This is a genomic window from Bacillus sp. FSL K6-1033 (assembly GCF_038630765.1).
Lineage (GTDB): Bacteria > Bacillota > Bacilli > Bacillales > Bacillaceae > Bacillus > Bacillus altitudinis.
Window position 1 is genome coordinate 288,358 of sequence record NZ_CP152041.1, and the last position, 57,671, is coordinate 346,028.

The 57,671-nt window shown below is 42.5% G+C and carries 55 protein-coding genes (2 of these 55 only partly in view); 44 read left to right on the top strand and 11 right to left on the bottom strand.

Features of this window, described 5'->3' with window-relative positions; all coding sequences use genetic code 11:
- The 3 genes from MHH31_RS01570 to MHH31_RS01580 all read left to right on the top strand — a co-directional run.
- Nucleotides 1-675, top strand: partial view of a sensor histidine kinase gene (locus MHH31_RS01570; RefSeq protein WP_286069453.1) — the 3' portion only. 612 nt of this gene lie to the left of the window's left edge; only the last 675 of its 1,287 coding nucleotides appear in the window; its start codon lies off the left edge, out of view; it ends in the stop codon at nucleotides 673-675.
- 4 nt (nucleotides 676-679) lie between these two features.
- Complete coding sequence (locus tag MHH31_RS01575) at nucleotides 680-1,618, top strand: response regulator (protein ID WP_342495180.1); 939 nt, start codon at nucleotides 680-682, stop codon at nucleotides 1,616-1,618.
- A gap of 193 nt (nucleotides 1,619-1,811) precedes the next feature.
- Nucleotides 1,812-2,903 carry an SEC-C metal-binding domain-containing protein gene (locus MHH31_RS01580; protein ID WP_216895576.1) on the top strand — a complete coding sequence of 364 codons (1,092 nt, stop codon included), beginning with the start codon at nucleotides 1,812-1,814 and terminating at the stop codon, nucleotides 2,901-2,903.
- A 48-nt stretch (nucleotides 2,904-2,951) separates the two neighbouring features.
- Here the strand turns inward: MHH31_RS01580 and MHH31_RS01585 are convergent, their stop codons facing one another.
- Complete coding sequence (locus MHH31_RS01585; RefSeq protein ID WP_035703073.1) at nucleotides 2,952-3,992, bottom strand: DUF4352 domain-containing protein; 1,041 nt, start codon at nucleotides 3,990-3,992, stop codon at nucleotides 2,952-2,954.
- 498 nt (nucleotides 3,993-4,490) lie between these two features.
- Between MHH31_RS01585 and MHH31_RS01590 the strand changes: the two genes are divergently transcribed.
- Nucleotides 4,491-5,420: an aldo/keto reductase gene (locus MHH31_RS01590; protein ID WP_041508191.1), complete on the top strand. Its 930-nt coding sequence runs from the start codon at nucleotides 4,491-4,493 to the stop codon at nucleotides 5,418-5,420.
- Nucleotides 5,421-5,455: 35 nt separating this feature from the next.
- Here the strand turns inward: MHH31_RS01590 and MHH31_RS01595 are convergent, their stop codons facing one another.
- Together MHH31_RS01595 and MHH31_RS01600 are read right to left on the bottom strand one after the other, a co-directional pair.
- Nucleotides 5,456-6,421, bottom strand: coding sequence for a GHKL domain-containing protein (locus MHH31_RS01595; protein WP_342495181.1), 966 nt, complete (start codon nucleotides 6,419-6,421; stop codon nucleotides 5,456-5,458).
- Nucleotides 6,422-6,432: 11 nt separating this feature from the next.
- Nucleotides 6,433-7,134 carry a LytTR family DNA-binding domain-containing protein gene (locus tag MHH31_RS01600; RefSeq protein ID WP_007498366.1) on the bottom strand — a complete coding sequence of 234 codons (702 nt, stop codon included), beginning with the start codon at nucleotides 7,132-7,134 and terminating at the stop codon, nucleotides 6,433-6,435.
- 160 nt (nucleotides 7,135-7,294) lie between these two features.
- On the opposite strand from MHH31_RS01600, the gene MHH31_RS01605 reads away from it, so the two are divergent.
- The 3 genes from MHH31_RS01605 to MHH31_RS01615 all read left to right on the top strand — a co-directional run bounded on the left by MHH31_RS01605 (nucleotide 7,295) and on the right by MHH31_RS01615 (nucleotide 9,534).
- A complete protein-coding gene (locus MHH31_RS01605) occupies nucleotides 7,295-8,035 on the top strand; it encodes an ATP-binding cassette domain-containing protein (protein ID WP_007498365.1) in 741 nt (246 codons plus the stop codon).
- Nucleotides 8,035-9,216 (top strand): ABC transporter permease, encoded by a 1,182-nt coding sequence (locus MHH31_RS01610; protein WP_046526598.1) that lies wholly within the window; start codon nucleotides 8,035-8,037, stop codon nucleotides 9,214-9,216. Before MHH31_RS01605 ends, MHH31_RS01610 begins: the two co-directional genes overlap by 1 nt.
- Before the next feature lie 99 nt (nucleotides 9,217-9,315).
- Nucleotides 9,316-9,534, top strand: coding sequence for a hypothetical protein (locus tag MHH31_RS01615; protein ID WP_017358599.1), 219 nt, complete (start codon nucleotides 9,316-9,318; stop codon nucleotides 9,532-9,534).
- A 306-nt stretch (nucleotides 9,535-9,840) separates the two neighbouring features.
- Here the strand turns inward: MHH31_RS01615 and MHH31_RS01620 are convergent, their stop codons facing one another.
- On the bottom strand, nucleotides 9,841-10,902 hold the full coding sequence (locus MHH31_RS01620) for a DUF4352 domain-containing protein (protein ID WP_039166404.1): 1,062 nt from the start codon (nucleotides 10,900-10,902) through the stop codon (nucleotides 9,841-9,843).
- Between the two features lie 539 nt (nucleotides 10,903-11,441).
- On the opposite strand from MHH31_RS01620, the gene MHH31_RS01625 reads away from it, so the two are divergent.
- Nucleotides 11,442-11,870 (top strand): cell wall hydrolase, encoded by a 429-nt coding sequence (locus tag MHH31_RS01625; protein WP_008342138.1) that lies wholly within the window; start codon nucleotides 11,442-11,444, stop codon nucleotides 11,868-11,870.
- Between the two features lie 112 nt (nucleotides 11,871-11,982).
- Nucleotides 11,983-12,765: a glucose 1-dehydrogenase gene (locus tag MHH31_RS01630; RefSeq protein WP_017366553.1), complete on the top strand. Its 783-nt coding sequence runs from the start codon at nucleotides 11,983-11,985 to the stop codon at nucleotides 12,763-12,765.
- Between the two features lie 19 nt (nucleotides 12,766-12,784).
- Here the strand turns inward: MHH31_RS01630 and MHH31_RS01635 are convergent, their stop codons facing one another.
- Together MHH31_RS01635 and MHH31_RS01640 are read right to left on the bottom strand one after the other, a co-directional pair.
- Complete coding sequence (locus tag MHH31_RS01635) at nucleotides 12,785-13,825, bottom strand: acyltransferase family protein (protein WP_017366554.1); 1,041 nt, start codon at nucleotides 13,823-13,825, stop codon at nucleotides 12,785-12,787.
- 214 nt (nucleotides 13,826-14,039) lie between these two features.
- Complete coding sequence (locus tag MHH31_RS01640; RefSeq protein ID WP_039166397.1) at nucleotides 14,040-15,032, bottom strand: LLM class flavin-dependent oxidoreductase; 993 nt, start codon at nucleotides 15,030-15,032, stop codon at nucleotides 14,040-14,042.
- Nucleotides 15,033-15,449: 417 nt separating this feature from the next.
- On the opposite strand from MHH31_RS01640, the gene MHH31_RS01645 reads away from it, so the two are divergent.
- The 15 genes from MHH31_RS01645 to MHH31_RS01715 all read left to right on the top strand — a co-directional run bounded on the left by MHH31_RS01645 (nucleotide 15,450) and on the right by MHH31_RS01715 (nucleotide 30,625).
- Nucleotides 15,450-16,052, top strand: a complete 603-nt coding sequence (locus tag MHH31_RS01645; protein WP_017358594.1) for a TerD family protein — start codon at nucleotides 15,450-15,452, stop codon at nucleotides 16,050-16,052.
- Nucleotides 16,053-16,073: 21 nt separating this feature from the next.
- The gene (locus tag MHH31_RS01650; RefSeq protein WP_217816215.1) at nucleotides 16,074-16,655 is read left to right on the top strand and encodes a TerD family protein; all 582 of its coding nucleotides are present in this window, start codon (nucleotides 16,074-16,076) and stop codon (nucleotides 16,653-16,655) included.
- 41 nt (nucleotides 16,656-16,696) lie between these two features.
- Nucleotides 16,697-17,275 carry a TerD family protein gene (locus tag MHH31_RS01655; RefSeq protein ID WP_034664245.1) on the top strand — a complete coding sequence of 193 codons (579 nt, stop codon included), beginning with the start codon at nucleotides 16,697-16,699 and terminating at the stop codon, nucleotides 17,273-17,275.
- Nucleotides 17,276-17,415: 140 nt separating this feature from the next.
- Nucleotides 17,416-18,195, top strand: a complete 780-nt coding sequence (locus tag MHH31_RS01660; RefSeq protein ID WP_008342130.1) for a TerC family protein — start codon at nucleotides 17,416-17,418, stop codon at nucleotides 18,193-18,195.
- Nucleotides 18,196-18,277: 82 nt separating this feature from the next.
- A complete protein-coding gene (locus tag MHH31_RS01665) occupies nucleotides 18,278-19,471 on the top strand; it encodes an HpcH/HpaI aldolase/citrate lyase family protein (RefSeq protein ID WP_342495182.1) in 1,194 nt (397 codons plus the stop codon).
- Entirely contained in the window at nucleotides 19,455-20,786 is a 1,332-nt protein-coding gene (locus MHH31_RS01670; RefSeq protein ID WP_342495483.1) for a phosphoribosyltransferase family protein, read from the top strand. The genes MHH31_RS01665 and MHH31_RS01670 overlap by 17 nt, the downstream gene beginning before the upstream one ends.
- Entirely contained in the window at nucleotides 20,779-21,888 is a 1,110-nt protein-coding gene (locus MHH31_RS01675) for a cysteine protease StiP family protein (protein ID WP_039166384.1), read from the top strand. The genes MHH31_RS01670 and MHH31_RS01675 overlap by 8 nt, the downstream gene beginning before the upstream one ends.
- Nucleotides 21,885-22,700, top strand: coding sequence for an HAD family hydrolase (locus MHH31_RS01680; RefSeq protein WP_058336322.1), 816 nt, complete (start codon nucleotides 21,885-21,887; stop codon nucleotides 22,698-22,700). Before MHH31_RS01675 ends, MHH31_RS01680 begins: the two co-directional genes overlap by 4 nt.
- A gap of 70 nt (nucleotides 22,701-22,770) precedes the next feature.
- Nucleotides 22,771-24,387, top strand: coding sequence for a YceG family protein (locus tag MHH31_RS01685; RefSeq protein WP_035703101.1), 1,617 nt, complete (start codon nucleotides 22,771-22,773; stop codon nucleotides 24,385-24,387).
- Between the two features lie 14 nt (nucleotides 24,388-24,401).
- Entirely contained in the window at nucleotides 24,402-25,496 is a 1,095-nt protein-coding gene (locus MHH31_RS01690; RefSeq protein WP_024719000.1) for a toxic anion resistance protein, read from the top strand.
- A gap of 400 nt (nucleotides 25,497-25,896) precedes the next feature.
- Complete coding sequence (gene opuAA / locus MHH31_RS01695; RefSeq protein ID WP_159160201.1) at nucleotides 25,897-27,165, top strand: glycine/proline betaine ABC transporter ATP-binding protein OpuAA; 1,269 nt, start codon at nucleotides 25,897-25,899, stop codon at nucleotides 27,163-27,165.
- A gap of 10 nt (nucleotides 27,166-27,175) precedes the next feature.
- Nucleotides 27,176-28,021 carry a glycine/proline betaine ABC transporter permease subunit OpuAB gene (gene opuAB / locus MHH31_RS01700; protein WP_029575460.1) on the top strand — a complete coding sequence of 282 codons (846 nt, stop codon included), beginning with the start codon at nucleotides 27,176-27,178 and terminating at the stop codon, nucleotides 28,019-28,021.
- Nucleotides 28,021-28,902 (top strand): glycine betaine ABC transporter substrate-binding protein, encoded by an 882-nt coding sequence (locus MHH31_RS01705; RefSeq protein WP_159160202.1) that lies wholly within the window; start codon nucleotides 28,021-28,023, stop codon nucleotides 28,900-28,902. Before opuAB ends, MHH31_RS01705 begins: the two co-directional genes overlap by 1 nt.
- Nucleotides 28,903-28,941: 39 nt before the next feature.
- A complete protein-coding gene (locus tag MHH31_RS01710) occupies nucleotides 28,942-29,817 on the top strand; it encodes an alpha/beta hydrolase (protein ID WP_342495183.1) in 876 nt (291 codons plus the stop codon).
- Nucleotides 29,818-29,902: 85 nt separating this feature from the next.
- Nucleotides 29,903-30,625: an SDR family oxidoreductase gene (locus MHH31_RS01715; RefSeq protein WP_342495184.1), complete on the top strand. Its 723-nt coding sequence runs from the start codon at nucleotides 29,903-29,905 to the stop codon at nucleotides 30,623-30,625.
- Between the two features lie 51 nt (nucleotides 30,626-30,676).
- Here the strand turns inward: MHH31_RS01715 and MHH31_RS01720 are convergent, their stop codons facing one another.
- Nucleotides 30,677-31,804: a M20 peptidase aminoacylase family protein gene (locus tag MHH31_RS01720; protein ID WP_342495185.1), complete on the bottom strand. Its 1,128-nt coding sequence runs from the start codon at nucleotides 31,802-31,804 to the stop codon at nucleotides 30,677-30,679.
- Between the two features lie 153 nt (nucleotides 31,805-31,957).
- Between MHH31_RS01720 and MHH31_RS01725 the strand changes: the two genes are divergently transcribed.
- The 3 genes from MHH31_RS01725 to MHH31_RS01735 all read left to right on the top strand — a co-directional run bounded on the left by MHH31_RS01725 (nucleotide 31,958) and on the right by MHH31_RS01735 (nucleotide 36,219).
- Nucleotides 31,958-33,388: a YfcC family protein gene (locus MHH31_RS01725; RefSeq protein WP_007498311.1), complete on the top strand. Its 1,431-nt coding sequence runs from the start codon at nucleotides 31,958-31,960 to the stop codon at nucleotides 33,386-33,388.
- A 217-nt stretch (nucleotides 33,389-33,605) separates the two neighbouring features.
- Entirely contained in the window at nucleotides 33,606-34,553 is a 948-nt protein-coding gene (locus tag MHH31_RS01730) for an L-lactate dehydrogenase (protein WP_025206699.1), read from the top strand.
- 43 nt (nucleotides 34,554-34,596) lie between these two features.
- Complete coding sequence (locus MHH31_RS01735; RefSeq protein ID WP_342495186.1) at nucleotides 34,597-36,219, top strand: L-lactate permease; 1,623 nt, start codon at nucleotides 34,597-34,599, stop codon at nucleotides 36,217-36,219.
- 52 nt (nucleotides 36,220-36,271) lie between these two features.
- Here the strand turns inward: MHH31_RS01735 and MHH31_RS01740 are convergent, their stop codons facing one another.
- On the bottom strand, nucleotides 36,272-37,261 hold the full coding sequence (locus tag MHH31_RS01740; protein WP_342495187.1) for a LacI family DNA-binding transcriptional regulator: 990 nt from the start codon (nucleotides 37,259-37,261) through the stop codon (nucleotides 36,272-36,274).
- 109 nt (nucleotides 37,262-37,370) lie between these two features.
- Between MHH31_RS01740 and MHH31_RS01745 the strand changes: the two genes are divergently transcribed.
- From MHH31_RS01745 to MHH31_RS01770, 6 genes are all read left to right on the top strand, one after another.
- Nucleotides 37,371-38,696: a DegT/DnrJ/EryC1/StrS family aminotransferase gene (locus MHH31_RS01745; RefSeq protein ID WP_342495188.1), complete on the top strand. Its 1,326-nt coding sequence runs from the start codon at nucleotides 37,371-37,373 to the stop codon at nucleotides 38,694-38,696.
- On the top strand, nucleotides 38,671-39,537 hold the full coding sequence (locus tag MHH31_RS01750) for an HAD-IIB family hydrolase (RefSeq protein ID WP_342495189.1): 867 nt from the start codon (nucleotides 38,671-38,673) through the stop codon (nucleotides 39,535-39,537). Before MHH31_RS01745 ends, MHH31_RS01750 begins: the two co-directional genes overlap by 26 nt.
- Complete coding sequence (locus tag MHH31_RS01755) at nucleotides 39,534-40,580, top strand: Gfo/Idh/MocA family oxidoreductase (protein ID WP_007498302.1); 1,047 nt, start codon at nucleotides 39,534-39,536, stop codon at nucleotides 40,578-40,580. Before MHH31_RS01750 ends, MHH31_RS01755 begins: the two co-directional genes overlap by 4 nt.
- A gap of 57 nt (nucleotides 40,581-40,637) precedes the next feature.
- Nucleotides 40,638-41,825 (top strand): MFS transporter, encoded by a 1,188-nt coding sequence (locus MHH31_RS01760; RefSeq protein ID WP_255816843.1) that lies wholly within the window; start codon nucleotides 40,638-40,640, stop codon nucleotides 41,823-41,825.
- 125 nt (nucleotides 41,826-41,950) lie between these two features.
- Nucleotides 41,951-42,580: a LysE family translocator gene (locus MHH31_RS01765; protein WP_342495190.1), complete on the top strand. Its 630-nt coding sequence runs from the start codon at nucleotides 41,951-41,953 to the stop codon at nucleotides 42,578-42,580.
- A gap of 119 nt (nucleotides 42,581-42,699) precedes the next feature.
- Nucleotides 42,700-43,086, top strand: a complete 387-nt coding sequence (locus tag MHH31_RS01770) for a UPF0715 family protein (protein WP_050826910.1) — start codon at nucleotides 42,700-42,702, stop codon at nucleotides 43,084-43,086.
- Here MHH31_RS01770 and MHH31_RS01775 read toward each other — a convergent pair.
- Entirely contained in the window at nucleotides 43,081-43,362 is a 282-nt protein-coding gene (locus MHH31_RS01775) for a DUF2651 family protein (RefSeq protein WP_008342109.1), read from the bottom strand. The genes MHH31_RS01770 and MHH31_RS01775 overlap by 6 nt on opposite strands.
- A gap of 229 nt (nucleotides 43,363-43,591) precedes the next feature.
- Here MHH31_RS01775 and MHH31_RS01780 point away from each other — a divergent pair, with 229 nt between their 5' ends.
- Nucleotides 43,592-44,350: a YqcI/YcgG family protein gene (locus MHH31_RS01780; RefSeq protein WP_008342108.1), complete on the top strand. Its 759-nt coding sequence runs from the start codon at nucleotides 43,592-43,594 to the stop codon at nucleotides 44,348-44,350.
- On the opposite strand, the gene MHH31_RS01785 is transcribed toward MHH31_RS01780, so the two are convergent.
- Complete coding sequence (locus MHH31_RS01785; protein ID WP_007498290.1) at nucleotides 44,345-45,694, bottom strand: amino acid permease; 1,350 nt, start codon at nucleotides 45,692-45,694, stop codon at nucleotides 44,345-44,347. The two genes, MHH31_RS01780 and MHH31_RS01785, sit on opposite strands and share 6 nt — an antisense overlap.
- 82 nt (nucleotides 45,695-45,776) lie before the next feature.
- Between MHH31_RS01785 and MHH31_RS01790 the strand changes: the two genes are divergently transcribed.
- From MHH31_RS01790 to MHH31_RS01830, 9 genes are all read left to right on the top strand, one after another.
- Nucleotides 45,777-46,373, top strand: a complete 597-nt coding sequence (locus MHH31_RS01790; RefSeq protein WP_008342104.1) for an urea carboxylase-associated family protein — start codon at nucleotides 45,777-45,779, stop codon at nucleotides 46,371-46,373.
- Nucleotides 46,374-46,568: 195 nt separating this feature from the next.
- Nucleotides 46,569-47,390, top strand: a complete 822-nt coding sequence (nadE, locus tag MHH31_RS01795) for an ammonia-dependent NAD(+) synthetase (protein WP_007498287.1) — start codon at nucleotides 46,569-46,571, stop codon at nucleotides 47,388-47,390.
- Nucleotides 47,391-47,714: 324 nt separating this feature from the next.
- Nucleotides 47,715-48,572, top strand: a complete 858-nt coding sequence (locus tag MHH31_RS01800; protein WP_272511972.1) for a citryl-CoA lyase — start codon at nucleotides 47,715-47,717, stop codon at nucleotides 48,570-48,572.
- Nucleotides 48,569-50,002: an aldehyde dehydrogenase family protein gene (locus tag MHH31_RS01805; RefSeq protein WP_079920449.1), complete on the top strand. Its 1,434-nt coding sequence runs from the start codon at nucleotides 48,569-48,571 to the stop codon at nucleotides 50,000-50,002. Before MHH31_RS01800 ends, MHH31_RS01805 begins: the two co-directional genes overlap by 4 nt.
- Nucleotides 50,003-50,011: 9 nt before the next feature.
- Nucleotides 50,012-50,785, top strand: coding sequence for a type I 3-dehydroquinate dehydratase (gene aroD / locus MHH31_RS01810; RefSeq protein ID WP_342495191.1), 774 nt, complete (start codon nucleotides 50,012-50,014; stop codon nucleotides 50,783-50,785).
- Between the two features lie 38 nt (nucleotides 50,786-50,823).
- Nucleotides 50,824-52,584 (top strand): thiamine pyrophosphate-binding protein, encoded by a 1,761-nt coding sequence (locus MHH31_RS01815; RefSeq protein ID WP_074041713.1) that lies wholly within the window; start codon nucleotides 50,824-50,826, stop codon nucleotides 52,582-52,584.
- Nucleotides 52,585-52,607: 23 nt separating this feature from the next.
- Complete coding sequence (locus MHH31_RS01820) at nucleotides 52,608-52,988, top strand: cupin domain-containing protein (RefSeq protein ID WP_008342095.1); 381 nt, start codon at nucleotides 52,608-52,610, stop codon at nucleotides 52,986-52,988.
- Nucleotides 52,989-53,075: 87 nt separating this feature from the next.
- The gene (locus MHH31_RS01825; protein ID WP_017358567.1) at nucleotides 53,076-54,278 is read left to right on the top strand and encodes a CoA transferase; all 1,203 of its coding nucleotides are present in this window, start codon (nucleotides 53,076-53,078) and stop codon (nucleotides 54,276-54,278) included.
- Between the two features lie 45 nt (nucleotides 54,279-54,323).
- Nucleotides 54,324-55,634: an MFS transporter gene (locus MHH31_RS01830; RefSeq protein WP_025206713.1), complete on the top strand. Its 1,311-nt coding sequence runs from the start codon at nucleotides 54,324-54,326 to the stop codon at nucleotides 55,632-55,634.
- Nucleotides 55,635-55,874: 240 nt separating this feature from the next.
- Here MHH31_RS01830 and MHH31_RS01835 read toward each other — a convergent pair whose 3' ends face one another.
- A complete protein-coding gene (locus tag MHH31_RS01835; RefSeq protein ID WP_342495192.1) occupies nucleotides 55,875-57,236 on the bottom strand; it encodes a hypothetical protein in 1,362 nt (453 codons plus the stop codon).
- A 143-nt stretch (nucleotides 57,237-57,379) separates the two neighbouring features.
- Here MHH31_RS01835 and MHH31_RS01840 point away from each other — a divergent pair, with 143 nt between their 5' ends.
- Nucleotides 57,380-57,671, top strand: the start of a protein-coding gene (locus MHH31_RS01840; protein WP_008342083.1) for an IclR family transcriptional regulator. Its footprint extends 482 nt past the window's final position; the window shows 292 of its 774 coding nt (coding positions 1-292); its start codon is at nucleotides 57,380-57,382; the stop codon falls past the right edge of the window.

Consider the following 57,671-nt stretch of genomic DNA (forward strand, 5'->3'; position numbering starts at 1 on the left):
CATTTAAAGAAAACGTTAAATCATACAGAGCACATAACGCAAGAATCCTATCGGCTCTATCGTCTGCTGAATGAACATGAGGCAGGAAAGAAAGTGAGTCAGGAGCTGCTGAAGCTTGCAGGGGAAATACATGAAGTCAAAAAGGACAATCAGCGTATTTACGCTGGGCTTTCAAAGCTGATTTCAAAGGAAAACATGCAAGATTATATGAGGGCAGAGGATCTTGTTCAAATCGTGATTCGCATTCAAGAGAAATATGCGCTATCTCTCGGGAAGAACATTTCCTTTACACCTGATATAAAAGGCATTCACTTGCATGAGTATCATGTGTTCATTTTCTTATCGCTGATTAATAATTTAATGGCAAATGCAGTTGAAGCAATCAAGGATGATGGAGCCATCTCACTCGTATTAAAAGGCAGTCATGATAAAATAGAGATTCGGGTTGAGGATGATGGACCGGGTATTCCTGAGAAATTGAGAGAGATTGTATTTGATCCTGGATATACCTCAAAATTTGATGCATATGGAACACCGTCAACTGGGATTGGCTTATCCTATGTGAGAGAGCTGGTTCAAGAGCTGGACGGTCAAATCCAGATTGAGCAGAAAGAAACGAAAGGAACAGCTTTTCAGCTTGTCCTTCCGATAAAAAATTTAATACAGAGAGGGTGAGTGTATGCGATTTTTCATTGCAGATGATGATCGTGCAATACGCTCGATTTTAGGTCAGATCATTGAGGATGAGGATCTAGGAGAGGTCGTGGATGAAGCTGATGACGGCATTGGATTAGAAGCGAATTCATTGAACTTGAAAAAAGTAGACATCCTTCTGATTGATCTTTTAATGCCAGCTAGAGACGGCATTCAAACCATACGTCATATTCACCCTGAATTCAAAGGAAAGGTCATCATGATATCTCAAGTAGAAGCAAAAGAGATGATGGCAGAAGCCTATGAACTTGGAATTGAATATTATATTCATAAACCCGTCAATCGAATTGAGATTGTCAGTGTCATTCGAAAGGTCATGGAGCGGATCAAGCTCGAAAAATCAATTTACGATATTCAAGCTTCTCTTCGGCATGTGCTGCCATTAGAGCCAGTGATTTCTCATGAGACAGGTACTGGATCAAAGCGAAGAACGATGAAAGAGGCAGGGGAATTCCTCCTATCTGAATTAGGAATTGTCGGAGAGAGTGGCTCTAAGGATTTACTAGAGATATTGATCTACTTACATGAAACGCAGACAGCCAATTCTCATGAGGTGAATTTTCCGCCATTAAAGCAGCTATTTATCAAAACGGCGGAACGAAAGCTTGGTCGTGGTGCGGTGGATGTGGAAGTGATGCGGGAAGTGAAAGCAGCAGAGCAGCGAATTAGACGAGCCATCCATCATTCCTTAAATCATTTCGCATCACTTGGGCTCACAGATTTTTCAAATCCTAAATTTGAGCACTATGCGTCGAAGTTTTTTGATTTCACTGATGTCAGCCAAAGGATGAAAGAAATGCAGAAGACTTCTTCTTCTGCAGGGTCAACAGGCAGAGTCAATACGAAAAAGTTCGTGCAAATCTTTTATTTTGAAGCAAAGCAGCTATTCGAAGGGATGAGCTGAGGGAAATCTATTGGAATGATTGGAGAAAATAAACAGAGACAGAGTGCTTTTGAATATGAGCCGCCTTGCTCTTTTAGACGTCTTTGTTATTTATCTGATCATTCTGATTTTTCTTTTTTCTTGAAAATAAAACTCTCCTGTGCAATCGTTTGTTAAAATAGTGAGGTTAGACTAGAATGTCGGAGGTTTTATTTTGGGAAAAATTAAACGAAATGCGCTCTGCCCATGCGGAAGCGGAAAAAAATATAAACATTGCTGTGGTCAAAAGTCAGGCGGAGAACAAACGTCTGAGCTTGTGTTTAAGGAAGCTGTACAAGTTCAAAAGGATTTAATGAATTATGCGTTCTCTAAGCATCAGAGAGCGATCAATCAATTCATTAATGAGTTTTCTTTCCTAGCAGATATGGATAAAGAGACGCAACAAATCTCAGTCTTTCATTTGAGTGTATGGGGCATTTTCTTCCGCCCATTAACAGATAAGAAAGAGACTATCTTCCAAGAATTCCTGACAAAAAAAGCAGAAGATATTACCCGTCCTAAAACAAGACAAGTGGTTGAATCTTGGACAGACATGGAGCCATCTTTGCTTTTATTAAATGAAAAAACGGACGAGTCTCTTTACTTTGAGAATATGGTGACAGCTGAGAAGGTTGAAGTTGATGTGAAGCCGGATCAAACCGTGCTGCCAGAGAAAGGTAGTCTTGTTCTAGGTTTCCCTGTTCAGTTTGAAGAAAAAGCAGAGTTTTTCATTCAATATACGATGTTCGCGAAAGAGTTTACTGATACGCTTATTCTTCAGGTTCGCCAGCTCGTTGAAGCACATGAGGCAAACGGAGGAGCACGTAGTACATTTATGAGAGAAGCCTTCCCTGAAGTGCTGAAGTGTATGTTTGCGAAGCAAGAAGTTGAAGAAACAGAAGCGCCTGCTCAAACAGAAGGAAGTACAGTAGGACTATCAGCAGATCGGATGGACTGGGCTAGTGACGTTCAGCTGGAAACAGCCAAGCTGATTGAAGACGGGATGAAAGAGCACGGTGACCAAAGCCTGACAGATGGCGCTTTAACAGTTTGGAAAGCTTACTGTGATCAGAAAGCACCTGTGATCCGTAAAGCGGCGTCATTTGCTGCAGGAATCGAATATTATATTCATTCACTTGCAAGCGATGCCCCGCTTTCTCAAGCACAAGTTGCTAAAAAGTATGGCATTAGTGCGTCCACTGTATCGAGCCGATTTAAAGATATTGAAAAAGCGGTCAAAGAAGAGCAAGAGACGACTGTATCATAGCATGAAAAAAGACGCGGCACCTTTCAAGGAGCCAGCGTCTTTTTTTCATCATCTTGTTTTAATAAAACCACTCATGTATTGCTCTGTATTATAATCATTGAGGTCAATTTTCCACTGACCATCTCCGTTACGTTTCATTTTCACTTCATACTCAGCAGGGCTTGAGACTGGAGGAAGCTTTTCAAACTCAGATGCGTACATATTCAAGCTTTTCTTATACAATTCTTCTTTCGAACGGATTTTGCCGTTGTAAAACTCATCTCTTTGTTTGTCTAGTTTGTCTTTTAAGTTAGAAGCATCAATACCGGTTACTTGAGCGACAACCTTCGCTTCGTCATCTGAGATGGTTTTCACACTTGTTTCCACTTTCGCTTTATCCTTCATTGTATTTTGCATGCGTTTGTACATGGATAAAATATCGCGGTCACTGACTTCGTTTCCATATATGCCTGCACTTCTCTTAAAGTCTTTCACAAACATTTCGTGATATTTATTAACGACATCTGATTGATTGTCACCTGTTAATTCTGAGAATTGATCATTCTTTTTGTCAAAAACAATGAGATCTGTATAAGCAGATAGTGCTTTTGCTGGGTTATCTAGCTTTTTTGCTGAATCCAGTATCTTTTCGCCATCTAGTTCCATTTCGATCGAATCGCTGTTTTTCTTGATGCTATCTTGGTACACGAACTGATATTTTTTGCCTTTATCTACTAGGAAATAAAGCGCTCCTGATAGTGATTTCCCTTTGTTCAATGACCCAAGATCAAGGCGGTCTTTACTGCCGTAGAATTTTAAATCAGAGACTTTGGCATCGTCCTGATAAAGGGTGAAATCAGAGTTATATAGTGAAAGGGCTTTGTCACCTTTGTTGGTGATCGTCAGGTTGACTTTTAACACCAATTCATTGTCTCGCAAGGTAGTGGTTGAGTCTTCTGGTAACGTATATTCGTAGCTATTCACTTTTACCTCTGCTGTTTTTGTTGATTTTTGGTCAGCCTTTGTTGATTTTGCTGAGCTCTGGCAGGCTGCAGAGATGATCATCACGAATGAAATCATGAGGAGTGCACTTATTTTTTTAAGATTCACAGTTGATGCTCCTTTGCTTTTCTTTCGTCATTTTCTTCCCGCTATCTGACTGAGAAAAAAGAAACAGATAGAATGGTATATTCGGGTGTTAAAGGGGAAAATCTCCTAATGACGATTTGCACTATTCATTCTATCGAATTTCATTCGTGATGAGGAATAGGTTTTAGTCCCTATCTTTGATAGATTTTTACACAAATACCTATAAAAAACGGAATTTAATAAGTAGAATATACTAGTTAATAAGAATTAATTTATCTATTTATCATGAGTTTTAAATGTTTTGTGTGTAAAAATCTTGAAACGGAGGTAGTTTTCATTTCAAAAGATGTGTTAGGATTCACATCGCAAAACTTTTCGTTTAAGTGTATCTTCATCATACGAATCTTTTTCTTTCAAAGCGTCCACCTCCAGATTGATTTTCAGAGAGCAGAATACTTGAATGTTGAAAATGATTCATGGGAAAATAAGGATGATTAAGCAGATAAGGGAGATGAGCTTTTGAAAAAAGTAACGCTTGGACGAACTGATTTACAGGTGAATCCGATAGGGCTTGGAACAAATGCAGTAGGTGGCCATAATTTATTCCCGAATCTGAGTGAAGATGCAGGGCGGGAGCTAGTAGAAACTGCTCTTGATCATGGTGTCAATTTCTTAGATTCTGCTTTTATTTATGGGCTGGGCCGTTCAGAAGAATTGATTGGCGAGATCATTGCCAAAAGAGGCGGCAGAAAAGAACTGGTTCTTGCGACAAAAGGGGCTCATAAAGAAGTAAACGGACAAATCGAACTGGACAATAGCCGTGATTTCTTAAGACAGCAGGTCGAAGACAGCCTGAAGAGGTTGCAAACCGATTATATTGATTTGTACTATATGCATTTCCCAGACGGCCGCACGCCGCTGGATGAAGTGGCCGGTACTTTAAAGGAATTGAAGGATGAGGGGAAAATCCGGGCAATTGGGGCATCAAACCTTGATTTTGAACAGCTTCAAACCTTTAATCGAGATGGATACCTAGACGTGCTTCAATCAGAGTATTCTCTGCTGAAACGTCAGGCCGAGCAAGACCTTCTCCCATACTGCGTGGAGCATGGGATTTCCTTTATCCCTTATTTTCCATTGGCGTCAGGCCTGTTGACTGGGAAGTTTACAAAGGATGCGACATTTGATGATATTCGAGCAAAGGACCCGCTTTTCCAAGGTGATGCTTTCCTTCAAAACCTCGAAAAAGTAGACAAACTGAAGGCCATTGCGCAATCAAAACATGCCGAAACAGCCCATGTAGCGCTGGCGTGGCTGTTGGCGCAGGATGGCATTGATGCCATTATTCCTGGTGCAAAACGAGCCGAGCAAGTCTTACAAAACTTGAAAACAAACGATGTTCAATTAACAAAAGAAGAAATTAGCGAAATCGATCAGATCTTTTCATAATATAAAAAATAAGGTGCCAAGTAGCACCTTATTTTTTATGCCATTGTGAGAGGAATCTTGATCACGAGCCTCAGGTTTGGAGAACGATACGTAAAATCAAGCGTGCCGTCTGCCTTTTCAACAAGCTGATGAATGATATAAGTACCCATACCTTGATGATCACCGCCTTTTGTCGAGCGGCCAAACGTCTTGAACAGATGATCTAATACGTGTTTTTCCATTCCCTTAGTACTGTTTTCACAATGAATCAAAAAGAGCCCGCTCCGGATGGAAGTCGTGATCGAGATGTTTCCCTCGTTCCCAGCTTGCTTCGCTTCAATGGCGGCATCTAATGCGTTATCAAGCAGGTTGCCAGTAAAACTCACCTGATCCGCCTTAGAAAAAGGAAGAGAAGAAAAGGGTGCTTGAAGATCTAGTGAAAGGGCAATGTCCTCTTTTTCAGCCCGCTGGAAAAAGGAATGAAGGGTGGAGGCCAAATAAGCATTTTCCCCTTTGATCCAAGGAAAATGTTTCACGTATTGCTGAATCAAATCTTTGATCTCATGCTCGTCATTCGATGCGGAAAAGGCATTTAAATGTCTAGCTGTTTCATGGTGTTTACTTCGCAGCTCAAGCAGCAAGTCATTGGTCCTCGACTCAGCATGAATCAGCTCTTGAAGCCGTCCATTTAATCGTTGCTCCGTTTGCATCACCTTGAAGGAAAGGAGATCGGCTGTCAAAATGATGATGACAGTTAAAAGATGGCTTAGTCCATTTCCGTGCGTGAGAAAAAGTGAAATGCCTGAACAGGTGATGAGCACAAAAGCGCCTAATATCATGTAACCATTCATACCTAGCCAAAACCTTTTGTAAATGAAAAAGGTGTAAAGGCACAAGATGCAAAAGGTCAGAAGCCACACCATGCTTGATGACAAAGGCAGAACAGCTTTAGCAGCAGCTTGAACTGCAAGACCGAGCCAGATGAGCGTATATATGCGAAATCCAAGATAGAAAGCGTTCACGTTCGTTCTCCTTAAAAGTAGTATTTCTTAAAGTATTCTAATTGCTGCTTCGTCATCATGGCTTTTTTATCAGTCCCTTCAAAAGACACGATAAATGAATTTTTGGCATACGCCGAAAAGTTCTTAATGTAATGAATATTGATGATAAACGAGCGGTGGGAGCGGATAAAGTCTTTCTCAGCTAAATCACCTTTTAACTCGTTGAGAGTTTGGTATGTTTGAATATCTCCTGTTGTTGTGACAATGGTCGTCGACCTGCCAGTACGTTCAACAAAGATGACATCCTTTTTTTGCAGTACATGGATATCTGATTGCTGCTTGATGAGAAGCCGTCCGTGAATGCTTTTCTCCTGCTTGGTGGACATGTAGCGCTCTAAGGATTTGGCGATTCGATCAGCTTGATAAGGCTTCATAATATAATCATGGACATTCAAATCAAAGGCATGGACAGCATACCCACTGTTTCCCGTCACAAATACAACATCCACATTCAGTGCGTGAGAGTGAATAAGGTCTGCTAATTCATAGCCTGACATGCCAGGCATCTCAATGTCTGCAAACAATAGATCAATGTCGCCCTGTTTGACCTTCTCATATGCATCCTCCGCTGACTGCGTCACAAAAACGATGTCAACGGCATCCATTCTGCCGACAATGGCATGCAGCTTTTCTAAATCCACTCGGTAATCATCGACAAGACCTACTTTTATCATAAAAATCACCTATGACTCTTCTTATTATTTGTCTATTTTACCATTTGTTTTTTAAAATGGATCATTTCAAGACAGAAAAAGGACGTTTCGCGACATTTTTATGTCAGACAGGCGGTATTTTTTCTATCATAGACGTAGATAGTCGAAAGGGGCGAACCAAATGATTACTCTCAGCGATTGTAGTTGCTGGTTTACAGATAAGAAAAAAGTCGTAAAGGCGATGAAACATATGACATTCTCCGTGAAGGAAGGAGAAGTCGTCGGCATCTTAGGAGAAAATGGTGCGGGGAAAACCACATTATTACGCGCCGTTGCGACATTATTGGAGCCTACTCATGGAACAGTCAATGTTGCAGGCTTTGATACAGTCAAAGAAGCAACTGAAGTGAAAAAGCGAATTGGTGTCTTGTTTGGCGGTGAGACGGGACTTTATGACCGTTTGACGGCTCGTGAAAACCTTGAATACTTTGGGAAATTATATGGCTTGGATCAGCATGAGATCAAAGCAAGAATTGAGGATTTAGCAAAGCGATTCGGGATGAGGCAGTACATGGATCGCAAGGTAAAAGGATTTTCAAGAGGGATGAAGCAAAAGGTGGCGATTGCCAGAACATTGATTCATGACCCTGACATTATTTTGTTTGACGAACCGACAACAGGTTTAGATATCACATCGAGTAATATTTTCAGAGAGTTTATTCATCAGTTGAAACAGCAAAATAAAACGATTCTATTTTCAAGCCACATCATGGAAGAAGTCAGCCTGCTTTGTGACAGTGTCATGATGATTCATCAAGGGGAGCTCGTGTACAAAGGAACGCTTCCAGAATTATATGCACAGGAACAAAGTGAAGACTTGAATTACATCTTTATGTCGAAGCTCGCAAGGGGGAATGCATAATGTGGAAAACCGTCTTTTTAAAAGAAATGACAGATTCGCTCAGAGATAGGAAAACGTTGCTCTTAACAGTGTTGATCCCTCTTTTGACGATGCTCGGACTCGTGTTTTTCTACGAAAGCATGATCGCTGATCCAGGCGATAAAACGTACACAGTCGCAATCAATGAAAAGCTTCCGTCCGATATGAATGACATGATCAAAGAAGTGAAAAACCTGAAACTTGAAACATTTGATGACCCGCAGCAAGCCGTTAAAGACGGTGAGGCAAATGCTTATCTAGAAATGCCAAAAGATGCAGGCGATATGCTTCAGCATCAAACATCGTTTGCCATTAAAGTCCATGGGTATCCAACAGATGATGATTCAGTGATTGCGGTTCAAATGCTGCAATCATTGCTTGAACAATATCAAAATCAAGTCGTAGAAAAGCGTTTGGCACAGGATCAGATCAAATCGTCAGTGATTCATCCGTTTGAGGTGCAATCGGTTGATGTGCAAGAAGGAGAGGACGGGGATGGAGAAAACGGGGTGACCACCATGCTGCTGTCGATTCTCCTTCCAATGATTTTAGTGACGTCTGTGATCTCAGGTGCTTTGCCAGCTGCGCTTGATATCGTAGCAGGTGAAAAGGATAGAAAGTCAATTGAAGCTTTATTCCTGACACCGGCCAGCAGACTTCAGCTTTTAATTGGAAAATGGCTAGCTGTTTCTATGTTTGGTATATTAAGTGGCATTGTGGCGATTGGCATGCTGCTGCTCTCTACATTGCTCTTTACAGAAAAACTGAAACAAGCGCTGAACTTCGGAGATCAAGTGTGGAGCATCATCGGCGTTATGTTAGCGGCATTAATTATTTTCTCATTTATGGTATCCATGATTGAACTGCTGCTCAGTGTCGTTTCAAGCTCAGTGAAAGAAGCACAATCGTACATGTCCATGATCATTACACTAGGTGTGATTCCGATGTTTTTCACCATGAGAGCAGGCGCTACGCAGCTAGATACGTATTACTTTGCGATCCCATTCCTTAATATTCACGCACTATGCAAGCAATTGATGTTTGGCATCGTTGACCCGATGTCAATTGCCCTGACGCTCGGCTCCTCGGCGCTGACAGTGATGATTTTGTTTGTCATCGTGAGAAGTTTGTTTATGAAAGAGAAATGGATGCTTGCGAAATAGAAAGAACATTTCATTGATAGAAATGAAGAACTTGTAGATTTTTTCTACAAGTTTTTTGTTTTGTATGTTTAAGTGAGTGATAAAAAAGGGCTGATAGAATTGAGAAATGCAATTGATAGAGCTTTAGGTTCTGTTGCACATTTATTCCAATCTGACTATGAAGGCGATGAAACTTATATTGCTTTAGTAGACGATGAGCAAAGGTTCGAGAAATTAATCACTCCTTATGTAGAGGAATACATACAAGAAGATGATGCAGTTGATCCGATTGACATCATAAAAGGATATGATGCTGAAAAGGGGAATTCATCTTCATAGTATGTTGTATCCTTTTGTCAGTATACGCCTTACAATAAGGAGGTGCGAAAATTGCCCGCAGCTTTCAGTTATGGAATCACCTGTTTCATCGCTTTTCTACTAATCATTTTTGTTCTCACCCATAAAAAACTAGAAAAAAAACTAGATCTCACAATTTTGATCGTAGTAGCCACCACATTATTGATGGTGAATGTCTTGTGGGTGTGGGTCACCATTTTCTTCCTTACTTGTTTGTATGTCGGAATCAAATATAGACATCAATCAAAAAAAGACTAAAGAAAACCCCCGGAAACCGGGGGTTTTTCTTTAGTTCTTGATGAACTTTTCAACCAACGAGCTTGTTTTGTAGTCGTTCAAATCAAGTTTCCATTGGTCGATATCGTTTTTCTTCATGTTCACTTCTACAGTTTCTTCAGAAGATGATGGTCCTAATTTTTTAAATTCATCTGGATAGATAGAAAGTAGATATTTCTGTGCATCATCATAAGATGCTGTACGGTTTTTGCTGTAGAATTCAGTTGCTTTTTCTTTTAAACGATCGACAAGCGGGCTTGCATCAATTGGTGTAAGTGTCACAGTCACGACAGCTTTATCACCGCTGATTGATTTTGTTTTCGTTGATACTTTTGATTTTTCAGCTAATGTTTCTTTTACAGCTTTTAGAAGCTTATCAAGGTTTTCGTCTTTTGCTGAGCTAGATGAAATACCAGAAGAAGAAATGTAGCCTTGTTTGAATGATTTATCAAATTCGTTTACGACAGTTGATTTGTTATCACCTGTTAGTTTTTCGAAATCGTCATTTTTCTTGCCAAAAATCATGACATCAATATAAGAAGAAAGGGCTTTTGCAGACGCTTGAAGTGTATCTGCCTTTTTCATCAAGTCTTTTCCTTTAATATCGAATTCTAGTGTTTTGTCATCTTTTTTCGATCCAGTACCAGGCTCTGTGTAGACAAGTTGATAGTCTTTTTCTTTATCAACTACATAGAAAAGACCACCTTTTGATACTTTACCTGCATTTAGAGAGCTTGAAGATAATACTTCGTTGTAGTCATCAGGAGAGATGGTAGACACCTGAGCGTCATCTTGGTAAAGCGTAAAGTTGCTTTTATCCACATTCAATGGTTCTTTGCTGATGTTTTTTACAGATACATTCACTTTTAGGACATATTGATCATCCTGAACAGATGTATCGTATTGAGGTGGTAAAGTGTACTCAGCACTTTCTACTTTTACTTCAGCTGCATCAAGGGATTTTTTTGTATCGCTTTCTTTCGCAGCAGTTTTGTCTTTTCCACCACTACAAGCAGCAGCGACAACAGTTACACACAAAATCAGAAGAAACAGGGATAATTTCTTTTTAAACATGAGATGTTTTCCTCCTCGGGTTTTATGGTGAATTTCATTGGAAAGCTTTAGTTCATATCGTTCTTTTTGCACAAAAAGAAAAATACTGTATGTTTTTTACTGTAGAATGAAGCGAAAGTACTGTCAATACCTCAGTGCGTTCGAAAGGTTCATCCACTTCAAGTAGTAAAAATGACACTATGTTGAGAGGAGAAATGTGTATTTTATTGTTTGAAATCTCCTGTAAAAACTCAACATTTTATATTTTAAGGTTTTGAGTCGGATTATTGAATAGGTTCAAATGACTGTTTTTGAAGAAGATGTAGCAAATAGAAGGATTTTTATGACTTGTAAATGAGTCGTTAGTAATGAATATTTTTTCCTGTGATGTGTATGATCACTAGGTTTGTGTGTTGTTGACATAGAGACACTTGTCCAGCGAAATGTTGAGGTATTTAGACAGGCTCTCGACACGGAATGTGTCTTTTCCCTTCAAAATGGCAGTCATCTACACAGAAACCCTACATAAAATAAAAGAGAAATGAATGGGAGGTGGATGTATGGCAGTGGTAAGAGCGACAAGCTCTGATATTGATTTAATGGCCAGACTGCTGAGAGCCGAAGCGGAAGGTGAAGGGAAACAAGGGATGCTGCTTGTAGGAAATGTAGGCATCAATCGTTTGCGTGCCAACTGTTCTGACTTTAAAGGGCTGCGTACGATTCCACAAATGATTTATCAGGAGCATGCGTTTGAGGCAGTCACGCATGGCTATTTTTATCAGCGAGCACGAGAAAGTGAAAAGACACTTGCACGGAGGAACATTAATGGTGAACGATTTTGGCCTGCGAAATTCAGTCTTTGGTATTTCAAACCGCCTGGAAATTGTCCATCCACTTGGTACAATCAGCCGTTTGTGGCAAGGTATAAGTCACATTGCTTTTACCAGCCCACAGCTGAAACATGTGAGAATGTTTATAACACCTTTTAGCTTGATGAACAGCACAATCCTTTGTATTCAAGAGGATTGTGTTTTTCTTTTTTTCAAAATGGGTAACCATTGTGTATCAACAAGATGAAGCACGTGATTGGAGGAAATGAAGATGTATCAAGATTTAAAAGGGAAAACAGCCATTGTGACAGGTTCTTCTAAAGGGATTGGACAAGCCATCGCCTTGAGGTTTGGACAAGAACAAATGAACGTGGTTGTGAATTATAAAGGTGATGAAGAGGGTGCTGAAGAAACAGTACAAGCCATTCAACAGCATGGAGGTAGGGCGGTGAAAGTACACGCAGATGTCTCCAAAGAGGAAGGGATTCAGGCGTTAATGGATGCCGCGCTGGAGAATTTTAACGCACTAGATGTGTTCGTCAATAATTCGGGATTTAATGGTGAAGAAGCAATGCCGCATGAAATGACGTTGGAACAATGGCAAAAGGTCATTGATGTGAATATCACAGGCTCATTTTTAGGAGCAAAGGCAGCAATCGCCTATATGATGGAGCATGATGTGAAAGGATCAATCTTGAATATATCCAGTGTCCATCAAGAGATCCCGCGTCCGTTCAATGTTCATTACTCTACTTCTAAAGGAGGAATGAATATGATGACGAAGACGCTGGCTCTTGATTATGCCGAAGCGGGTATTCGGGTCAATGCGATTGCACCAGGTACAATGGCAACGGAATCAAATGACGACCTTCAAGATGAACAGAAAAAACAAAAGCAGCTTGAGAAAATTCCAATGAGAACGTTTGGCGATCCAAAGGAGATTGGATCCGCCGCTGCATTTCTCGTATCGAAAGAAGCGGCCTATATTACAGGTACTACATTATTTGTTGATGGAGGAATGACACTTTATCCATCTCAATTAAATGATGAATAATAGAAAAACATCCGCCCCATTAGCCGGCGGATGTTTTTTCTTTGTAGCGGTGTGCTGACTTTGCTGGTTTGCCGAGCAGCATAGGATACTTGCTCAAGAAAGAGATACATGGCACCATGAGCAGCAATGTACCGATCGTATAAAAGAGCGTCCAAGAAAGCTGCGTTGTATCAGAGATATTGATGCCTAGTCCGTAATAAACAAATGCCTTCATGATATCGATACCGGCAAATTGCAGGACGAGAATCACAATGGAATGACGTCCGAGATACGTCAATATCGTGGACGTTTTCAATTTGAAGCTTAAATAAATAACAGCAGCTGAACCGAGCAGTGCACAAGCATAAAAAATGAATAGATCCCCATAGTCATTGACCCGCATATCAATTCGTGAATTAAAGCTTTGCATATATGCAGTCAGTACAAGCAGACCTGTACATAACAGAAGGGTAGGATCTGTTTTTAATTCCACAAACCATTGTTTTGCTAAAAATCCGATTGAATAAAACACAACAGCCGTTAACGCAACGTTGGCATTCCAAGGGAGACTCTGGTTTAACAATAGCGTGGAAGCATATCCGGCTCCGCCGCAAAGGACGGTCAGTAAAATCAATACAGCTGGTTTTCCTTTTGTCAGACGATGCATTAAGAAAAACAACATTTCCACTAAAAAGAGCGTCGTTAAAAACCAGATGGCTGGGTTATGCGTCAGTCTTGCTTCATCGGCATTTGAAATGAAAATTCCCGTAAATGGAACGAAGGGATCAATATCTGTTTGCCCCTTAAAGGCGAAAAATCGGGTCACCGTGAACCAGAAAACGTACGTAATAATGGAGAAATAGAGATAAGGTAAGAGCAAGCTTTTCGCTTTTTTCTGTATAAATGACATAGCAGGTTGTGAGGATGATCGAAACATCATACCTGATAGTAAAAAGAAGAGTGGCATATGAAAAGAGTATATAAATTGCTTGAATGAATCAGGAATGGGTACATGTGCCATTACGACGAGCAGAATGCCGATTCCTTTAGCCGCATCCACCCAGTCGAGTCGTTTATTCATGGCCAGTCATCTCCTTCCTTTCTCAGCATTGTAAACCGTTACTTCATATGTACCTCTACTATATAAAAGGTACACCTACCATGCGTTTACAGTTCGCTAACGATTAGAAGACACATTTGCGATCAGATGACAGAAGGAAGCGTTTTGACATCTCGATGTTACATTTCCCATTTTTTATGACAATGTAAAAAAAGAAGCCAATGAAAGATTGGCTTCAAAAAAGTTCTGCGATTCGTTCAAAGGAACGCTGTTTTTCCATTGGATCAAATGAATTGTTTAATATCATGATCTCGTCCGTTTGATAGCGGTCCATTAAGATTTGCAGCTGTTCTTTCACTGTTTGCTTTGAGCCAACAATCATTCGCTGGCGGTTTTGTAACACTTTTTTCTTTTCTTGCTCAGTGTAATGATAGTTCTCTGCTTCTTCTATAGAAGGAACGCGGCTGTCCAGCCCTTTTTCAACCCGAAGTAGCCATAAATCTGTACTGGTGGCAATGCGGCTTGCTTCCTCGTCTGTGTCTGCGCAGATCACAAAGACAGCAAACATAGACTGAGGCTGACGTGAGAAAACGGATGGAGAAAAGTGTGACCGATACGCTTCAAAAGCTTGCCGGCCTCGTGCAGGATGAATAAAATGTCCGAAAATATAGTTGATTCCAAGTGATGCCGCCTGGATGGCACTGTTTTCCCCGAGTCCAAGCAACCAGACTGGCGGATAAGAATCAACGAGCGGAGCCGCTTTCACTCCTGCATGCCGATGACCAGAAGGCAGGCTGTCAGATAAGTAAAAAAGAAGGTCCTCCAGCTGGCGGTCAAATTGAGACAGTTCTTTCTTCACGCCGTCTGTCAAAGCGAGTCTCGTCCGTTCAATTCCGCCTGGGGATTTACCAACCCCGATCTCAATCCGCCCAGGGTAAAGGGCTTCAAGCTGGCGGGTGACTTCTGCTACTTTAAAAGGGCTGTATTGCGGGAGTAAAATACCCCCAGAGCCTGTACGCAAAGTCGATGTGTGTGAAGCAATATGTGCCATTAATATTTCAGGCGCTGTACTCGCGAGTCCTCTCGTGCTGTGGTGTTCAGCAAACCAATACCGCTCATACCCTAGTGTTTCCGCAAGCTTGGCTAGCTCTGTCGTATGAACCAATGTTTCTTGTGCGGATTGGCCTTTAGGGATGGCGACTTGATCTAATATATGAAGTGATGGCATCATCAACACCCTTTCATCAATACGTTGAATTCTATTCATAAGTATAAAGAAAGTCAGGAACGGAAGGAAATGAAAGGGTTTATCACAGCTATGTACATGAATTTTCTATATCAACATATGAAGTGGATGCGCGCACTGTTTTTAAGCGAGAGGCTATGTAACGGGAACATTCGACAATGTTTCACATGAAACACTTCTTTTACGACATGAATCATTTTTGTCATGGATCTTTCTTTAAAAAAATATCATCATATTGAAACCTCTTTTATACATAGATCGTATATACTAGTAAATAGAAAAAAGAGTAAGAGGCTCCAATGTCATTTCATGAATTTTGTCGAATTTTCATGTATGATGATTTTAATAGGGTCCATCGCTTAATAAATAGATTTTTATTATGCTGGAGGAGTGATTGATTTGGCGATTACATTAGAAAAAGGTCAACGTATTGATTTAACAAAAGGAAAAGCAGGACTAACCAATATTCTAGTTGGACTTGGCTGGGACCCTGTGTCACAAGGCGGCGGTTTTCTTGGCAAGCTGTTTGGCGGCGGAGGCGGCGCTGATATTGATTGTGACGCTTCAGTGCTGATGCTGAAAAATGATAAGTTTGTTGAAAATAAAGATTTAATTTACTTTGGTAACTTGAAAAGCAAATGCGGCAGTGTTGAGCATACAGGTGACAACCTGACAGGTGAAGGAGACGGAGATGATGAACAAGTCCTCGTCAACTTAAGCAAGGTACCAGGCAATGTGAATAAATTGGTGTTCGTTGTGAACATTTATGATGCACTTAGAAGAAACCAACACTTTGGTATGATTCAAAATGCTTACATCCGAATTGTTGACCGTTCAAACAATCAAGAATTAGTGAAATATAATTTGAAAGATGAATATGCAGGTAAAACATCATTAATCGTTGGAGAGCTTTATCGCCACGAGAATGAGTGGAAGTTTGCAGCTGTAGGAAATGGTACAAACGATGCGAAGCTTGCCGATATTACGAGAAACTACATTTAATTTAGAAGGGAGAGGTTCCTAGTGGGAATTTCTTTAGCGAAAGGTCAAAAAATTGATTTAACAAAAACGAATCCAGGTTTAACAAAAGTAGTCGTAGGTCTTGGCTGGGATGTAAACAAGTATGATGGCGGACATGACTTTGATCTAGACGCAAGCGTATTCCTTTTAGATGCAGCAGGGAAAGCAAGCTCTCCATCTGACTTTGTCTTCTACAATCAAACAACTGGCGGTGGCGGAAGTATCGTACATACAGGCGATAACCGTACAGGTGAAGGAGACGGAGATGACGAGCAGGTCAATGTTGATCTTTCAACTGTACCAGCAAGTATTGAGAAAATCTCCTTCGTCATTACAATCCATGATGCAGAAGCACGCAGCCAAAACTTTGGACAGGTGTCTAACGCTTACGTCCGTATTTTAAATGCGGCATCAAATGAAGAGCTCATTCGCTATGATTTGGCAGAAGACTTTTCAATTGAAACAGCGATTATTGTAGGTGAATTATACCGTCATGGCGGAGAGTGGAAATTCTCAGCTGTTGGATCAGGCTATCAAGGCGGACTTGCCCGCATTGCAACAGACTTCGGCTTAGATATCGGGTAACGCCCGTTTTCATATTTTCAGAAGATAGGAGAGATACGAATATGGCGATTCAGCTTTCAAAAGGACAACGTGTCGATTTAACGAAAACCAATCCAGGGCTGACAAAAGTGATGATCGGACTTGGCTGGGATACGAATAAATATTCAGGCGGAGCCGAATTTGATTTGGACGCTTCGGCTTTCTTAGTAGATGCAAACAATCGTTGTCAACAAGACACAGACTTTGTGTTCTATAATAATCTGCAGCATCCAAGTGGTAGTGTTACTCATACCGGTGATAACCGTACGGGTGAAGGAGATGGAGATGACGAGCAAATTCTCGTTGATTTCTCGAAAATTCCTGCTAACATTGATCGTATCGGAATTACAGTTACGATTCATGATGCAGAAACGCGCAGCCAGAATTTTGGACAAGTCTCTAATGCATTTGTTCGTGTTGTAAATGAAGAGGGCGGGGAAGAATTGATTCGTTTTGATTTAGGGGAGGACTTCTCAATTGAAACAGCTGTCGTCGTATGCGAACTATACAGACACGGCAGCGATTGGAAGTTTAACGCAATCGGAAGCGGATTCTCTGGCGGACTTGCTGCTCTTTGTCAAAATTATGGGTTAGAAGTGTAAATAGAAGAAACAACTTCATTCAAGAGGCGCTGCCAATGACTCATATGAGGGTATTTTCCAAAGTGAGAAAGAAACAGCGATCAAGAATAACAGCAGGCGAAAGCCTGCTGATGCTTCTACACTTATAGGAGGAAAACCAGTTGGACATTTTGAAACATATGTTGGACACGTATGCCTCGTTTTTTGATTGGCATATGTGGGCAGAGGTATTAACAGACCCTGTCTCTTGGGGGCTTATTGGGACCCTTGTCGTGCTTGAAGGTTTGTTGTCAGCGGATAACGCACTTGTATTAGCTGTTATGGTGAAACATTTACCTGAAAAGCAGCGTAAAAAGGCATTAACCTACGGATTAATTGGCGCTTATTTCTTCCGTTTTCTATTCATTGGCGTAGGGATGCTGCTTATTAAGTTTTGGTGGATTAAGGTTCTAGGCGCTGCATACTTAGCTTGGCTGGTCATTAAGCACTTCTGGTTAGGTGACGGAGATGACGAAGCGAAGGAATTGAAAAAAGAAGGCTGGATGATTCGTGTATTTGGCGTCTTCTGGGCAACTGTTATTTCTGTAGAAATTATGGACCTTGCCTTCTCGGTAGATAGTATTCTTGCTGCATTCGCTGTATCTGAGGAAGTATGGATTCTTCTTTTAGGTGGAATGCTTGGAATTCTCATGATGCGTACAGTGGCACAATTATTCCTTGTGCTCATCGACCGTATACCAGAGCTTGAGAATACGGCATTTATTCTCATTGGAATTATTGCCATCAAAATGGGCTTAAGTGCTGCTCATATTGAAATCCCGCATCTAGCATTCTTTGCGATTATTATCCTAGCGTTTATCGGAACGTTTATTGTTCATAAAATCAATAAGAAGAAGCATCAAGGTGTAACAAACGAAGCTGCGGCTTCAAAAGAAGAATAGGACGATCAAAAAGGAATGGAGTTGACTAGCGGCTCCATCCTTTTTTGAATCATCAAGTCATTACAACAGGAGGTGGCACTGCATGCGATATTTTCGTTTTTTATCAGAGACGAGGCAGCACGATATTTTTTTTAAGCGGCCGGCGGCAGTTCATTCATTGACGCCAAGGCATGTACTTGCGCATGCATTAGGTGCTACTTTGTATATGCCTGCGACAAGACAGGATGTAGCAGACATGCTGCTTTCGCAGAAATATGAAGCGCTTTGCTCTGTTGTGTTTTGCTTGGAGGACGCCATTGGTGATCAGGAAGTGGACATGGCTGAACAGAATATAGTGGCACAATTGACCTGCCTTTCTGAGACAATTCATCAATCTCCAGAAATGGCTGAGCATTTGCCGCTTTTATTTATTCGGGTTCGTTCGCCCAAACAGCTGCTCAAAATGGCAGATTTGCTCGGTTCCTCTCTTCATTTACTGACTGGTTTTGTGTTTCCAAAGTGCTCCGTTCACAATGCAAAGGAATATGTAGACAGTTTGAAACGAGCTTCAGCACAAACTCAGAAAACACTATACGGAATGCCCATTTTAGAAACACCAGATTTATTAGAAAAAGAAACGAGATATCAGGTGTTGTCTGAATTAAAGCAGATCATGCTGAATGATGAGGAATATATTTTGAATATTCGCATTGGGGCAACGGATCTGTGTGGATTATACGGCATTCGCCGTGATCGCGAGACCACCATTTATGAGATCAGAGTCATTGCTGAGTTGATCACAGATATCATCAATTATTTTGGTCGTTCTTTTGTGATATCAGGAGCTGTATGGGAGCATTTTGGACCGGCACGAAAAGAACAAAATCCATTCATCCGTGCAATTTCTAAGAGCGGTGAGTCTTCCTCATCTGAACTCGATCATATGCAAGGTCTGCTCAAAGAGACAAGGCTGGATGTGGTAAACGGTATTCATGGCAAGACAGTCATCCATCCAACGCATCTCAAGCCAGTTCAAAGCATGTACGTTGTCACAAAAGAAGAGTACATGGATGCATTAAGTATTTTAGAGCATGCAGATGGTACAGTCGGCGTGATGAAGAGTACCTTCTCTAATAAAATGAACGAAACGAAGCCGCACTATCGCTGGGCGGAAAACATTTTAATGAAGTCAGACATTTACGGGGTGTTTCATGAAAATAGAAGCTATATCGACATACTCACAGAAGCAGAAGCCACATACGCTGAACATCTTGGAACATATGGAGGTGGAGCTTAACCTCAAAGAGGGTACGCTTCAGCTTGAAAAAGAACATCTTTTTGACATGGCGGCACGGGTGAACAAAAAGAGAGCCTTTTTATTTGTTAGTAAGGTGCTCGGGAAACATATGCCTGTTCACCCGTTGAAACCACTCCTCGTCTCAGGTCTTTTGGCAATGGCTTATGCAAAAGAACAAACAGGCAAGACGCCCCCGCATCAAGACGATATAGTAGAAGCACTAAAAACGAATGATCATGTTAAGTTAACCGAAGCCTATGCTGTGCTCAAAAAAGAGAAGCTTTCGGCGGTAAACGAGCCGATTGTGATCGGCTTTGCTGAAACGGCAACTGCGCTTGGTCATGGTGTGTATGACGTCATAGAAGGAGCATCTTACATTCATACGACACGTGAACAGCTGTTGGATCTTGATCCTTCACTCGTATTTGAAGAGGAACATTCTCATGCGACAGATCAGCTTTGCTACGCAGACGACGCCTTACTTCGGACGGATCGCCCGATTGTGCTAGTAGATGATGAGGTCACGACAGGCCGGACAAATATGAATATCATTCGGGATCTGCACGCAAAGCACCCTAGATCCTCTTATACGATTCTATCCATTTTAGATTGGAGAACAGAGGAGCACGAGGAAGCAATGCTTCAGCTTCAAGAGGAGCTAGGGGTAAATATCACATCATTATCTTTATTAAAAGGGCAGATGATGTTTCGGGGGACAACGCTGGATGAGCCTGCTTATTCGTATGAAATTGCTGCGCAAGAGAAAAGACCTGAACTCTCTTTTCATTCTTTTCAATCCTTCTTTAAGCAAGTGCCATATTCACTTTCCCATGCAGTCAATCCGGCGGGGCATTCGCCGTATATACATGAAACAGGTCGTTTCGGTTTAAGCGCAACGGACACGGATGCCATTGATCAAGCAGCTGCTGAGGCTGGGCTGAAGCTTCAGCGAAAACGAAAAGGAAAACAGACCCTCTGCTTAGGAACAGGAGAATTGATGTATGTGCCGATGAGACTTGCAGCTCATATGGGCGAAGGTGTCCTTTTTCATTCGACGACAAGAAGTCCGATTCATCCGGTTGAAAAGGAAGGGTACGCTGTTCAAAACGGATTCGCATTTTTGAGTCCAGAGGATGCCCGCATTCAGCACTATGTGTACAATATCCCTAAAGATCAGTACGATGATGTCTTTTTGTTTTTTGAGAAAAAGGTGTCTCAAGAAGCTTTGATGCCGCTGATCCACTTATTTGCTGAGCGGCATGTGAAGCATATGCATATTGTGACTTTATCAGATGAGGTGAAGGTGAATGGCTAACGTGTATACAAAGATGGGAAGCTATCCAGAGCAGGACGTAACCTTCTTACTCAAGGATTTATCGTCGATTGAGATGGAGAAAAGTACAGAAGAGCGGGAGCGCTCTATTCAAAGTGGTGCCCATTACTCAGAAATGCTGCCAATTGAATATAAGCCGACGGCATCTTATATGGACTTATTCTATCAATCTCTTGAAGAAAGTAAGCAAAAGGTAGCGGAAGCCGTAGCGGTTGTCGCAGAACAAATTGTGAAAAAGCGAGGCTTTCAAACCGTTCTGTGCAGCTTGGCACGGGCTGGGACACCAATCGGGGTGCTCATTAAACGGTATATCAGAAAGACGTATGGTCTCGATTTGCCGCATTATAGCATCTCTATTATTCGTGACCGTGGAATAGATGAAAATGCGCTGCATTATATACTCAAAGAACATCCAGGTTTTGAGATTGCCTTTATTGACGGCTGGACCGGAAAGGGTGCTATTTCTAAAGAGCTTCAAAAAGCGGTGCTTGATTTTGAACAGAAATATGGAATTCGTCTTTCGAGTGAGCTAGCTGTGCTTGCTGATCCTGGTTATTGTACGAGTGTTTACGGAACGAGAGAGGATTTCCTCATTCCAAGTGCCTGCTTGAATTCAACGGTCTCTGGCCTAGTTAGTCGAACGGTGCTAAACAACCGCTGGATCCATGCCGATGATTTCCATGGGGCCAAGTATTATGAAGAGCTCATTGATGAGGATGTCTCTAATCTGTATGTCAATACAATTGAAGAAGCATTTTCTGAACTTAAGGCAAATATACAAGAGAAAGCAGAGACCCTGCTCGCACAAGGAACGCCTCCTGACTGGCGGGGGATGACCTCCATTGAAGCTATTGGTCAGGAGTTCCAAATTGACAATACGCATTTGATTAAGCCGGGTGTCGGTGAGACGACCCGTGTGTTGCTCAGAAGAGTCCCTTGGAAAATACTCATTCAGCCTGGATCTCGGGAGAAGCTCAAGCACATTTTACTACTCGCAGAGGACAGAGGCGTGCCCGTCATTGAATATGCCAACATGTCCTACACATGCTGCGGACTCATCCGCCCGTTGGAGCAATCGTCATGAAGAATATCGCATTTGCCAGTGATTTAGACCGGACACTGATATACTCACATCGAATGCTGGAGCAGTATGCATACAAGGGAGCATACGAATTAATTGAGGTGCTGGACGACCGGCCGCTTTCCTACATGTCTATTGAAACGAAAGCCTCCTTACAGGCAATTCATCAAGCAGGCTGGTTTATCCCAGTGACGACAAGAACGACAGCACAATTTGAACGAATCACTCTCTTTCAGCAAGAGATCAAACCAGAGTATGCCGTCACGACAAACGGCGGCTGTATTCTTCATCACGGCAAGCCGCTTGAGGAGTGGCAGGCGATTGTAGATGAGAGACTGCAAGAGTGTATGCCAGTGATAGATATGCTGCGGGCGATCTCTGAACTTCCGGTTGCCGCTTGGGTGAAACGTACTCGAACAGCTGAGGGAAGATTTCTTTATTTAATTATGAAAGACGAGTTTCTTTCTCATATTCCGCTCGCTGAATTAAGACTGTGGGGTGAGGAGAGAGGCTGGCAAGTTTCCCTTCAAGGCCGAAAGCTGTATTTTATTCCAAAGCCGCTCAATAAGTGGGCTGCTGTTGCTTTTCTAAAAGAAAGGCTACACCTTGAATATGTATATGGTGCGGGCGACTCCTTGTTAGATGCTGATCTCATACGTCAAGCAGATAAAGGCTTCGCTCCGAGTCATGGGGAAGTCTTAGATGTTGATCTATCGCTTGAACCGACGACAGCCTCTGGCATGGCGGCGGCAGACGAAATCGCCGCTTCTGTCGCAAAGAAGATGAACACAGCAAAAAAGCCTTCGATTCGATAGCAGAAGTAGAAGGCTGAATGATATGATAGTAGTAGCTTTCGAGAAAATATAGGAGAAAGGAAGGAGCGGCGTGAGTTATAAAGAAATCAACGTAACCCAGACACGGGCGAAACAGGAAGCCTGGAAAAACCTGCTGAAAAAGCCGCTCCCTGAACGAGACGGCTACGTCAAGGACGAGCACACCTTATCCTTGCCGCGTCTCGCTGCCCGCGTCCTTGGAACTCCGCATGATGCAACCGATTATTTTATTTATTTACATGAATTATACGAAACTGACGGCATGCATATTTTAAGTGAAACCCTCAACCGGCATATTGAGCCGGAGCACTTTCAAGCGCTCCAGCGGATTCATATGATCAATCAGGAAGAAAAGGGATTGTCCGTGAATCGATTTGTGGCTTTCTTAGATGGTGAACAGCTCATTGTCCGTCATCCAAACCCAGTGATGAACCGGCATATCCGCCTTTCGTTAATCCAGGTGTTTGAACATTTCAAGCAGCTGCATGAAGGGGGATTCCAGCATCCTGATTTCCGCCGCGTGCTGCTAGATGTAGTGAAGTTTTCAAATAATCATCTAGGACCATGGCTGAAGGAAGGAAATTTGGAAGAAAAAATGCCAGCTGTCATTTGGTATGGAGAGGCGAATAAAAGTCAGCTTTATTTTCTTTACTATGTCATGCTGATTGGCTGTGATGTGGTGCTGTTTCATCCAGAAGGCAAGGATCAATTTCGTGAATTAGATCCAGAAGAAAAGCTGACTTTTATTGATCAGTATCCAGGGACGTCAAAGCTTGAACCGTTCCCTACTGAAAAGCCTGAGAGGAAATCAACGGTGGCGTATCGTTCGACAAGAGAGCTTGAAGAGGTACTTCACACAGAAGATTCCATGCTGTATAAGCCATGGCAATTCAGAGATCATACCCCTCATTCTATTACGCTAAAGACAACGTATGATGAGCTGTTTTTAATTGCAAAGGAACGGTCGTTTATCCGCCCGAATTTCAAAGCAGACCGTGACACCATACAGATTCCGAATCTTTTTGCGAAGATGATGGGGGTGACGAGAGACAAGCGAGAATATTGGGACCGTATCCATACGCTAATGGAGGGGAAAGAAACGAAAACGATTCGTCATTTCCCTTTCACACAAGAAGTGTCTTCGAATTATCAATTTCATTATCAGCATGCACTTTCTAAAGCAGGAGAGGTTGACCCTGATTTGTTAATGAAAAGCAATGTGTGGCAGTTTTCGCATTTATATGAGGGCACGCAGCGTGCGATCGCAGAGGCCATTTCTCGCATATGTCAGCATCCAAAGCTGTTAAAAGAAGGCCATGAGACCGAATTAGATGTGCGTATTTATTTATTCAAGCAGCTTTTGCATATGAATCAAGATGTAATTGAACTCATTCAAACCTTTGATTATGCCCAGACTGTACCGAAAGTGATTTTATACCATACGGAATATAATGGTGAGCTGACTCGTTCTGATGCGGCTGCCCTGATTTTCCTAAATGAAATGGGTGTGGATCTCTTCGTGTATCATCCCGCCGGCTATCAGTGTATAGAGCGGTATATAGACGATCAATTATTTGATACACATTGGCTTGATGAAATGGTCATGAACCAAGAGTTTAAAGAACCGTCCATTGTGAGAAAGTTATTTCAATCTATTAAAAACCGATAAGGAGATCAAAGCTTATGACAAATACAAACGGAAATGACATCATTTCAATTGATAAAGAGGAAATCACGATTGAAAAGGCAGACGATATTCGCGTTCAGCTGCGCAATGAACCAGAAGTCCAAAACATTGCGAGACAGATTGATGCCAAAAATCAGCTTGAACTGCTTGAATACGGAAAACAGCCGGCTGTCGAAATCTCTAAGTTTTCTGACCGTATTCTCTCTATGATGCGTTCAACAAGTGTCACAGACTCAGGAACGATGCTTACACAGCTTGGAAAAATTATGGATCGTTTTGATAAAAATGATTTTGACGAGCCAAAGGGCGGTTTGTTATCAAAAATCTTTAAACGCGGCGGCAGCATGATCGAGAAGATTTTCAGCAAATATCAAACGCTCGGTGCAGAAATTGAAAAAATCAATGTGGAAATTAGTAAATACAAAGATGAAATGACCAAATCGACGGTTACGCTTGAAGAAATGTATGAGCATAACATTCAATACTATATGGAGCTTGAAAAGTATGTCGTCGCAGGGCAAATGAAGATCGAAGAATTAAAACAATTGGTTCCTTCTTATGAAGAAAAAGCGGCGGGGGGAAACCAGCTGGCACAAATGGAGCTGGATACGCTTCGTAATGGGATTCAAGCGCTTGAAGAGCGTGTATATGATCTTGATATGGCACGGATGGTGGCACTTCAAACGGCACCGCAAATCCGTTTGCTGCAGCGTGGTAATACGAAATTAATCGGGAAAATTAACTCTGCCTTCATCATTACGATTCCAATTTTCAAAAATGGAATCATTCAAGCGGTAACAGCGAAGAGACAAAAGCTTGTGGCTGATTCCATGAGTGAGCTGGACAGAAGAACGAATGAAATGCTGAAACGAAATGCTGAAAATATCTCAAGTCAAAGTGTTGAGATTGCTAAATTATCAGGTCGTCCAAGCATCGACATTGAAACGATCGAATCATCCTTTAATACGATTGTACAAGGGATGAAAGAGACGAAACAGATTGAAGAAGAAAACAAACGATTACGTGAGGACGGAACAAAACGTATGCTTGAACTTCAAGATAATATTAAGAGAGCTGCCCTAGAGTCCTAAAAAAACAGGCTGTCTGTAACGAAAGTTGCAGGCAGTTTTTTCATGAATTTGATTAAAATTTGAGAAAAAAAGTTTTTATGTGACCTTTTTCGGGTAAATCCTGTTCAGGGGCATGGTTCACCTATGAAAGAAAAAGCCCGCTATCACAAGGATTCGACTTATTTTTTAGCACAATAAGGAATTTCCAGTAAAATATTGTCTGGTGAGAGAAAATACCCCGTAAAATATGTAGTTTATGAAGCATTCTATAGGATTTACGAGTAATACGGCGTATAAACTGTAATCACCAGACCTCTATATGGAATTCATACATATTGTACGGAAATAAGCGAATTCTAAAGATTGTTCGCATCATAACGCTTATGTTACGGTTATAAAGATGCTAATTTGGAGGGAAAAAATGAATTCTGAAGAGAGAAAGATCAAAATCAAGATAAATAATGTATCTAAAATTTTCGGTAAAAATGCTAAAAAAGCATCTCAAATGCTTGAAAAAGGGAAGACAAAGAGAGACATCCTAAAAGAGACCGGCGCAACAGTTGGTGTCAATCGAGCAAATTTTGATGTGTATGACGGCGAGATATTTGTCATCATGGGGCTATCAGGGAGCGGAAAGTCCACACTTGTGCGGCTGCTGAATAGGTTAATCGAACCAACCTCCGGCGAAATTTATATTGATGGGGATATGATAACAAATATGTCAAAGGATCAATTGCGTGAAGTCAGACGGAAAAAGATCAGCATGGTCTTCCAAAACTTCGCATTGTTCCCGCATCGTACCATTCTGGAGAATACAGAATACGGGCTTGAATTGCAAGGTGTAGAGAAAGAACAGCGCCGCTCTAAAGCGCTTGAATCTTTAAAGCTTGTTGGACTTGAAGGTTTTGAAGAGCAGTACCCAAATCAATTAAGTGGCGGTATGCAGCAGCGTGTTGGATTGGCACGTGCACTAGCTAATGACCCTGATATTTTGTTAATGGATGAAGCATTCAGCGCACTAGATCCATTAATTCGTAAAGACATGCAGGATGAATTGCTTGAGCTTCATACGTCTGTAGGAAAAACAATTATTTTCATCACGCATGATTTAGATGAAGCGCTTCGTATTGGCGACCGCATTGTCCTCATGAAAGACGGGAATATCGTTCAAATCGGAACACCAGAAGAAATTCTGATGAACCCATCGAACGAGTATGTTGAACGTTTCGTTGAAGATGTAGACCTTTCTAAAGTATTAACCGCTGGTCATATTATGAAACGTGCAGAAACAGTTCAGATTGATAAAGGGGCACGTGTTGCGCTCACGCTCATGAAGAACCTTGGTATTTCGTCTATCTATGCAGTAGATAAGAAAAAGCATTTATTAGGTGTTATTTCTGCACAAGCAGCGAAAAAAGCGGCAGAAACGGGTGCGTCGCTAGAAACTGTTCTCGATAAAGAATTTACGACAGTATTGGAATCAACGTATTTAACAGAGATCTTTGATGCAGTATCTGATGCGGCAAATATTCCAATTGCCGTTGTAGATGAGAAAAACAGAATGAAGGGTATTGTGGTCAGAGGTGCATTGATTGGTGCATTATCAGGTAATGATGAATATATCAACATGTCTTCTAACAAGCTAGAGGAAATTAAAGCACAAGAGCCTTCTGCACAGGAGGTAGAATAAGATGTTTAGTATGAGTGATTTACCTAGAATTCCGTTCGCGGATTATATCGATCAATTTGTTGACTGGTTAACATTAACCTTTGGTGGTTTCTTTGATGGCATCACAAATGGATTAGCTGGAACAGTAAATGGTATTGTAGCTGCACTTGGCGTCATTCCATCCATTATTTTAACGCTTATCTTTGCCGGAATTGCTTGGTGGATCAGTACAAGAGGAGTTGCTCTTTTCACACTTATTGGATTCTTACTGATCGACTATTTAGGCTATTGGCAGCCAATGCTTCAAACACTTGCGCTCGTTCTGACAGCTGTGGTCATTTCTATCGTGATCGGGGTTCCGATCGGTATTTGGGCATCACAGAAGGAAACGGTGCGTAAAATTGTCACACCTATTTTAGACTTAATGCAGACAATGCCTGCATTCGTTTATCTTTTACCAGCGATCTTCTTCTTTAACATCGGAGTAGTACCTGGCGTTGTGGCATCGGTTATTTTCTCAATGCCGCCAACGATCCGTATGACCATTCTCGGTATTAAACAAGTACCAGCGGATTTGATTGAAGCAACAGAGGCATTTGGTTCTACGACATTCCAGCGTTTGTTCAAAGTTCAGCTTCCACTTGCTACAAAAACCATCTTAGCTGGGATTAACCAAAGTATCATGCTTGCTCTATCCATGGTCGTCATTGCGGCAATGGTAGGTGCACCAGGACTTGGTTCGGAAGTATATAGTGCGGTAACACAGCTGAAAACAGGGATTGGTTTTGAAGCTGGTATTGCCATTGTTATCGTAGCGATTACACTGGATCGTATTACACAGAACATTAAAACGAAAAAAACCAGGGGGAATGCTTAATGTGGAAAAAGTCTCTCTACATTGGGATGACCGCCCTGCTTGTCTTTTTACTATCCGCTTGTGGTGCAAAGTCGGACTCAAATGCGAGTGCAGCACAGCAAGTGAATAAAACCATTATCGGTATTGATCCGGGTTCAGGTATTATGGCGCTGACGGATCAAGCGAAAAAGGACTACAGTTTAGAGGATTGGACGGTTGTGTCTGCCTCAAGTGCAGCGATGACAGCGACATTGAAAAAATCGTATGACCGTAAAAAACCGATTATCATCACTGGCTGGAATCCTCACTGGATGTTTTCCCGCTACGATTTAAAATATTTAGATGATCCGAAAAAATCATATGGTGAGGAAGAAGAAATTCACACCATTTCACGTAAAGGATTTGCGAAGGATCAGCCGGAAGCAGCCAAAATGCTCAGTCAATTTAAATGGTCTCAAGATGATATGGGCGAAGTGATGCTTGATATTCAGGATGGCGTCAAACCGACGGATGCTGCTGTTAAATATGTGAAAAAGCATAAAGATCAAGTAGCGAAATGGACAAAAGGCGTGAAAAAGTCAAACGGTGACAAAATCAATCTTGCCTACGTTGCGTGGGATAGTGAGATTGCAAGTACCAATGTGGCCGCAGAGGTATTGCGTGAACTTGGCTTTAAAGTGACCTTGACTCAGGTTGAAGCGGGCCCAATGTGGACTGCAATTGCAACCGGAAGTGCTGATGCATCATTATCTGCATGGCTTCCAAATACGCATAAAACGTATGCAGCGAAGTTTAAAGGAAAATATGATGACCTCGGTACAAGTATGAAGGGTCTTCGCATGGGTCTCGTTGTTCCGACTTATATGAAAAACGTCAACTCGATCGAAGATTTGAAAAAATAGCCAATTGTATAACAGTTCCCTTATAATAGAAGGGAGCATATGGAAAAAGCAGTCTGCTCAAAAAGCGACTGCTTTTTCTTATATATAAGGATGGTGGATGAGTTGTCGATGGTGGAAAAACCAATGATGATTTTCCTGCACGGTGGAGGCGTAAGCAGCTGGATGTGGCAGGAGCATATGGAAATATTCAAGGAAACGTATGAATGCTATACCCCTGATTTTATTGGTCACGGGACAAGAGCAAATGAAACGTCGTTTTCCATGCGAGAAAGTGCTTTTGAAATCATTTCATGGATAAAGGAGCATGCACATGGTCGTACAGTCATTCTAATTGGCTTCTCTCTAGGTGCACAGGTAGCCGTTGATGTGTTATCGAGAGAGCCAGACATCGCAGACATCGCCATTATCAATAGCGCCCTTGTGTTGCCATTACCATGGCTCTATTTGATGGTAAGGCCCATTTTACCTCTTACATATCCGTTATTAAAGAAAGATTGGTTCATCCAGCTGCAAGCAGAAAAGATGGGACTTCCAATCGATGTACTGGATCATTATGCAGCGGATTCCAAACAATTGCAGAAGAAGACGCTGCTTACGATGTTTCAAGAAAATCTTCATTACAAGCTCCCTGAGACGTTTCAACAAGCGAAGGCACGGATTCTTGTGACAGTGGGAGAAAAGGAAAAGGGCATTATGACTAGGTCAGCAGAAAAAATCACGAATGCACACCCGAATGCAGCTGGGGTCATCGTTCCTGACATTGGACATACGTTTACTTTTGAAAAGAAAGAACTTTTTGTCGACATGATCAAAAGCTTTATAGAAGCGCGTGCGTTACCAGCGGAATTAAAGGAAATAAGGAAGCTAGGCCATTTAGAAAGTGAAGATGAGCATAAAAGGGGCAGGCATGTATAAGACATTGTATGATATAGGTATAAAACGCTTACAGATGAATGGGTGTATGGATGGAAGATTGTAAGTGAGCCATGAAGGAGGAAGCATGAGTAAAAACTATATCATATTTGGTGCGAGTCAAGGATTAGGGGATGCCTTTGTAAAAGGTCTTCCTTCAAGTGGAGATACAGTATGGATTGTGTCACGAAGTGAACCAAGCAGTTTGAACATAGACGATGGGGTGCGTAGAATTTGGCTGAAGATCGATTTATCAAGCCAAACCCATATCCCTTTTATGCTCGAAGCATTGAAGGATCAGACAATTGATGTACTCATTTATAACGTAGGTTTATGGGAGAAACGCGGCTTTGAAGATGATTATTCTTTCGATCATGATCAACCGGTGGATATCGCTCATTTAATCAATGTGAACGTTACCTCAACGATTACCTACATCCAAGCTCTGCTTCCGCACGTAAGGACATCTGAGAATGGAAAGATCATCGTCATTGGTTCTACTGCGGGACTTGACCATACGAATTTGTCTCAGGTTTCTTTTGTTGCTTCTAAATTTGGGCTTCGTGGTATTGTGAACGCACTAAGAGAGCACGTAAGGAAAGATAAAATATCCGTTACCTGTATTAATCCAGGAGAGTTGGCGGCAGAAGTTCCGTACGAAGATGGCGCTGAAAAAGCCATTGCTCTTTATGATGAAACGAGAATACCTGTACAAGATATTGTCGAGCTGGCGAGATGTGTCATTCATCTATCCAGGGTGTCCTGTGTCAAAGAAATCAATGTCCCGGCAATGACAGATGTGAATGCGTAAAATAAAGGAGACCACCCGCTTAAAGAAAAGACGGGTGGTTGTTTTTTTATTTTACGATGAATGCTGCTGAAGTGTTTCGTATACAGCTTCCGTCAAAATCTCAATGCCGGTCAAAATCGCAGAGCGATCGAATGTCATATAAGGGTGATGAAGCCCAGGTTTTAAATCACAGCCTAAACCAAGCATCGTCGATTTCATATGAGGAAGCTTTGCTGCATAAAAATGAAAGTCCTCTCCGCCTGTCGTCACGATCGGTGGATCGAGCTGTTCTTTACCTAGCACTTGCTCTATAGCATGTGACATGATCTCCACAGCTTCTTCATTTAATGTCGCAGCTGGAAGACGATGATCAGTTGAAAGTGTGATAGAGGCGCCAAAAGCATCCGCTACAGAATGGCATGCTCTTTCAATTTCCTTTTCTAATTCATCCATCACTTCGTTTGTCTGTGCCCGAACGTCAAGTGTAAAAGAGGCCTTGCCAGGGATGATGTTGGAGCTGCCACCGCCTGCATTTAAATTGGTCATTTTCACAGAATGGGCGACTCGTGGATCGACATGGATATGTGCCAGTCTCTGCACAAGCGTAGATGCAACTTCGATGACGTTGACCCCAAGGTGCGGGCGTGCACCATGTGCCTCCTCCCCTAGAATGGTCCCGACGTAATGATTACTTGATCCGTGCAAAATGGCAGGAGCGCAGCGTCCGTTTAAGGTTTCTTGAATTGGGCGCACATGCACCCCGTATAAATAATCGACGTCAGCTAACACACCTTTTTCGATCATCTTTAAAGCGCCGCCTCCTCTTTCTTCGGCAGGCTGAAAAATGAATCGGATCGTGCCACTTGGAAGTTCTTTTTCTTTCAATGCCATTAATGTCCCAAGTGCCATCGTCATATGTGCATCGTGTCCGCATGAATGGTTGGCTTGAAATACGCCATCTACTTCCTGCCAAAGTGCGTCAATATCGGCTCTCACAGCAACCACTGGTGCGCCTTCCCCAATTTCACCGATTACCCCTGTACAGTCTTCAAATGTTCTCGTTTTACAGCCTAATTTCTTTAATAGAGCTTCAATATAAGCTGTCGTATTTGTCTCTTCCCAGCTGATTTCTGGATGGGCGTGCAGATGTTCAAAGATGTCTGTCACGGTTTGTTTCATCTCGTTTGTCAAAGTTGTCATGAGAAGCCTCCTTGCTGACAGATAATCTGCCAAAACATTCTTTTAGTGAAATAATATTGATCTTAAATATCATCAGTGTTTATAATATAACACATCATTTGATTATTCAGAAAATTAAGTGAAATTCCGATCGGGACAAAGGGGTTTTGACAGATGAAAACAGCGACAGTATCAGCACCTGAGAAACAAAAAAGAAAACTTCAGATGCCGGATGCATATGTACTCTTATTTATGATTGCTTTAATTTGTACGATCGCAACGTATTTTGTACCAGCCGGTGAATTTGATCGGAAAACGTCAGGAGAGATCACAACAGCTGTTCCTGGCAGTTATCACCGTATTGATCAATCACCAGTTAGTCCGGTTGGTTTTTTTACAGCGATTCAAGAAGGGATGGTTGGTTCATCCTCTATTATTTTTCTGATTCTTTTTACTGGCGGAACCATTGCGATTTTGGAAAAGACAGGTGCCATTAACGGGATGATTCACAATGTCATCAGCCGGTTCCAAACGAAACAGCTATTGTTTATTTGTATTGTTGGCGGATTGTTTTCTGTACTTGGGACGACCGGAATTGTGGTGAACTCAGTCATTGGCTTTATTCCTATTGGGATTATTGTGGCACGTTCTTTAAAGTGGGATGCAGTGGCGGGAGCGGCGGTTATTTACATTGGCTGTTATGCAGGTTTTAACGCAACCATTTTGTCTCCATCTCCATTAGGCTTATCACAAACGATTGCAGAACTGCCGATTTTTTCTGGTATTGGTCTGCGTGTCATCATTTATCTTTGTTTTCTCCTATCTAGTATTGTGTACATCTATTTATATACAAAACGCTTGAAAAATAAAGAAAAGGGGAGCCTGCTTGGTGACGAGTGGTTTCCAGCTAAAGGGCTAGGAGGAGCTGATGCGGAATCTGTGGACAAGCCTGAATTCACTGGCAGACATAAGCTGATTTTAGCGGTGTGCGGTTTGTCGCTTGGGGGTTTTTTATATGGTGCGCTTCAGCTTGGCTGGACCGATAAGGAAATGGCTGGTGTGTTCATTTTCATGGCAATTGCTGCTGGACTGCTTGGGGGATTAGCTGCCAATGATATTGCAAAAACGTTTATTGTCGGCTGTCAAAGCCTTGTATACGGCGCACTCATTGTCGGCATGGCACGCTGCATTTCAGTCATTTTGGAAAACGGCAAGCTGCTTGATACTGTGGTGAATGGGCTTGCGAGTATGCTGACAGGGTTTAGTCCAATCGCTGGTGCGATCGGCATGTATATCGCCAGTGCGCTCCTTCACTTTTTGATTTCATCAGGATCAGGAGAAGCGGTTGTTTTTATACCGATTCTTGCGCCGCTTGCTGATTTAATGGGTATCACGAGACAAGTAGCGGTAGAAGCAGTGATGCTCGGTGAAGGGGTGGTCAACTGCGTGAATCCGACTTCAGGTGTGTTGATGGCTGTCTTGGCTGCAAGTGGGATTCCATACGTGAAATGGCTGCGTTTTATGGTGCCGCTTGCGCTCATTTGGTTCGTCATCGGCCTTGTCTTTATTTGTATCGGTGTCATGATCAATTGGGGACCTTATTAAATAAGAGAGAAGCTGCCAAAGAGTGTTTGGCGGCTTTTTTCTTATGAGAAAATGTATGGGGACAGCGGTTTAAAACCACAATAAGAGTGTTCACAAAATGGCTACATTATTTTTTTGAGCAATCCCCTTGCAAAAGTTTGTGAAGTATTGCACAATAAGAATGTGAAATACTTCACATATGAAAAACAACCTAGTTTTACTCAGGAGGATGAGATAAATGACAAACGAAAAAGTAAACAAAGTAGCACTTATTGGAGCAGGTTTTGTCGGCAGCAGTTATGCCTTTACATTAATAAATCAAGCGATCACAGATGAATTGGTAGTCATCGATTTGAATCAAGACAAAGCAATGGGTGACGTCATGGATTTAAACCACGGGAAAGCATTCGCCCCGCATCCTGTGAATACTTGGTATGGAGATTATGAGGATTGTCAGGATGCTGACATTGTATGTATCTGCGCTGGTGCAAACCAAAAGCCAGGTGAAACGAGACTTGATCTTGTTGAGAAAAATTTAAATATATTTAAAGGCATTGTAGACAATGTGATGAAAAGCGGATTCGATGGTATTTTCTTAGTTGCTACGAACCCAGTTGATATTTTGACATATGCGACTTGGAAATTCAGCGGACTGCCAAAAGAACGAGTGATTGGTAGTGGAACAACGCTTGATACGGCAAGATTCAGATACATGCTTAGTGAGTACTTTGAAGCAGCGGCGCACAATGTGCATGCGTACATCATTGGAGAGCATGGGGATACAGAGCTTGCTGTTTGGAGCCATGCGAATATCGGAAGTGTACCGATCACAGAATTAATGAAGAGAAATGACCAATACAAACAAGAAGATTTAGACGACATCATGGAAAATGTTCGTCATGCCGCTTACCAAATCATTGAGAAAAAAGGCGCGACTTATTACGGCGTAGCGATGAGTTTAGCCCGTATTACTAGAGCCATTTTGCACAATGAAAACAGCATTTTGACTGTCAGCACTTATTTAGATGGAGAATACGGAGCAGAAGATGTCTACATTGGTGTACCTGCCCTTGTGAACCGAAATGGTGCAACAGAAATTATGGAGCTCGCACTGAACGATACAGAAAAAGAAAAATTCGCACACAGTGTGAATGTGTTAAAAGAAATTTTAGCTCCTCATTTTTAATCAATCAAAGGCAACCTATCTGAGCAGAAAAGGATGAATCACTATGTGGCAGCAAATATATGATCCGTTTGGTAATGAGTTCGTCAGTGCATTGGTGGCCATGCTTCCAATCTTGTTTTTCCTACTAGCATTAACTGTATTTAAGTTAAAAGGGGTATTAGCCGCTTGTTTTACCTTGATCGTCAGTTTTGTAACAGCTGTTTTCTTCTTTCATATGCCAATTGAAAAAGCATTATCTGCTGTGGTGCTCGGTGTATCTAATGGGCTGTGGCCGATTGGATATATCGTCATCATGGCCGTATGGCTCTATAAAATTGCTGTGAAGTCTGGAAAGTTTGATGTCATTCGTTCTAGTATTGCAGGAATTTCTCAAGATCAACGGTTACAGCTCTTATTAATTGGTTTTAGTTTTAACGCATTTTTAGAGGGAGCCGCTGGATTCGGTGTACCGATTGCGATTAGTGCCGCTCTTTTAACAGAGCTTGGGTTTAAACCACTGAAAGCCGCCATGCTCTGCTTGATTGCAAATGCTGCGTCTGGCGCTTTTGGTGCAGTAGGTATTCCAGTTATTACTGGAGCACAAATGGGAAATATGACGCCGCTTGAGCTGTCTCAAACCCTTGTGTACACCATTCCGTTTATTTCTTTCTGTATCCCGTTTCTGCTTATTCTCATTGTAGACGGCTTTAAAGGGATCAAAGAAACACTTCCAGCCTTGCTTGTTGTAAGTGGAAGCTATGCGATTATACAGGCTGTTACAATGGTCACGATGGGCCCTGAGCTTGCCAATATTATTTCAGCTTTAGTGAGTATGGGAATTTTGGCTTTATTTCTACGAAAATGGCAGCCGAAACATATTTATCGTGAAGAAGGGGCACCAGCCATTGAGAAGAAACAAACGTATAGCGGGGTTGAGGTGCTGAAAGCATGGTCTCCGTTTTATATTTTAACTGCCGTCATTACTGTATGGAGCCTACCAGCTTTTAAAGCATTATTTGCTGAAGGAGGACCGCTCAACTGGACAACCATTTTAGTGAAAATGCCGTTTCTGCATCAGCAAATTGTGAAATTACCACCTATTGCTCAAACAGAAACACCGATTGATGCGATCTTTAAAATTGATGTTATTAGTGCAACAGGTACCGCCATTCTAATTGCAGTGATGCTGACAGGATTGTTCAGCAGACATATTACATTAAAAGAAGGGGCTGCCTGCTTAAATGCAGCGGTCAAAGAGCTTTGGGTCCCTGTTCTTACGATTTGTTTTGTCATGGGCTTTGCCAACTTGGCGAACTTTGCAGGTCTAAGTTCTGCTATCGGACTAGCGCTTGCTAAAACAGGCGATTTATTCCCGCTTGTCAGCCCAGTGCTTGGCTGGATCGGCGTGTTTATTACGGGATCTGTTGTGAGTAACAATGCCTTATTCGGTAACCTTCAAGCAGTCACCGCTTCTCAAATCGGCTCTCAGGCAGGTTTGTTAATCGGGGCAAATACGACCGGTGGTGTGATGGCGAAATTAATTTCTCCACAATCCATTGCCATTGCAACAGCAGCTGTTGGAGAAACAGGTAAAGAATCTGAGCTCTTCCAAAAAACAGTGAAGTACAGCTTCATATTGCTCGGCATCGTATGTATATGGACATTTATTCTTGCTCAATTTATATAGGTTGATCGATTGATTGAAAAATGGAAGACTGAGAGATTTCTCAGTCTTTTTTTTATGTGGATTCTCGTGTGACTAGCCGAGTAGGTAGCTGAATATGTTCACGTTGTAATGGTTTTTGATCTTGGAGCAGCTGAATCATTTGTTTTACAGACTGCTGGCCAAGCTCGACGATGGGGATGTCAATGGTCGTGATCGTTGGAGCTGTCACCTCGCAAATGTCTTGATTGTCATAACCGATCACCGCTAAATCCTTAGGAATGTGATATCCATATGAAATGGCTTGTTTAATGAGGCCTGCTGCCACTTGATCATTGCCGGTGAAAATCGCATCCGGCGCATCCGGCATCCGTTGGATTAAGTCCATTAAACGAAAGCCGTCCTCAATGGTAAAAGCCTCGCCAAACAGCCAATCTTCTTTAAGCGACAAACCGTGATCAGAAAGCGCATCAAGATAGCCTTGCTTTCTTTGTTTTTGCGCTTCACTGCTTTCTGTATCAAAACAAAATCCAATGGATGTACGCCCTGATTGAATCAAGTAGTCAACCGCTTTATAAGCAGCTTCCCGCTCATCATATCCGATAATCGGAATGTCTGCTGTTTGATGAAATTCATTTGCCATGACGATCGGGCCGTTTGCTAAAAATGGCTCGATTGTTTCCCACTTATTTTCTAACGCCCCCAATATGACACCATCTACTTCTTTTCTTTTTAATAATTGAAGCCCTTCAAGTTCTGCTGATTCTTGATAAAACGTCTGGAGCACGATGGCTTTATACCCTTGATCCAGTGCTTCCTTTGAAATGCCTTTAATCAATTGTGCAAAAAAAGGATGGTCCACAGCTGGAACAGACACAGCAATGGTTTTGGTCTGATGTGACCGAAGGGTGCGGGCTGCTGAGCTTGGTGTATACTCCATTTCCTTCATCACCTGTAAAATGTGCTGGCGCTTTTCTTCTGATACATATGGATGGTTGTTCAGCACCCGAGAAACAGTGGTCGTTGAAACCCCGCAGCGTTTGGCAATTTCATAAATTGTACACATATTAACAAATCCTTTACACAAAGTTATTGTTCTGAAATCGATAACATCATTTACAATGTGAAACAAGTTAAATATTAACAAATGGAATTGATTAATTGGAGGGAATGGAATGCAAATATTGACGAAGATATCAGGTAAAAGCAAGGATTATCTACCGTTGCTGGATATGATCAATCAAGGTGTTCAAGTAAAGGCTGATTCAGTTGAAAAGAATCTAGCGAATGATAAGCTTGCTGCGTTCCTTGAGCAAGATATTGCGCGTACAGGTTTGGAAAAAATTCTCTTCCATTATAAACAAAATAAGGAAAAAAAGATACCGTTCCTACCGGTCGATAAACTGATTTCAGAGGATGAGATCGATGATATTATGCAGGTGCTGAAAGAAGTATTAAGTTCAGGCCGTTTTACATCAGGCCCTTATATTCCAAAGTTTGAAAAGACGCTCGCAGCATACTTAGGGAAAAAATATGTCATTGCCACATCAAGTGGAACAGATGCCTTGATGATCAGTTTAATATCAGCAGGCGTCCATCCTGGAGATGAGGTCATCCTGCCTGCCAACAGCTTTGCTGCAACAGAAAATGCAGTGCTTGCGATTGGTGCGGTTCCAGTCTATGCCGATATTGATCCAGACACCTACTGCCTAGCGCCGAATGAAATAGAAAAGCATATCACAGATAAGACAGTATGTATTCTCCCGGTTCATTTGTATGGAAAGCAAGCGGATATGAAGGCCATTTCGACGATTGCGAAACGGCATGGTCTATCGATCATTGAGGATGGCTGTCAGGCGATTGGCAGCAGCGAGCTTGGGGCATTTGGGGATGGACTTGTTCTCAGCTTTAATCCTTACAAAAACCTTGGAGTTTGCGGAAAGGCAGGAGCCATCGCGACAAATGATGAAGCCCTAGCAGAAAAATGCATGGAAATCAGCTATCACGGTTTTGAACCAGGAAAGAAAAACGTGAAGCGCAGTGACTATGGCTTTAATTCTAAGATTGATAACTTACAGGCCGCAATCGGGCTAGAACGAATGAAATATTTAGGTTTGCAAAACTTTAAACGCTTTTACTTGGCAAAGAGATACATAGATCAGCTGCAAACGCTGGAAGATGAAGGCTATATAAAGCTTCCGAAGCTGACAGAGGATCATGTATGGCATCTATTCCCGATCAGAGTGGTGAAGGGAAGCCGAGATGAGCTGGCAGAGAAATTACTGGAAATGGGCATAGAAACAGACGTCTATTACCCAATTTTATCGCATCAGCATCAAACGAATCTTGTTTCTCAAAAGTATAAACAAACGGCACTTCCACATACGGAAAAAGCCGTACAGCAATTACTCCACTTACCGCTTTACCCAGGTATGCCGCTGCAAGATCAGGAGAAAGTCATCGAGGGGGTCCATCATGTTATCAAATCTTCCATTCACTAAAAAGCTTTTGCATCAACCGCAACATCCGCAGTGGATCGTCTTCTGTGATTTCGATGAGACCTATTATTCTCACGGAATGACCGAGGAGCAGAGAGAGGATGTAAAACGGCTGGAAGATTTTGTGGCAGAAAAGAGCGAAGCCGGACAGCTCATGCTGGGCTGGGTGACGGGAAGCAGCCTCGATTCTGTTACGAGCAAAATGGAGAAAGGCGGTTTCTATCAATTCCCGCATTTCATTGCGTCGAATTTAGGAACTGAGATCGTGTATACATCAGATGGGAAATTTGGACAGCCGGATGCAGAATGGATGAAACGGCTTGATGCACAGGGCTTTTCAGACGAAAAAATTGAAGATATTCTGCAAGCCGTACGTGAAAAGGGGATCACCCTTAGGCCGCAAACGCAGCTAGGCAGCTCTGGGTATAAAAAGAATTTCTATTATCAGGAGCAGGATGAACGAACAGATCTTCATCATCTATCATTCATCCAAACACTTGCGAAGGAGCGAGGAGTGGCGGTGAACATCAACAAATGCAACCCACTTGCGGGTGACCCTGCGGATTGCTATGACGTTGATTTTTTACCAGTGGGAACAGGAAAGGATGAAATCGTTCGGTTTATGCTGAATCAATATAACCTGTCAAAAGATAAGGGCTTTGCTTTTGGTGATAGTGGGAATGATCTGCGGATGCTTCAATCCGTCACGCACGGCTTTCTTGTCCAAAATGCAACAGCCGAAGCCAAACGGCACCATCATCAAATTTGTCATCATGGGTATGCAAAAGGAATCTATGAAACATTGAAAACAGTGATGTATAAACATGAGGAGGCACATTCATGAAGAAAATTGGAATTGTTGGAGCAGGGAATATTGCAAAAGCACATGCTAGAGCATTATCAACGATCAAAGGTGCAGAATTATCTGGGGTCTATGACTTGCACGAATCCGTCGCACAAGGATTTATTAAACAGTACGGCGGACGGGTGTATGCCAGTATCGAAACACTAGCGGATGCATCAGATGGATTGATCATTGCTTCCCCTAACTTCTGTCACAAGGACCATGCCCTTCAGGCGCTTAGAGCAGGACAGCCGATTTTATGTGAAAAACCGATGGCTGTATCGTTAAAAGAAGCGAAGGAAATGGTGGAGACAGCCAAACAGTTCCAGGTTCAAGCCAGTATGGGCTTTAACTATCGCTATTTATCCTTTGTGAATATTTTGAAGAACTTGATCGCCAATGGTGAATTAGGACGCGTTTTGACAGTACGGACACATTTTAAGAAAAATAGTGCCCTTAGAAGAAAGACATTTTCGTGGAGAGACAGCGGCGAAAGTCTGCGTACAAGCGGTGCATTAGGAGATTTAGGGATTCATTTGATTGATATGCTGTGGTACTTATTTGGCAGTGAAATGAAAAAAGAATCCCTTAATACGAAGATGCTGACTCATGTAAAGGAAAAGGAAGAGAAAAAGGTACAGGTCGATGACCATACCGAAATTTTTGGGCAAATGGAGAATCAAGTGTTCTTTCATTTGGTGACGTCCAAAAGTACGCAGCCGGAGGAATGTGGATTTAGTGTAGAAGTGGTGGGGCATGACAAGGTTTTTAAATACCATACAAACATGAAAAACGAATATGAGATCAGTGATGGCTTGTGTGTAGAGCGTCATCAAATGCCGCAAACATTGCTGACAGATCCACCAAATGAATTTTATGGATGGTCTGATACATTCCGTGATCAGCTGATGCATTGGGTAAATACAAACTCATATCCATCTCATATGAAGGTAGCTGATTTTGAAGATGGTTATCGCGCGCAGGCTGCGCTGAATACGTGCTTCGAGAGGGAAGAGGCTGTCGTCTCTGCCCGCGCATATTAATGAAGAGGTGGAGCGGAGGATATCATGACTCCGCTCCTTTTTAGAGGAAGTGAAAAGATGAAAAAGGTGTTTTATTTTGGCTGTATCTTTTATTTTTTTATTGGGACCATTCATGTGTTTTTTGGCAGTTTAACGCCTTATTTGTTGTCTAGTTATGATAAGGGTCCTGGGGAATTATCTTCTTTAATCTTCTTTCAGTTTATTGGCTTTTTGACAGGCGTTCTTTTGTCGCCAATTCTTGTGAGGAAAAAAGGCTACGGCGCTGTTCTGACGATGGGATTGCTGCTGATGATCGGAGCGCTCCTTCTTGGCCTTTTGGTACCAGGTTGGACGATTCTTGTGGTGGCAGGTTTTTTCCTTGGGAGCGGTGCTGGCAGTCTTGAGACAACGGCCGGGGCGTATGTCATTTCAATGGCAAACAGTGCAAAGCGAATCAGCATCATGGAGGTCTTTTTTGGATTAGGTGCATTATTATTTCCTCTATTGATTCTGCTGACTGTGACAGAGGAAACGTGGCATTATGTGTTTTTATTTCAAGTCGGTGCACTGACTTTTTTCCTTATGCTGTGGCTTACTTTTATGAATAAACTCCCTCGTGGGCAGATGGCGGCTCCTATTCAAGACATGAAGAAACCGTCCTTGCTGTTTGATCGAGGGAATCGAATGATTGTGGTGCTGATGATCTGTTTTGCGTTTTTCTACGCAGGAATTGAAACGAACTTTGCGAACTTTTTACCGTCGATCATGCTAGAAAAAGGGGGAGACAACTGGGGTCTTTTTGCGGTCTCTACTTTTTGGACAGCGATCGTCATTGGCAGAACTGTCATTGCGAGAAAAGCCGATCAGCTGCATCCGCTGCGTTTTTTAAAGTTAAGCGCAGCGCTGATGATTGTGCTGCTCGCCGTATTTGCTCTAGCCACCCACATCGCCGCGCAGCTGATTCTTATCTTTTTCATCGGTCTGTGCGCAGCTGGCATGTTCCCCATTGCCTTGACGGCTTCTGCATTAATGATTGAAAATGCCATCGACGAGGCCACAAGTTATTTTATTGCCGCCGCTAGTTTAGGTGGAGCTTGTTTGTCCTTTTTGATTGGGTTTAGCCTTGAGTGGGCAGGTGCGGCAAGCGCCGTCTTTGTTTTCGCCTTTTTAGCTGTTCTCCTTTTTGCGGCTGCCATTCAAATGAATCGATCTCGGAAAAAAGAAACCATACCCACACAGCCGCCGGCGATGAAAGCCGATCGATAAGCAGCTGATCTGGTGGCTCCTCCTTTTGTATAGCTTATCTTCAGAAAAGGTGACGAAGGACTTGTACTAAAACAACGAAAGCGTGAATAACATGTACAAGTCAGCATCAAAAGGAGGACGTCTATGTGGCGGTGTTTTTTGGTTATATCTTTTTAGGGTTGTCACTTTCAGCGCCTGTTGGGCCAGTCAATGCAGCCCAAATCGACAGAGGGATTAAAAGTGGATTTTGGCACGCTTGGATTTTTGGTGTGGGGGCTATGGCTGCGGATATTGTCTATATGATCCTCATCTATTTTGGTGTCGCCCAGCTTTTGACTGCACCTCTTGTGAAAACCTTTTTGTGGCTGTTCGGCTTTTTCGTTCTGACCTATACCGGTATTGAAAGCCTTCGTAAAATCAATTTGCATGAAAGCCCAAAGAAGGACGGAGGAAACACGTCGATCGGACATTCGTTCATGACGGGATTTTTCATTTCCCTTTCCAATCCGCTTAGTATATTATTTTGGCTTGGGATCTATGGCAGTATTTTAGCCAATACGATTGAAAAGTACGGGGCATCTCAAATGCTGATGTACAGCATCGCTATTTTCATCGGCATGCTCTTATGGGATTTCTGTATGGCGCTGCTCGCCAGTACGTTTAGACGATATTTAAATGAACGGATTTTGCACGGCTTATCCGTTCTGGCAGGTTTCTCTTTACTCGGCTTCGGTGCTTACTTTGGATATCAAGGGATCATGGCGCTCATTGGATAGAATGGTTGATAAGAAAAAGGGCTAAAATCTAAATCATTTTAGCCCTTTTTCATATTTGACAATAATAGGACACTCTTCAATAATGATGGAAGATACATAAAATTGAAGGAGTTTTTGCCATGCGTATGTTCCTGCCAGCATTCAACTATGTGTGTATGCTGATTTTGTCTGTGATCACAGCGACATTCGTTTATACCATGTTGTTTGCCCCACCTGAATCCAGATTCAGTTATGTGGAGGTCACCAGTCTTTTTATTTTGATCGCTTATGTCCTATTTGCTGCACCTATCCAAATGGTTTTACACCGTCATCCTGAGAAGTTTCGACGCCGTGATTTATTGGTTTATTTTATCGGGGCGTGGGTGGTTTGTTCGGCGCTTGCTTTATGGATTGATTATGGTGTTGTCGTCTTTATTAGCTACAAAGTTTATCTATTTAGCTTTTGCGCGGCCTTTATTTATTGGCTGCTTGATTCAGTCTTTTTAAAGAAGAAGAATCAATCATAAAGGTTTTTCCCGTTTTTTCTCCTGAAAATGAACGTGTATGACCTTCGAGAATCCGCTTGATACAAAAGCAAGAGCCGTCATCAGAAGGACCCAGTATAGATTGCTAAGGTCAAATCCAGTATAAACGAAGATGAAAATCATCGAGATCACGGACGTTAATATGAGGACAGGCCATATCCGTTTAAATAGCAGATAACCAACAAATCCCCAAAGGAAAGCCATCACTGGTAGTGTAAATAAGATCAGATACATCGGATGGAGAAAAAGAAGACGCATGTCATTCACCCATTTCTTTTATGATGACCGACTCTATTAGATAGAGGCGGCTAAATGATGATATGCAGAAGCATACTCATACATGATTAGATAAATGGAAGTGAATTCCTGCTTCATCCGGCAAATCAACCACCCTGTGAATGTCCAGTGAAAGTCGTTGAAGGACAGTCACCACAGCTTTTTCCTCCTCATAGGCTATGGAGAAGACGCTAAAACGAGGTGGAAAAAAATGGCCCAGCTGTATGCAAAAAGTTGCCTTGATCAAAATCTACGATCACTAGATGAATGGAAGCAGGATGCTTTCACACAGTTTGGAGAAATGGTCGGTGATGAGGCAGATACATTTCCGTGTGTACCAGGCAGACAAGGATTTTTTCTCGATCATTTGCGTTATGGGTTTGTCGGTGATCCGCGGGGAGAAGAGGCCGTGAATGAATTAGCAGAGCTTTTAAGGGAATACCAAAGCTGCTCTAGGGAAACCGGTCAATATGCTTCGTTCATTTGCTTTTTTGAAACACCGCAGGATATGAAGGAGTATTCGCTCGAAGAGTATGAGGAGCAGTTTTGGTCGGTTGTTCAGCAATTACATCAAAAGGATGAAATGAAATGGCCAGAGGAAATTCCATCAGATCCTGAAAATCATGAATGGGAGTTTTGTTTTCATGGGGAGCCTTATTTTATTTTATGCGCGACACCAGCGCATAAGCTAAGAAAAAGCCGTCATTTTCCTTATGTGATGTGGGCCTTTCAACCAAGGTGGGTGTTTGAAAAGATGAACGGTTCCACCACATTTGGTCAAAAAATGAGTAAACTCGTTCGGAAGAGGCTGAAGGCGTATGATCAAGTTGATGTACATCCAGCATTAAAATGGTATGGGGATCAGAAAAATTTAGAATGGAAACAATATTTTCTCTCAGATGATGAGGCGGAGAAACCAGCCTCCGCCAAATGTCCATTTACTGCTTTAAAAAACATGATGAAATTATGATGCGGCCTGATCCTGTTTCCACTTTTTTCTCATAAAGAGTACCATGATGCCAATTACAGCAATGATTCCAAGGCTAATAAAAAAGCCAGGTCGTCCGCTTGCCTCTGTCAGAGTGCCTGAAACAGCTGCACCAATTAAGATCAGGGCAAGAACCATTTCGCACGTTTGGCGAGTGGATGGCTTTGACAGCTTTTTGCTTGAAAGCAGAATAAACACCCATGTGTACAAAAGAGTTAAACCGGCTGCTGTTGTGAGATGCTCGTAAATGTGTTTGGACAAAAAGAGTGCCAGCAAAATCGAGACAATCAACCCTGCAGCAGTTAAAAGAATTGAAGACCATCTGACATGAGATGGTTCTTTTTGTTTAAAACAAGCAGGTGCATCCTGATGCTCCGACATCGTGCCAAGCAGCGTCGTGACCGCATAGAGGGAGGCAACCAATGTGGAAAACCCGGCAATAATGAAAATGCCATTAAAGATATGAAGAAAAATGGATAAATGAAATGGCTCCAGTGATGTAATAAATGGACTGCTATTCTCGTTAAAGGCTGTCACTGGAACAAGCAAAAGCGCAAGTCCGATGGAGACGATATAAATGACAGCAAGAATGATCAGCATCACACGTCCAGATTTTGCGGCGTCCTTCGGGTCTTTTAAATGAACCGCCATCAGCCCCATGACTTCAATCCCCCCGAAAGCATAAAACGCATAAATTAGCCCATTCCATAGACCGAGCGGACCGAGCGGCATCCATTCGTGGTCTTTATTTGGCAGGTGTAGGGTGGGCCTATGCTCTGTGAGAATGCCGCATAAAACAAGAACCGCAAGGACGACAAACAATAGGATCGCCCCGGTCTTCAGCACGGCAAGGACATTTTCCGTCTTTTGAAAAGAAGAAAGCCCAATGATAATCACAAGCAGGGCAAGAGCGGAATAAATCGCTGAAAACACCCATAGTGGAATGGATGGAAACCAGTGACGAGTAAAAAGAGAAATCGCCGTCAGCTGACTCCCTGTGATGAGCATTTCTGAAAACCAATACACCCAGCCATTACTAAAACCCGCCCAGCGCCCATAGGCTTTTCGGGCATAGGAACAAAATGATCCCTTATCTGGGTTTTCGGCTGTCATCGCAGCCAGGTGTTTAAAGACGAGATATGTGCCGACTGCCGCAAGCAAAAATGAAATGCAGACGGAATAACCGGACTTTGTAATGGCGATGCTGGAACCAAGGAAGAAACCAGTGCCGATTGTACAGCCGACTCCGATAAGAGAAAGCTGCCACCAAGATAAAGATTGTTCTTCTTTCAATGCATGTGCAACACCTTTCTGATTCAATAGCATTAGCTTGTGACCGCCTCTTTTTTTTATACATGATCAAGAGGACGTTTTGGGCATACTGTCAACATGGAAAGGAGTGCATGTGATGAACGGAGAATACGTGATTTTACCAAAGGATGGGCTTGGTTTTCGGTTAGGAAAAGGACAATGTATGCGAGTGGTTGATGTCGAAGGGCAGCAAGTAGCAGATGTGATGGCCTATCATGAAAAGGATTTTTATGAAAAATTTGATCAAGGCGCTACAATGGACAGCCTGTTCTCTTCCAAGGTGAAAAAGGGAGATCAGCTTTATTCTAATTTATATAAACCAATGTTTACGGTCATTGAAGATACAGTCGAATGTCATGATTTATATATGCCTGCGTGCCGGCAAGAAATGTATCAACTCTTATATGGGCGTACGCACCTAGAGGTCATGCATACATGCTACGATAATCTCAGGACGGCCTTTGAGCCATTCGGGATTCCAAAAGAGGATATGTATTATCCTTTTAATGTCTTTATGAATACAGTCATTGATGATAAAGGAAAGTTGTCTGTCGAGCTGCCAAAATCGCTCTCCGGTGATTACATCCGCCTGCGTGCAGAAATGGACCTCATTGTCGCGGTGTCTGCATGTCCTGCCGACATTGGAAAATGCAATGGCTCAAGCTGTACATCCATCCGAGTGGAGATCGATTGAAAAGGAGAGACCAGTCAAAGCGGCTAGGTCTATTTCGTTTGTGAATGTTTGATCATTTATGAAAAAGGGGAACGTCTAAAAAATATCTTTCTTCAAAACATGATATAATAAAGTGGCTAAAATCGTAGGTAAATCAATTGAAATGGAAGTAAAACCTGTTCTCTTCATGTAGAGGATGCTTAGGAGGAAAAGTGTATGAGTTTGCAGAAAAAAATCAGCCAAGAGTTGCATGTGCAGCCCTCAATTGACCCAAAGCAGGAGATCGAAAAACGGGTTGGATTTCTAAAGGCGTACTTGAAAAAGACCGGTGCAAAAGGATTCGTTCTCGGTATAAGCGGCGGACAGGATTCAACGCTTGCTGGCCGTCTCGCTCAGCTTGCTGTAAGTGAGCTTCGTCAAGAAGGAAAAGAGGATGCTGTCTTTATTGCGGTCCGTCTTCCTCATGGCACGCAGCAGGATGAAGACGATGCGCAGCTGGCTCTATCATTTATTCAGCCGGACAAGTCTTGGAAATATGACATCGCACCTGCCGTGACGGCATTCAGTGAACAATACCAAAAGGAAACAGGCGGTGCGCTGTCTGATTTTAATAAAGGGAACGTCAAAGCACGCATGAGAATGATCGCACAGTATGCCGTCGGTGGACAGGAAGGCTTACTTGTCATTGGAACGGATCATGCAGCTGAAGCTGTGACGGGCTTTTTCACGAAGTATGGGGATGGCGGTGCAGATGTCCTTCCGCTCACAGGTTTAACGAAACGCCAAGGACGGTTGTTGCTTGAGACCCTTCAGGCGCCGGAGCGATTATACTTAAAGAAACCGACAGCCGATCTGCTGGATGATAAGCCTCAGCAAACGGATGAAACAGAACTTGGTATTACGTACAATGAAATTGATGATTACTTAGAAGGAAAACCAGTTTCAGATCAAGCAGCAGAAGCGATTGAAAAACGCTATGTTCAATCAGAACATAAACGTCAAGTACCAGCTTCTATGTTTGATGACTGGTGGAAATAAAATAAGTGACCTCTCCAGAAGATGGAGGGGTCTTTTTATGTCAAATTTCAGCTGAATTTGACAGAATGAATCGAAAATGGTTCATTAATTAGTAGAACGATCTACATAAGTCTGTTTGACTAAATAAAGGATAAATTGAAGAATAAGTGGTGAAATAATTAGTTCGATTCACTTAATTTCTCATCAAAAGACAGTATTTTCAGAAAAAATGATTGACGATAAAAACGAATGCGCTTACAATGAAAACACATTCCAAAAAGTGAAATTGAATTCCACTAGACGGAATTAAAGGAGTCGTTCATCTCCAAATAAGAGGCTAAAGGAATGATTCACACGATGAAAAATCGAAGTGCACTGGAAATATACAAAGAAGGAGGCGCTTGGTGGGAGACTGAGATTAGTCATATTCAAAAAAATTCAATTGAACTTCGGGGCTATCCAATTGAAGAGCTTATTGGTCAATTATCGTATCCACAAATGCTTTATTTACTGCTTGTTGGTGAATTACTAGATGATTCGAAGGCAGCTCTTTTTGAAAGTGTTCTGGTCGCAGGTGCGGATCATGGGCCAAGGGCACCGTCTATTGCAGCGGCAAGAATGGCGGTTACATGCGGCATTTCGTTTAATTCCTCTGTTGCAACAGGGGTGAATCTATTAGGTGATATTCATGGCGGAGCCGGAGAAAAGGCGATGCGTATGTTATACGAAGCCAAAGCGGTTTATGATGCACAAAAAGATATGAAGTCTGCTGCAAAGCAAGTATGTCAGACGTGGTTAGCTCGCAAGGAAAAAATTCCAGGAATCGGTCATCAGCTGCATGATGATGATCCGAGAGTGAGACGGCTGTATGAGCTGAGTCAAACATATGTGCAACAAGGTGATATCAGCGGAACGTACTTACGGTTAGCTGAGGCGATTAGACATGAACTAGAACAATTAAAAGGGAAAAAAATCACGATGAACATAGATGGTGTATCTGCTGCGATCCAATGTGAATTAAACATTCCAGCTGAAGCGGCAAAAGGCATCTTTTCCTTATCCAGAGGAATGGGCATCGTGGCGCATGCATATGAAGAGCTGACAAAAGGTGCCCTAGTGAAAGGCCCTTGTCCGAATGAAGAAAGACTGGTTCGTTATGCGGGGGTCGGGACGCGTCACTTGAAGGAGGGTGAGAAAATTTGAGTGAATTGAAAGCGTTGTCATATATAAACGGCGAATGGCTGGATGCAAACCATGGCAAAGAAGATATCATCAATCCATACTCTGGGGAAAGCATCGGTACATCCTATCTTGCCTCCTCAGAAGATATTGAACAAGCGCTTTCTATTGCGCAGCAAGCTAAAAAACAAATAGCGGCAATATCAGCATTAGAACGCTCAACGCTTCTAACAAAGGCAGCCGCCTTATTGGAAGAACAAAAAGAGCATTTTGCAAAACTCATTTCTTTAGAATTAGGAAAACCGCTTAAAAATACAAGAGATGAAGTCTCACGATCAATTGAAACGCTGGCGCAGTCAGCCGAAGAAGCCAATCGACTAATCGGTGAGACTATTCCTGGCAATGTATCTTCCCGTGGACAGAGAGCAATGGCGATGACATTTAAAGTGCCGGTTGGGGTTGTGCTGGCGATTACGCCTTTTAATGCGCCTCTCAACTTAATTTGTCACAAAATCGGTCCAGCTTTTGCGGCAGGGAATGCGATTATTTTAAAACCAGCACCGCAAACATCAGCTGTTGCCACAGCGTTTGTTAAGCTCCTGCTTGAAGCAGGGTTTCCTGAAAAGAGCCTGCAGCTTGTGATTGGAGGAGTAGACGCCGGCAGACAGTTAGTCACTGATGAAAGAACCAATCTTGTTTCTTTTACTGGCGGTGCGGTGGGCGGAGAACATATTTCAAACTCGGCTGGATTAAAAAAGGTACTGCTGGAACTCGGAGGAAATGGAGCGACGATTGTTCATCATGATGCAGATATCGAGCAAGCCGCCTCTCTTTGCGCTAAAACGGGCTTTAGCAACTCTGGTCAAAGCTGTATTTCTGTTCAAAGAATTTATGTTCACAAGCAAATTTTGTCGACATTTACTGAGACACTTAAACAAAAAGTAGAACAGCTCGTCGTTGGAGATCCGCTGTCTAGTGAAAGTGATATCGGCTGTATGGTTGATGTACAAGCAGCAAAACGTGTGGAGGCATGGATACAAGAGGCAGAGAAAATGGGTGCCGAGCTTCTATCTGGAGGACAACGAAATGGCGCAAGCATCACACCGGCTATTTTGCTAAACCCTCCAAAACAAGCCAAGGTTGTCTGTGAAGAAGTGTTCGGTCCAGTTGTCAGTGTCCTTCCATATGAGGAGCTGGATGAGGCAATCAAAGAAGCAAACGATAGTCGATACGGTCTGCAGGCAGGCGTCTTTACGAATCAGCTAGATGTTGCGTTACACGCAGCAAAAGAGCTTGAAACTGGCGGCGTAGTCATCAATGGGACATCGAATTTCAGACTAGATCACTGGCCATATGGCGGGATTAAACGAAGCGGTATTGGAAGGGAAGGCCCGCGTTTCGCCATCGAGGAGATGACCGAAACCAAAATGGTTGTGCTGCCAAATGGGCTATAAAGGGGGCAGATGGATGTGAATGTCTTTCAGCAAAAGGTAAAGAGTGCGCAGACAGGCGGTCAGCCGATGATTTGTACGCCGCTCATTGGACAAACAAAGGAAGAATTGTTTCTTGAAGTTGAGGTGTTAGCTGAGAAGAAGCCTGATGTGATAGAGTGGCGAGCGGATTTTTTCAATCACCTCAATGACAAGGAACAAGTCATCACCACCCTGAAAGGGATGATTGAAAAGGCAGATAACATCCCATTTTTATTCACCATTCGTTCTGAAAAAGAGGGCGGCGAACGCTTTTCACTCTCAGAGGATGAAAAGGTTTCCCTGCTAGTCGAGCTTTGTGCCACTCAGCTTGTGGCTGCCGTTGATTTTGAATTAATGCATGATGTCTCGCATATCCAGCAAGTCAGTCAGGCGGCTAAGAGAAACGGGGTCATCTTGATTGTGTCGTACCACGATTTCCAGCGTACCCCGGAGGCAGATCGGCTTGTGGAGCTATTCACCAATGCAGAATCGGTTGGCGCCGATATCGCAAAGATCGCCGTCATGCCGCATTCCTATGAGGATACACTGACACTGCTCTCTGCGACAGGCAAGGCGAAAAAGCATCTGTCCATCCCCGTTATTTCGATGGCGATGGGGGAATATGGTGCCTTCACAAGAATGGTAGGTGGACTCTTTGGGTCTGTCATGACCTTTGCTGTAGGGAAAGAAAGCTCGGCACCTGGACAAGTTGCGATACAGGATTTGAATGCCGTTCTATCGATTGTGTTTTCAAAGAATCAGTGAGTAGCAGATTCATAGCTGCACCGTGAGAGGAGAGAAACATGAAGAAGAATATATCTACACAGGTCATTCAGTATTTAGAAAATCGAGGAGTTGAGCATATCTTCGGTCTGTGCGGTCATACGAATATTGCTTTTTTATCAGCCCTAGAAAAAAGCCGTATTCAATTTGTGAATGTCAGACATGAACAGATAGCGGCGCATGCAGCAGATGGTTATGCACGAGCGAAAAAACAGACGGCTGTTGTGCTCAGTCACTTAGGTCCTGGACTCACCAATGCGGCAACAGGCGTAGCGAATGCCGCACTCGATTCCATTCCAATGGTTGTCATTGCAGGAGATGTTCCAAGTCATTACTACGGAAAGCACCCACACCAAGAAATCAATCTTCATTCCGATGCTTCTCAATACGAAATTTATCGCCCATTTGTGAAAAGAGCATGGCGAGTCGACATTCCAGAATTATTTCCAGAAATTTTATCAAAAGCGTTTCAGTTAGCTGAAAGCGGCCGCCCTGGGCCAGTACTGATTTCAGTTCCGATGGATGTGTTCTCAAAAGACTTAGATGTGTCGTTATTTGAACAAATCGCTCATCATACACACACCGTTGAAAAACCATCTATTGATGATCAAACAGCGAATCGGATATTAGATCGATTGCTGCAGGCAGACAAACCACTCTTATATGTAGGGGGAGGCATTTTACTAGCCGATGCAGCAGAAGAGTTAAAGGCATTTTCTGACCATTTGAGTATCCCTGTTGCCCATTCTTTGATGGGGAAAGGGGCGATGCCGGATGATCATCCAATGACCCTTGGCATGACAGGGTTTTGGGGGACGAAATTTATCAATGATCAGTGTAAAGCAGCGGACTATATATTGGCTTTAGGCACCCGTTTTGCTGAAGCAGATGCGAGTTCGTGGGAATCGGAGTATACGTTCAATTTCCAATCAACCAAGCTCATTCATATTGACATTGATCCGAATGAAATTGGCCGGAACTATCCTGTTGAAATTGGAGCGGTAGCAGATCTCAAGCAGGCGCTGACTGTACTTAATCGTGTGGCGAAAGAAAGGCTGCCAGAAGGTCTGGATCGCCCTCAATTGAAAAAGGACATTGCGGCATATCGTGAGGAATTTCAGAAGAGCAATTTGACGAATATTCAAGACGAGTCTTTCCCAATGAAACCACAGCGTATTTTGCAGGAAGTGCGAGAAGTATTGCCGCCGGATGCTTTCATTACAACCGATGTTGGCTGGAATAAAAATGGGGTCGGACAGCAATTTCCTGTATACACGCCAGGAACTATTTTAACCCCAGGTGGTTTTGCGACGATGGGATTTGGCGCTCCCGCTGCACTTGGAGCAAAGATTGCCCAGCCTGACCGTGTCGTTGTATCACTTGTTGGGGACGGCGGATTCGGTCAAAATCCATCTGTTCTCGCAACAGCCATGGAAGAAAACATTCCTGTCGTGTGGATTGTGATGAACAATAGTGCGTTTGGGACGATCGCCGGCTTGCAAATGGCACACTATGAAACGACATACGGCACTGTTTTTAGAAAAGATGGAGAAAGCTATTCGCCTGATTTTGCAGCCATTGCGAGAGGTTATGGGATGAAGGGAATCAAAATTACGGCGGCTTCTGAATTCAAAGAAGCTTTGGCTGAAGCAATCGCTTCTCAGGAGCCATGTGTCATTGATGTAGCGATGAAAAATGATCCAGTGCCTACTGATGGACATTGGAACATTAATGATATTTATTCACCAAATACAAAACGCTCACATGTCAGTGTGAACTAAACATTACTAGGGAGGAATCAACAATGAAAATTAAAGTATTAAATCCATTTCAAGACGGTCATCCATTATGGTTAGGTTTAGATCATCCAGAAGAGAAAATGATTCGGAAAGTGTTTCAAACGATAACACCAGATACCGTAGGGTCAGAGCATATGATGGCAGGTCTCACTATTTTTGAGCCGGGCGAAGCAAGCTCGGTACACAATCACCCGGGTTCAGAGGAATTTGATTATGTGATTAAAGGGTCTGGCGAAGTCATTTGCGATGGAGAAAGACAATCATTTAAACAAAATGACTTTATGTTTATTCCAGATGGTGTCTCACATCAGCATGTGAACACAGGGGACGAACCTTTATGGCTGATTTGGCTCTATACACCGCAAGGGCAGCTTCCGAAGGACTAAAAAAACCTTGCACGAGAGAAAGAAGAAAAGGGGCTAAAATAGAAAGCATTTTAGCCCTTTATCAATTGAATGAAAGGGAGTCAAGCAATGAATAAGAATACACCGCTTGAAGGAATCAAAATATTAGATGTTTCTACGATGATTGCTGCACCATACGGCGCGGTGCTTCTAGGGGATTTCGGTGCAGAGGTCATTAAAGTCGAGATTCCTGGAAAAGGGGATACACTGCGGCATGTTGGCCCTTTTGCAGATGGTGAACCTTTGAGATGGTCAGGGCTTTCAAGGAATAAGAAATCTCTTACACTCGATTTGCACAAAGAAGAAGCAAAAGACATTTTTAAAAAGCTGGCAGCGCAGGTTGATGTGATCATTGAAAATTTTCGTCCGGGAACACTTGAAAAATGGGACGTTGGGTACGATGTATTAAAAGAAATCAACCCTCGTTTAATTATGATTCGTGTTTCGGGTTATGGGCAAACCGGTCCGTTTAAGGACAAGGCGGGATTTGGTACACCTGCGACGGCGTTTAGCGGCTTTACATATATTCAAGGGTTTCCAGATCGGCATCCAGTCAGCCCTTCCTTTTCCCTTACGGATTATATCGCAGGAATTTATGTGGCGTTTGCCACTGTGACAGCGATGTATTACCGTGACACACATTCAGAAGGAACTGGGCAAATGGTGGATTTGGCTCTCTATGAATCTGTGTTCCGCATGTTAGAATTTTTGGTTGCTGAATATGACAAGCTAGGGAAGGTGCGTGAGCGTTCACCAGGGTTAAGCGGTCATTCAAGCCCTGCCGGCACCTACGAGACAAAGGACGGGCATTATTTGGTTCTTGTGACGAGTACAGATTCGACCTTTAATCGATTGGCAGAGGCGATGAATCGCTTAGATTTACTTGAGAACGAGAAATTCTCTGTGAATGCAGCCAGGCTGAAGCATAACGATGAAATGGATGCGATCGTCTCGCAGTGGATTGCGTCCAAAACAAGAGATGACGTCCTAGACATTCTAGATACACATGGTGTGCCTGTGAGTCCGATTCTAAGCATTCGGGATATCTTTGAGCATCCGCAATTTAAAGCACGAGAAAATATTGTCGAGGTGCATCATCCGCGTCTTGGAAAAGTGAAGGTGCCTGGGATCATTCCGAAGTTTGAAAAAACCCCCGGCCGTATTCGCCATATTGCGCCTGATTTAGGTGAACATAATTATGAAATTTTAACGAAAATGCTTGGCTTCACAGAAGAAGAGTGTAAACAGTTAGAAGAAAAAGGGGTCATTTAAGACACTCAACCGATCCGCACGCTGCGGAAACAAAGGAGGATGGTTATGAAAGTGCATTCAGAACTGAAGGGGAACGACTTGCGGCCTGCTTATGCGAAACCAACAAAAGCTCGTTTCGGCATCTTGATTCTGTTGTTTTTTATTACCGCTATTAACTATATTGATCGAGCCAGTGTATCCATTGTTGCACCTGCGATTCAATCTTCATTGCAATTAAACCCTGCCTTATTAGGTCTCATCTTTTCGGCATTTAGCTGGACCTATACAGCCATGCAGATTCCCGGCGGCTTTATTCTTGATAAATTTGGATCAAAGGTAACGTATGGAATATCACTTGTGACTTGGTCTATTTTCACCGGTTTACAGGCGTTTGCGAACAGCTTTGCCTTCTTATTCGGCTGCCGTTTGTTTATTGGAATTACAGAATCTCCCGCATTTCCTGCGAATAATCGCATTGTGACCACATGGTTTCCAAGGCGGGAACGCGCATTTGCAACAGGGGTTTATACCGCTGGAGAGTATGTGGGGCTTGCATTTGCGACACCTCTTCTATTTTGGATCATGACAACTTTCGATTGGAGAACCGTCTTTATCACTGCAGGTGCGCTCGGTATTATATTTGCTTTCTTTTGGTACAAGTATTATCACGAACCGAAAGAGCATCCGAAGATCAATGAAGATGAGCTAGAATTGATCCGTCAAGGCGAAGGATTGACAGTGGCATCACAGGAGAAACTGAAATGGGCAGACTTTGCTGCACTTTTAAAATATCGTAAATTGATTGGACTCTATATTGGTCAATTTTCTGTTGCGTCTACCCTCTTTTTCTTTTTAACATGGTTTCCGACCTATTTAGCAGAGGCGAAAAATATGGCCTTTCTCAAAGTGGGTTTTGCGGCATCCCTGCCATACATCGCTGCATTCTTTGGGGTGCTGTTTGGAGGATATGTGTCTGACTGGCTGCTTAAAAAGGGTGTATCGGTCAATGTAGCGAGAAAGCTGCCGGTTGTGGTCGGCTTGCTTCTAACAAGTACCATTGTTTTAGCGAATTTTACAACGAATATCCCGCTTGTGCTGACCATTTTATCCATCGCTTCCTTTGCACAAGGACTGTCTAATATCTCCTGGACCATGCTGTCTGAGGTGGCACCAAGAGAAATGGTCGGGCTGGCTGGCGGCGTATTCAACTTTTTTGCTAACTTATCCGGCATCATCACCCCGCTGATTATCGGATTCATTGTATCGGCGACAGGCTCTTACAACGGCGGTATTTTATTCGTCAGCTTAGTGGCATTAGGCGGAGCGTTGTCGTATATCTTTATTGTAGGTAAGATTGAGCGGATTCAATTAAAATAATAGAGAGCAAGAAAAAGAGAACTCATTGGGTTCTCTTTCAGCGTGTAGACAAACCCTCGCATTCGGTGTCAGTTCTGTATGCCGGTGCTCACGAATGTCAAATTCGCTCCGCGCCGGTACTCGTCCTTCCTTGACTGCAAAGGTTTTCTATCACACTGAAAAAAGACAAAGGGCTAAAATCAAGTTCATTTTAGCCCTTTGTCAACAATCTTGAAAGAGAACTCATTGGGTTCTCTTTTTCTATGAATAAAAGATGACGGTGATGATCGTTGCACATGCGATACCCATGCTGATATAAAAACCAGCAAACCAGATATTCCATCGAGTGATTCGGTAAGGGTTGACCTTCATCAAATCGGCTAATAGGGAGACAGATACATTATATGGGCTAAACATGACCGTTGAGGTTCCAGCGATAATGAACATGATTGCGATGGGAAGGGCAGGCAGTTCATGAATGACAGGTGCCATCAAGCTCACTAATAGAGCAAGCGAAACGAGCGGGTGAAAACCGCAAAGAGCGGTGATGAGAAAATACAGCCCGATGACCCCATAAACCCAAATGGCATGATCTGATATACTGACGATAAATGCTTGAATCGGCTGCAGGCTGTTTGTGACAAGCAGCATATCGACAAAGAAGCCCGCACTTAAAAATAGACACATATAATTGGAGAGCTGACGGGTTCGTTCTTTCCAATGGGGAATAGAGACGGCTACATATTGTTTTCGTTTTTTGATGATAGACGAGAATAATAGAGCGAAAGGAATAATCGTTAGCACAACAGCGAACAGATAACCTTTCCCAACCCAGGCGTCAACAAGCGAAACGACTGTCATAAAACTGAGCAGCATGAAAGCAAGCTGAAGGGTTTTTCTCTTGATGCGATGAGGGTTGGAGTGAGCTTCCGCCGGCTGGATAATATGCGGCAATCGTTTGCTTTGACGAGAAAACAGCAACCAATCCGTCAACAGCACAAGCACCATTAAACAAAACGTAACGGGTGCAATCTGATAATATTTCAATTTGGTTGCATCAATGGTGACACTCACCAGTACTTCGACAGGACTCCAGCTAAGACATAGCGCATATGACCTTAAAAGATTGCGCGTATAAAGGTGCTGTTTGACTTGTTCCTGAAGGGCGTTCAGCGATGGTTTCAAGGATGTATATAATAAGGGAATCGTTGCGATATTTAAAAACATGCCAAGAACATGAGTGACAAATGAACTCTTGCGATAAAGCTGATTTGTGCTCGTTGTATGTAAGGTAAGCAGTTTATTTAATTGAGTATCGAAATGCCCAACGTGTATGAGAGAATGAATAAATGGCAGCATGAAAAATAAAGAAAGCAAGCCTAGCATGGAATGAAAATGAAGAAAAAGCGTATGCAAAGGCTGTTCTGACCAGAAAAATAACACCAATCCAATCAAGAGAAACATAGCACCCGTTTTCAAATAAAGCCCACTTGCCTTCTTAAAGGAAATGATGAGCGAAGCAGCCGCCAGCAGACCAACCAAATAGGAGAGAATGGGAGCGGGGAATAGTTGATGAACGATGTATAAGCTAATAAGAAGTGTGAAAAGTAGCAGGTAGATCATGATATCTCCTCCATCAAAACATCTATTGGTTTTATTCCGTACAGTGGAATTTGTTTTCTTTTAATGGAACATTTAAAATGGATTATAGCAAAATTGGTCAATCATGTCGATAAGAAATCAAAGGGGAAAAGGAGAAAGTGAACATGGCTGATAAGAAGTCAAAAGAAGAATCAGGATTGCGTACCGTTCAGCGCGCTTTGGATATTCTTTCTTGCTTTAGCGAAGAACGTCAAGAGTTGACGCTAACAGACATTTCAAAAGAGATGAACTTAGCAATGTCTACCACAACGAGACTGCTCAAGGCACTTGAAATGAATCATTTTGTGGAAAAGAACCAAGAGACAATGAAGTACCGGCTCGGTCAAAGACTTTATCTTCTCGGTTATATTGCTGGGAAGTCCATCAAATTGAGGGAACTGGCAAAACCGCTCATGT

Bases quoted from the DNA above. Each gene is read 5' to 3' on its own strand.
- MHH31_RS01715 (WP_342495184.1), top strand. From the start codon at position 29,903: ATGAGTAAAAACTATATCATATTTGGTGCGAGTCAAGGATTAGGGGAT.
- MHH31_RS01820 (WP_008342095.1), top strand. From the start codon at position 52,608: ATGAAAATTAAAGTATTAAATCCATTTCAAGACGGTCATCCATTATGG.
- MHH31_RS01670 (WP_342495483.1), top strand. From the start codon at position 19,455: ATGGAGGTGGAGCTTAACCTCAAAGAGGGTACGCTTCAGCTTGAAAAA.
- MHH31_RS01625 (WP_008342138.1), top strand. From the start codon at position 11,442: ATGGCAGTGGTAAGAGCGACAAGCTCTGATATTGATTTAATGGCCAGA.
- MHH31_RS01635 (WP_017366554.1), bottom strand. From the start codon at position 13,825: ATGAATAAACGACTCGACTGGGTGGATGCGGCTAAAGGAATCGGCATT.
- MHH31_RS01740 (WP_342495187.1), bottom strand. From the start codon at position 37,261: ATGTGTACAATTTATGAAATTGCCAAACGCTGCGGGGTTTCAACGACC.
- MHH31_RS01640 (WP_039166397.1), bottom strand. From the start codon at position 15,032: ATGCCATCACTTCATATATTAGATCAAGTCGCCATCCCTAAAGGCCAA.
- MHH31_RS01575 (WP_342495180.1), top strand. From the start codon at position 680: ATGCGATTTTTCATTGCAGATGATGATCGTGCAATACGCTCGATTTTA.
- MHH31_RS01830 (WP_025206713.1), top strand. From the start codon at position 54,324: ATGAAAGTGCATTCAGAACTGAAGGGGAACGACTTGCGGCCTGCTTAT.
- MHH31_RS01630 (WP_017366553.1), top strand. From the start codon at position 11,983: ATGTATCAAGATTTAAAAGGGAAAACAGCCATTGTGACAGGTTCTTCT.
- MHH31_RS01720 (WP_342495185.1), bottom strand. From the start codon at position 31,804: ATGACAACTTTGACAAACGAGATGAAACAAACCGTGACAGACATCTTT.
- MHH31_RS01775 (WP_008342109.1), bottom strand. From the start codon at position 43,362: ATGCGTCTTCTTTTTCTCCATCCGATGTATCTGATCTTATTTACACTA.
- MHH31_RS01690 (WP_024719000.1), top strand. From the start codon at position 24,402: ATGACAAATACAAACGGAAATGACATCATTTCAATTGATAAAGAGGAA.
- MHH31_RS01710 (WP_342495183.1), top strand. From the start codon at position 28,942: ATGGAAAAAGCAGTCTGCTCAAAAAGCGACTGCTTTTTCTTATATATA.
- opuAB (WP_029575460.1), top strand. From the start codon at position 27,176: ATGAGTGATTTACCTAGAATTCCGTTCGCGGATTATATCGATCAATTT.
- MHH31_RS01735 (WP_342495186.1), top strand. From the start codon at position 34,597: ATGTGGCAGCAAATATATGATCCGTTTGGTAATGAGTTCGTCAGTGCA.
- MHH31_RS01745 (WP_342495188.1), top strand. From the start codon at position 37,371: ATGCAAATATTGACGAAGATATCAGGTAAAAGCAAGGATTATCTACCG.
- MHH31_RS01665 (WP_342495182.1), top strand. From the start codon at position 18,278: ATGCGATATTTTCGTTTTTTATCAGAGACGAGGCAGCACGATATTTTT.
- MHH31_RS01655 (WP_034664245.1), top strand. From the start codon at position 16,697: ATGGCGATTCAGCTTTCAAAAGGACAACGTGTCGATTTAACGAAAACC.
- MHH31_RS01605 (WP_007498365.1), top strand. From the start codon at position 7,295: ATGATTACTCTCAGCGATTGTAGTTGCTGGTTTACAGATAAGAAAAAA.
- MHH31_RS01620 (WP_039166404.1), bottom strand. From the start codon at position 10,902: ATGTTTAAAAAGAAATTATCCCTGTTTCTTCTGATTTTGTGTGTAACT.
- MHH31_RS01725 (WP_007498311.1), top strand. From the start codon at position 31,958: ATGAAAACAGCGACAGTATCAGCACCTGAGAAACAAAAAAGAAAACTT.
- MHH31_RS01705 (WP_159160202.1), top strand. From the start codon at position 28,021: ATGTGGAAAAAGTCTCTCTACATTGGGATGACCGCCCTGCTTGTCTTT.
- MHH31_RS01755 (WP_007498302.1), top strand. From the start codon at position 39,534: ATGAAGAAAATTGGAATTGTTGGAGCAGGGAATATTGCAAAAGCACAT.
- MHH31_RS01760 (WP_255816843.1), top strand. From the start codon at position 40,638: ATGAAAAAGGTGTTTTATTTTGGCTGTATCTTTTATTTTTTTATTGGG.
- MHH31_RS01600 (WP_007498366.1), bottom strand. From the start codon at position 7,134: ATGATAAAAGTAGGTCTTGTCGATGATTACCGAGTGGATTTAGAAAAG.
- MHH31_RS01825 (WP_017358567.1), top strand. From the start codon at position 53,076: ATGAATAAGAATACACCGCTTGAAGGAATCAAAATATTAGATGTTTCT.
- aroD (WP_342495191.1), top strand. From the start codon at position 50,012: ATGGATGTGAATGTCTTTCAGCAAAAGGTAAAGAGTGCGCAGACAGGC.
- MHH31_RS01730 (WP_025206699.1), top strand. From the start codon at position 33,606: ATGACAAACGAAAAAGTAAACAAAGTAGCACTTATTGGAGCAGGTTTT.
- MHH31_RS01780 (WP_008342108.1), top strand. From the start codon at position 43,592: ATGGCCCAGCTGTATGCAAAAAGTTGCCTTGATCAAAATCTACGATCA.
- MHH31_RS01610 (WP_046526598.1), top strand. From the start codon at position 8,035: ATGTGGAAAACCGTCTTTTTAAAAGAAATGACAGATTCGCTCAGAGAT.
- opuAA (WP_159160201.1), top strand. From the start codon at position 25,897: ATGAATTCTGAAGAGAGAAAGATCAAAATCAAGATAAATAATGTATCT.
- MHH31_RS01800 (WP_272511972.1), top strand. From the start codon at position 47,715: ATGATTCACACGATGAAAAATCGAAGTGCACTGGAAATATACAAAGAA.
- MHH31_RS01675 (WP_039166384.1), top strand. From the start codon at position 20,779: ATGGCTAACGTGTATACAAAGATGGGAAGCTATCCAGAGCAGGACGTA.
- nadE (WP_007498287.1), top strand. From the start codon at position 46,569: ATGAGTTTGCAGAAAAAAATCAGCCAAGAGTTGCATGTGCAGCCCTCA.
- MHH31_RS01835 (WP_342495192.1), bottom strand. From the start codon at position 57,236: ATGATCTACCTGCTACTTTTCACACTTCTTATTAGCTTATACATCGTT.
- MHH31_RS01785 (WP_007498290.1), bottom strand. From the start codon at position 45,694: ATGCTATTGAATCAGAAAGGTGTTGCACATGCATTGAAAGAAGAACAA.
- MHH31_RS01770 (WP_050826910.1), top strand. From the start codon at position 42,700: ATGCGTATGTTCCTGCCAGCATTCAACTATGTGTGTATGCTGATTTTG.
- MHH31_RS01750 (WP_342495189.1), top strand. From the start codon at position 38,671: ATGTTATCAAATCTTCCATTCACTAAAAAGCTTTTGCATCAACCGCAA.
- MHH31_RS01790 (WP_008342104.1), top strand. From the start codon at position 45,777: ATGAACGGAGAATACGTGATTTTACCAAAGGATGGGCTTGGTTTTCGG.
- MHH31_RS01815 (WP_074041713.1), top strand. From the start codon at position 50,824: ATGAAGAAGAATATATCTACACAGGTCATTCAGTATTTAGAAAATCGA.
- MHH31_RS01680 (WP_058336322.1), top strand. From the start codon at position 21,885: ATGAAGAATATCGCATTTGCCAGTGATTTAGACCGGACACTGATATAC.